The 56,460-nt window shown below is 70.2% G+C and carries 54 protein-coding genes (1 of these 54 only partly in view); 31 read left to right on the forward strand and 23 right to left on the reverse strand.

What is annotated here, in order from left to right; genetic code table 11:
- Positions 1-150: 150 nt before the first annotated feature.
- Both rimK and RIC11_RS18720 read right to left on the reverse strand, forming a co-directional pair.
- Positions 151-1,356 (reverse strand): 30S ribosomal protein S6--L-glutamate ligase, encoded by a 1,206-nt coding sequence (gene rimK, locus RIC11_RS18715; RefSeq protein WP_350213819.1) that lies wholly within the window; start codon positions 1,354-1,356, stop codon positions 151-153.
- Between the two features lie 50 nt (positions 1,357-1,406).
- The gene (locus RIC11_RS18720) at positions 1,407-1,874 is read right to left on the reverse strand and encodes an ATP-dependent zinc protease family protein (RefSeq protein WP_350213821.1); all 468 of its coding nucleotides are present in this window, start codon (positions 1,872-1,874) and stop codon (positions 1,407-1,409) included.
- A gap of 159 nt (positions 1,875-2,033) precedes the next feature.
- Here RIC11_RS18720 and RIC11_RS18725 point away from each other — a divergent pair, with 159 nt between their 5' ends.
- From RIC11_RS18725 to RIC11_RS18735, 3 genes are all read left to right on the forward strand, one after another.
- Entirely contained in the window at positions 2,034-2,891 is an 858-nt protein-coding gene (locus RIC11_RS18725) for an NAD-dependent epimerase/dehydratase family protein (RefSeq protein ID WP_350213823.1), read from the forward strand.
- A 154-nt stretch (positions 2,892-3,045) separates the two neighbouring features.
- Complete coding sequence (locus tag RIC11_RS18730) at positions 3,046-3,828, forward strand: MBL fold metallo-hydrolase (RefSeq protein WP_350213824.1); 783 nt, start codon at positions 3,046-3,048, stop codon at positions 3,826-3,828.
- 138 nt (positions 3,829-3,966) lie between these two features.
- Positions 3,967-5,085, forward strand: coding sequence for a TlpA family protein disulfide reductase (locus RIC11_RS18735; protein ID WP_350213825.1), 1,119 nt, complete (start codon positions 3,967-3,969; stop codon positions 5,083-5,085).
- A 354-nt stretch (positions 5,086-5,439) separates the two neighbouring features.
- On the opposite strand, the gene RIC11_RS18740 is transcribed toward RIC11_RS18735, so the two are convergent.
- Positions 5,440-5,760, reverse strand: a complete 321-nt coding sequence (locus tag RIC11_RS18740; RefSeq protein WP_350213827.1) for a calmodulin-binding protein — start codon at positions 5,758-5,760, stop codon at positions 5,440-5,442.
- Between the two features lie 281 nt (positions 5,761-6,041).
- Between RIC11_RS18740 and RIC11_RS18745 the strand changes: the two genes are divergently transcribed.
- The gene (locus tag RIC11_RS18745) at positions 6,042-7,112 is read left to right on the forward strand and encodes an Mrp/NBP35 family ATP-binding protein (RefSeq protein WP_350213829.1); all 1,071 of its coding nucleotides are present in this window, start codon (positions 6,042-6,044) and stop codon (positions 7,110-7,112) included.
- A gap of 195 nt (positions 7,113-7,307) precedes the next feature.
- On the opposite strand, the gene RIC11_RS18750 is transcribed toward RIC11_RS18745, so the two are convergent.
- The 5 genes from RIC11_RS18750 to cyaB form a co-directional block, all read right to left on the reverse strand.
- Positions 7,308-7,565 (reverse strand): hypothetical protein, encoded by a 258-nt coding sequence (locus RIC11_RS18750; RefSeq protein ID WP_350213987.1) that lies wholly within the window; start codon positions 7,563-7,565, stop codon positions 7,308-7,310.
- Between the two features lie 351 nt (positions 7,566-7,916).
- Positions 7,917-8,594, reverse strand: coding sequence for a zinc metalloprotease (locus RIC11_RS18755; protein ID WP_350213831.1), 678 nt, complete (start codon positions 8,592-8,594; stop codon positions 7,917-7,919).
- Positions 8,595-8,700: 106 nt separating this feature from the next.
- A complete protein-coding gene (locus RIC11_RS18760) occupies positions 8,701-9,921 on the reverse strand; it encodes a lipid-A-disaccharide synthase (RefSeq protein ID WP_350213833.1) in 1,221 nt (406 codons plus the stop codon).
- 211 nt (positions 9,922-10,132) lie between these two features.
- Positions 10,133-11,470, reverse strand: coding sequence for an MFS transporter (locus RIC11_RS18765; protein WP_350213835.1), 1,338 nt, complete (start codon positions 11,468-11,470; stop codon positions 10,133-10,135).
- A gap of 146 nt (positions 11,471-11,616) precedes the next feature.
- Entirely contained in the window at positions 11,617-12,162 is a 546-nt protein-coding gene (gene cyaB, locus RIC11_RS18770; protein ID WP_350213837.1) for a class IV adenylate cyclase, read from the reverse strand.
- Between the two features lie 152 nt (positions 12,163-12,314).
- Between cyaB and RIC11_RS18775 the strand changes: the two genes are divergently transcribed.
- Positions 12,315-12,530 (forward strand): hypothetical protein, encoded by a 216-nt coding sequence (locus RIC11_RS18775; protein WP_350213839.1) that lies wholly within the window; start codon positions 12,315-12,317, stop codon positions 12,528-12,530.
- A 171-nt stretch (positions 12,531-12,701) separates the two neighbouring features.
- The gene (locus tag RIC11_RS18780) at positions 12,702-13,277 is read left to right on the forward strand and encodes a hypothetical protein (protein ID WP_350213842.1); all 576 of its coding nucleotides are present in this window, start codon (positions 12,702-12,704) and stop codon (positions 13,275-13,277) included.
- Here the strand turns inward: RIC11_RS18780 and RIC11_RS18785 are convergent.
- Positions 13,265-14,752: a UTP--glucose-1-phosphate uridylyltransferase gene (locus RIC11_RS18785; RefSeq protein WP_350213844.1), complete on the reverse strand. Its 1,488-nt coding sequence runs from the start codon at positions 14,750-14,752 to the stop codon at positions 13,265-13,267. The genes RIC11_RS18780 and RIC11_RS18785 overlap by 13 nt on opposite strands.
- A gap of 302 nt (positions 14,753-15,054) precedes the next feature.
- Between RIC11_RS18785 and metK the strand changes: the two genes are divergently transcribed.
- The 7 genes from metK (at position 15,055) to ruvA (ending at position 20,486) form a co-directional block, all read left to right on the forward strand.
- On the forward strand, positions 15,055-16,278 hold the full coding sequence (gene metK, locus RIC11_RS18790; protein ID WP_350213846.1) for a methionine adenosyltransferase: 1,224 nt from the start codon (positions 15,055-15,057) through the stop codon (positions 16,276-16,278).
- 112 nt (positions 16,279-16,390) lie between these two features.
- Complete coding sequence (ispF, locus tag RIC11_RS18795; protein WP_350213848.1) at positions 16,391-16,882, forward strand: 2-C-methyl-D-erythritol 2,4-cyclodiphosphate synthase; 492 nt, start codon at positions 16,391-16,393, stop codon at positions 16,880-16,882.
- Positions 16,883-17,067: 185 nt separating this feature from the next.
- Entirely contained in the window at positions 17,068-18,816 is a 1,749-nt protein-coding gene (cysS, locus tag RIC11_RS18800; RefSeq protein WP_350213850.1) for a cysteine--tRNA ligase, read from the forward strand.
- A 19-nt stretch (positions 18,817-18,835) separates the two neighbouring features.
- A complete protein-coding gene (locus RIC11_RS18805) occupies positions 18,836-19,033 on the forward strand; it encodes a type II toxin-antitoxin system HicB family antitoxin (protein WP_350213851.1) in 198 nt (65 codons plus the stop codon).
- 1 nt (position 19,034) lies between these two features.
- Entirely contained in the window at positions 19,035-19,247 is a 213-nt protein-coding gene (locus tag RIC11_RS18810) for a type II toxin-antitoxin system HicA family toxin (RefSeq protein ID WP_350213853.1), read from the forward strand.
- A gap of 12 nt (positions 19,248-19,259) precedes the next feature.
- Positions 19,260-19,763, forward strand: coding sequence for a crossover junction endodeoxyribonuclease RuvC (gene ruvC, locus RIC11_RS18815; protein WP_350213855.1), 504 nt, complete (start codon positions 19,260-19,262; stop codon positions 19,761-19,763).
- Between the two features lie 96 nt (positions 19,764-19,859).
- A complete protein-coding gene (gene ruvA, locus RIC11_RS18820) occupies positions 19,860-20,486 on the forward strand; it encodes a Holliday junction branch migration protein RuvA (RefSeq protein ID WP_350213856.1) in 627 nt (208 codons plus the stop codon).
- Positions 20,487-20,557: 71 nt separating this feature from the next.
- Here the strand turns inward: ruvA and RIC11_RS18825 are convergent, their stop codons facing one another.
- Positions 20,558-21,556 (reverse strand): type I phosphomannose isomerase catalytic subunit, encoded by a 999-nt coding sequence (locus RIC11_RS18825; protein WP_350213858.1) that lies wholly within the window; start codon positions 21,554-21,556, stop codon positions 20,558-20,560.
- Positions 21,557-21,702: 146 nt separating this feature from the next.
- On the opposite strand from RIC11_RS18825, the gene tatC reads away from it, so the two are divergent.
- Positions 21,703-22,833 carry a twin-arginine translocase subunit TatC gene (gene tatC / locus RIC11_RS18830; protein ID WP_350213860.1) on the forward strand — a complete coding sequence of 377 codons (1,131 nt, stop codon included), beginning with the start codon at positions 21,703-21,705 and terminating at the stop codon, positions 22,831-22,833.
- A gap of 27 nt (positions 22,834-22,860) precedes the next feature.
- Here tatC and RIC11_RS18835 read toward each other — a convergent pair whose 3' ends face one another.
- On the reverse strand, positions 22,861-23,883 hold the full coding sequence (locus RIC11_RS18835) for an alpha/beta fold hydrolase (protein ID WP_350213862.1): 1,023 nt from the start codon (positions 23,881-23,883) through the stop codon (positions 22,861-22,863).
- A 141-nt stretch (positions 23,884-24,024) separates the two neighbouring features.
- Between RIC11_RS18835 and RIC11_RS18840 the strand changes: the two genes are divergently transcribed.
- Positions 24,025-25,998: a vWA domain-containing protein gene (locus tag RIC11_RS18840; RefSeq protein WP_350213864.1), complete on the forward strand. Its 1,974-nt coding sequence runs from the start codon at positions 24,025-24,027 to the stop codon at positions 25,996-25,998.
- A 37-nt stretch (positions 25,999-26,035) separates the two neighbouring features.
- Here RIC11_RS18840 and RIC11_RS18845 read toward each other — a convergent pair whose 3' ends face one another.
- The 5 genes from RIC11_RS18845 to rny all read right to left on the reverse strand — a co-directional run bounded on the left by RIC11_RS18845 (position 26,036) and on the right by rny (position 29,910).
- Positions 26,036-26,701 carry a hypothetical protein gene (locus RIC11_RS18845; RefSeq protein WP_350213866.1) on the reverse strand — a complete coding sequence of 222 codons (666 nt, stop codon included), beginning with the start codon at positions 26,699-26,701 and terminating at the stop codon, positions 26,036-26,038.
- A gap of 101 nt (positions 26,702-26,802) precedes the next feature.
- Positions 26,803-27,123 (reverse strand): type II toxin-antitoxin system RelE/ParE family toxin, encoded by a 321-nt coding sequence (locus RIC11_RS18850; protein ID WP_350213868.1) that lies wholly within the window; start codon positions 27,121-27,123, stop codon positions 26,803-26,805.
- Positions 27,123-27,362 (reverse strand): ribbon-helix-helix domain-containing protein, encoded by a 240-nt coding sequence (locus RIC11_RS18855; RefSeq protein ID WP_350213869.1) that lies wholly within the window; start codon positions 27,360-27,362, stop codon positions 27,123-27,125. Before RIC11_RS18855 ends, RIC11_RS18850 begins: the two co-directional genes overlap by 1 nt.
- 51 nt (positions 27,363-27,413) lie before the next feature.
- The gene (locus RIC11_RS18860; protein WP_350213871.1) at positions 27,414-28,244 is read right to left on the reverse strand and encodes a TIGR00282 family metallophosphoesterase; all 831 of its coding nucleotides are present in this window, start codon (positions 28,242-28,244) and stop codon (positions 27,414-27,416) included.
- Positions 28,245-28,359: 115 nt separating this feature from the next.
- Complete coding sequence (gene rny, locus RIC11_RS18865; RefSeq protein ID WP_350213873.1) at positions 28,360-29,910, reverse strand: ribonuclease Y; 1,551 nt, start codon at positions 29,908-29,910, stop codon at positions 28,360-28,362.
- Between the two features lie 269 nt (positions 29,911-30,179).
- Here rny and tilS point away from each other — a divergent pair, with 269 nt between their 5' ends.
- The 13 genes from tilS to RIC11_RS18930 all read left to right on the forward strand — a co-directional run bounded on the left by tilS (position 30,180) and on the right by RIC11_RS18930 (position 44,892).
- Positions 30,180-31,208, forward strand: coding sequence for a tRNA lysidine(34) synthetase TilS (gene tilS / locus RIC11_RS18870; protein WP_350213875.1), 1,029 nt, complete (start codon positions 30,180-30,182; stop codon positions 31,206-31,208).
- 165 nt (positions 31,209-31,373) lie between these two features.
- A complete protein-coding gene (locus RIC11_RS18875) occupies positions 31,374-34,565 on the forward strand; it encodes an AsmA-like C-terminal region-containing protein (RefSeq protein ID WP_350213877.1) in 3,192 nt (1,063 codons plus the stop codon).
- Positions 34,566-34,630: 65 nt separating this feature from the next.
- Positions 34,631-34,954 (forward strand): hypothetical protein, encoded by a 324-nt coding sequence (locus RIC11_RS18880; RefSeq protein ID WP_350213879.1) that lies wholly within the window; start codon positions 34,631-34,633, stop codon positions 34,952-34,954.
- A gap of 111 nt (positions 34,955-35,065) precedes the next feature.
- Complete coding sequence (dapF, locus tag RIC11_RS18885) at positions 35,066-35,956, forward strand: diaminopimelate epimerase (RefSeq protein WP_350213881.1); 891 nt, start codon at positions 35,066-35,068, stop codon at positions 35,954-35,956.
- A 138-nt stretch (positions 35,957-36,094) separates the two neighbouring features.
- Positions 36,095-36,847 carry a lysophospholipid acyltransferase family protein gene (locus tag RIC11_RS18890; protein WP_350213883.1) on the forward strand — a complete coding sequence of 251 codons (753 nt, stop codon included), beginning with the start codon at positions 36,095-36,097 and terminating at the stop codon, positions 36,845-36,847.
- Between the two features lie 85 nt (positions 36,848-36,932).
- Positions 36,933-38,159 carry an exodeoxyribonuclease VII large subunit gene (gene xseA, locus RIC11_RS18895; RefSeq protein WP_350213885.1) on the forward strand — a complete coding sequence of 409 codons (1,227 nt, stop codon included), beginning with the start codon at positions 36,933-36,935 and terminating at the stop codon, positions 38,157-38,159.
- An 89-nt stretch (positions 38,160-38,248) separates the two neighbouring features.
- Positions 38,249-38,623, forward strand: coding sequence for an exodeoxyribonuclease VII small subunit (gene xseB / locus RIC11_RS18900; RefSeq protein ID WP_350213887.1), 375 nt, complete (start codon positions 38,249-38,251; stop codon positions 38,621-38,623).
- Between the two features lie 147 nt (positions 38,624-38,770).
- Positions 38,771-39,685: a polyprenyl synthetase family protein gene (locus tag RIC11_RS18905; protein WP_350213889.1), complete on the forward strand. Its 915-nt coding sequence runs from the start codon at positions 38,771-38,773 to the stop codon at positions 39,683-39,685.
- 74 nt (positions 39,686-39,759) lie between these two features.
- Entirely contained in the window at positions 39,760-41,694 is a 1,935-nt protein-coding gene (dxs, locus tag RIC11_RS18910; protein WP_350213891.1) for a 1-deoxy-D-xylulose-5-phosphate synthase, read from the forward strand.
- Between the two features lie 67 nt (positions 41,695-41,761).
- Complete coding sequence (locus tag RIC11_RS18915; protein WP_350213893.1) at positions 41,762-42,613, forward strand: NAD(+)/NADH kinase; 852 nt, start codon at positions 41,762-41,764, stop codon at positions 42,611-42,613.
- A 28-nt stretch (positions 42,614-42,641) separates the two neighbouring features.
- Positions 42,642-43,151, forward strand: coding sequence for a GNAT family N-acetyltransferase (locus RIC11_RS18920; protein WP_350213895.1), 510 nt, complete (start codon positions 42,642-42,644; stop codon positions 43,149-43,151).
- Positions 43,152-43,279: 128 nt separating this feature from the next.
- Positions 43,280-44,125: a hypothetical protein gene (locus tag RIC11_RS18925; protein WP_350213897.1), complete on the forward strand. Its 846-nt coding sequence runs from the start codon at positions 43,280-43,282 to the stop codon at positions 44,123-44,125.
- Between the two features lie 119 nt (positions 44,126-44,244).
- Positions 44,245-44,892: a YMGG-like glycine zipper-containing protein gene (locus tag RIC11_RS18930; protein WP_350213899.1), complete on the forward strand. Its 648-nt coding sequence runs from the start codon at positions 44,245-44,247 to the stop codon at positions 44,890-44,892.
- Positions 44,893-45,039: 147 nt separating this feature from the next.
- Here the strand turns inward: RIC11_RS18930 and pyk are convergent, their stop codons facing one another.
- The gene (gene pyk / locus RIC11_RS18935) at positions 45,040-46,524 is read right to left on the reverse strand and encodes a pyruvate kinase (protein ID WP_350213900.1); all 1,485 of its coding nucleotides are present in this window, start codon (positions 46,522-46,524) and stop codon (positions 45,040-45,042) included.
- 305 nt (positions 46,525-46,829) lie between these two features.
- Between pyk and RIC11_RS18940 the strand changes: the two genes are divergently transcribed.
- On the forward strand, positions 46,830-47,669 hold the full coding sequence (locus tag RIC11_RS18940; RefSeq protein WP_350213902.1) for an SDR family NAD(P)-dependent oxidoreductase: 840 nt from the start codon (positions 46,830-46,832) through the stop codon (positions 47,667-47,669).
- Between the two features lie 5 nt (positions 47,670-47,674).
- Here RIC11_RS18940 and RIC11_RS18945 read toward each other — a convergent pair whose 3' ends face one another.
- A complete protein-coding gene (locus tag RIC11_RS18945; protein WP_350213904.1) occupies positions 47,675-48,136 on the reverse strand; it encodes a hypothetical protein in 462 nt (153 codons plus the stop codon).
- 213 nt (positions 48,137-48,349) lie between these two features.
- On the opposite strand from RIC11_RS18945, the gene RIC11_RS18950 reads away from it, so the two are divergent.
- Together RIC11_RS18950 and RIC11_RS18955 are read left to right on the forward strand one after the other, a co-directional pair.
- Entirely contained in the window at positions 48,350-49,255 is a 906-nt protein-coding gene (locus RIC11_RS18950) for a tetratricopeptide repeat protein (protein WP_350213906.1), read from the forward strand.
- Between the two features lie 125 nt (positions 49,256-49,380).
- The gene (locus tag RIC11_RS18955) at positions 49,381-49,647 is read left to right on the forward strand and encodes a hypothetical protein (RefSeq protein WP_350213908.1); all 267 of its coding nucleotides are present in this window, start codon (positions 49,381-49,383) and stop codon (positions 49,645-49,647) included.
- Positions 49,648-49,660: 13 nt separating this feature from the next.
- Here RIC11_RS18955 and RIC11_RS18960 read toward each other — a convergent pair whose 3' ends face one another.
- From RIC11_RS18960 to RIC11_RS18980, 5 genes are all read right to left on the reverse strand, one after another.
- Positions 49,661-50,620: a CNNM domain-containing protein gene (locus RIC11_RS18960; RefSeq protein WP_350213910.1), complete on the reverse strand. Its 960-nt coding sequence runs from the start codon at positions 50,618-50,620 to the stop codon at positions 49,661-49,663.
- Positions 50,617-51,963: a CNNM domain-containing protein gene (locus tag RIC11_RS18965; protein ID WP_350213912.1), complete on the reverse strand. Its 1,347-nt coding sequence runs from the start codon at positions 51,961-51,963 to the stop codon at positions 50,617-50,619. Before RIC11_RS18965 ends, RIC11_RS18960 begins: the two co-directional genes overlap by 4 nt.
- Before the next feature lie 176 nt (positions 51,964-52,139).
- The gene (locus RIC11_RS18970; protein ID WP_350213914.1) at positions 52,140-54,020 is read right to left on the reverse strand and encodes an ABC transporter permease subunit; all 1,881 of its coding nucleotides are present in this window, start codon (positions 54,018-54,020) and stop codon (positions 52,140-52,142) included.
- A gap of 50 nt (positions 54,021-54,070) precedes the next feature.
- A complete protein-coding gene (locus RIC11_RS18975; protein WP_350213916.1) occupies positions 54,071-56,044 on the reverse strand; it encodes a sulfatase family protein in 1,974 nt (657 codons plus the stop codon).
- Positions 56,045-56,282: 238 nt separating this feature from the next.
- On the reverse strand, positions 56,283-56,460 hold the final stretch of the coding sequence (locus tag RIC11_RS18980) for a hypothetical protein (protein WP_350213917.1). 269 nt of this gene lie beyond the right edge of the window; only the last 178 of its 447 coding nucleotides appear in the window; its start codon lies beyond the right edge, outside the window — the gene reads right to left on this strand; its stop codon occupies positions 56,283-56,285.

The following is a 56,460-nucleotide window of genomic DNA, read 5'->3' on the forward strand; positions in this document are numbered from 1 at the left end:
GTTACAGTTGGGGGTCGGCGTGTAACGCTTCGCTAAGTCGCCTGGGCGCAACGACTTAACCCCCGTTTTGCAACGTTTTTGCGGACAAACACGATTTTCAGACTGTCGCGTTTGTCTCGAATCGCAGAGCAGCCACACGATCAGGCGGGGCTACGACCGGGTGGCCGGGGCGTCGGTCTCTTCGGGCAGGTCCTTGATCTTCGGGCGGCGTTGCTTGCGGATCTTCTCGGGGACCAGCTCGCGCATCGCGTCGAGCTTGCCGAAGCAGAGCAGGCGGTCGTTCGGCTCGAGGGTGCGCTTCAGCCGCGGGTTGGGGATCACGCTCGTGTCGCGGTAGAGCGTCAGCACGTTGACGTCCCGGTCGGGCAGGCCCGACTCGTCGATCGTGCGGCCCACGTAGTCGGAGCCCTCGGGGATGTGGATCTCGGTCACGCCGTAGCCGCGGCTGACGGTGAGCCGCTGGTGGATATCGACCTCGGGGAAGTCGACCCTCGCGGCGATGTAGTCGATGATCGCCCCGGCGATGTCGAGCTGCGTGCACTTCTCGATCCCCTCGAGGCCGGGCGAGGAGTTGACCTCCATCACCTGGGGGCCCTCGTTGGACTCGAGCATGTCGACGCCCGCCACGCGGAGGCCCATGATCTGGGCCGAGCGGACGGCGACCTTGGCCGCTTCGTCGCTGATGTCGACCACCTCGGTCGAGCCGCCGCGGTGCACGTTGCTGCGGAACTCGTTGCCGGTTGCCACGCGGCGCATGGCGGCGACCACCTGGTCCCCGACGACGAACGCGCGCAGGTCGCGGCCCTTGCTCTCGGCGACGAACTTCTGCACGAGCACGTTCTGCTTGGTGCTCTGGAGGGTCTCGATGATGGCCTCGGCGACCTTGTTGGACTCGGCGAGGATCACCCCCACGCCCTGCGTGCCCTCGATCAGCTTGATCACGACCGGCGCGCCGCCCACGCGCTCGATGGCCGGCAGGATGTCCTTGCGGTCGCGTACGAAGGTGGTCGGCGGCATGCCGATGCGGTGCTTGCTGAGGATCTGCAGGCAGCGGAGCTTGTCGCGCGAGTTGGCCACGCCCCACGAGGGGTTCGCGGAGAATACGTCCATCTGCTCGAACTGCCGCAGCACGGCCGTGCCGTAGTACGTGATCGACGCGCCGATCCGCGGCAGGACCGCGTCGTACTCGCTGAGGGGCTTGGAGCGGAAGTACAGGTCGGGCTCGCCTTGGGCCAGGTCGATCGAGAACTTCAGCGTGTCGAGCACCTTGACCTTGTGGCCGCGGCTCTCGGCCGCGTCGCGCAAGCGGCGGCTGCTGTAGCAGTGGGGGTTGCGCGAGAGGATCGCCAGCTTCATCGGGTTTCCTTACGAGTCGATTGGTCCAAGCCAGAGGGGGGTCGGCGTCGTCACGACGCGCGGGGCTTCCGCTTGGTTTTGGGTCTGCCGCGCAGGTACACCGCCGACGGGTCGACGGCGAACCGCTCGGCCATCGCGCCGCGGCCGAGCAGCATCGGGAACTTCATCGCGGTGCGGTCGGTGAGCGTCAGCTCGATCCGCCACCGCTTCCGGCCGAGCACGCAAAGCGTACGCACCACCACCCGCAACTCCTCGTGGCCCGACGAGCTCTTCACGTGCCGCTCGTCGTGCACGGGGCACTCGCAACGGTATTCGGCGCGACGCGTGTGGACCAAGAAACGCGCCACGTGCTTGCCGCCCACGTCGACGATCTCCAGCTCTTCCGCGTGGAGCGACGAGGTCTTCGCGCCGGTGTCGACCTTCGCTTGCAACAAGGGGACACCCAGTTCGGGCAACGCGCACCACTCGAGCCAACCCAGGTGCGGCAGTTGTTCGCGCGAGTCGGAGTCTGCACTCATCGTTCGGAATCGCCCTCGGGGTGGCCGCACGCGGCGTGCCGGGGGCGCCGCGGGCTTGTGGATCGCTCTGTGCCGAGCGGCCGAGTGTATCGGACCGGGGCCGATCCGGGTACGTTGGTCGGCGGACGAACGGCACGCCCCCACGGCCCGAGATCGGTGATGGCGACACGGTTGATCTTCGGCTGCGGCTACCTCGGCAAGCGGGTCGCCGACCGTTGGCGTGCGGGGGGCGATCGGGTGATCGCCGTCACACGGAGCAGCGAGCGCGCCGATCGCCTGGCCGAAGAGGGGCTCGAGCCGCTCGTGGCGGACGTGACCGCTCCGGAGTCGCTCCGCGGGCTGCCCACAGCGGACACGCTGCTGTACGCGGTGGGGTACGACCGCTCGGCCGCCGCGTCGATCCTCGAGGTCTACGCCGCCGGGCTACAAAACGTGCTCGCCGCCGCGCCGAACGCGGGACGCATCATCTACATCAGCACGACCGGCGTGTACGGCGACGCCCGCGGCGACTGGGTCGACGAAGCGACGCCGGCAAACCCGTCGCGCGACGGCGGCAAGGCGTCGCTCGCGGCGGAGCAGACCTTGCACAGCGGCGGGCGCCGCGACCGCGGGGTCACGCTCCGGCTCGCGGGCATCTACGGGCCGGGCCGATTGCCCTACGCCGACGCGCTGCGGCGGGGCGAGCCGATCGCCGCTCCGCAGACGGGCTGGCTGAATCTAATCCATGTGGATGACGCCGCATCGGCCGTGTTGGCGGCCGCCCAAGCAAGCGCGCCGCCGAGTGTGGTCTGCGTGAGCGACGGCTCTCCCCCGCAGCGGAGCGACTACTACGCCGAGGCCGCGCGGCTGCTCGGCGCCCCGCCGCCGCGGTTCGTCGAGCCCGAGCCCGGCTCGCCCCGAGCGGCGCGGGCCGCGGCGGACAAGCGGGTGCGGAACCGGCTGCTCGTCGAGCGGCTCGGCGTGAAACTCGCTTACACCGACTACCGGGCCGGTCTGGCGGCGATTCTCCGCGGCTGACGGGCGGCGGAGCCGGTCAGCCGGCGGGCGGCGGAGCCGGTGACTCTGGGCCGCTTGCTTGCGGGTAGCGCCAAACCGCCCGTATTATTGGCGGAACGAGCACTCGCGGACGGCCGCAGGCGCCAAACCCCTCTCGACAACTGCGATCAACGGCATGCTGCAGCGGACGCCGCTATTCCCGAACGTCATCGAACTGAACCATCAGGCGCGGCGACGCGTGACTTGCAGTGTCTACCTGATCTACGACGACGACGCGTGGGCGCTGATCGACATCGGCTACGAGGACGCCGTCGACGAGGTGCTGGAGCTGATCCGGCAGCTCGATTTCCCGTTCTCACGGTGCGTGACGCTGATCGCCTCGCACGCCGACGTGGACCATATCCAGGGCCTCGCCAAGGCGAAGCAGATCCTCAAGACCCAAGTCGCTTGCCACCCGGTAGCGGCCAAGAAGCTCGAGTCGGGCGACCGGATCGCCACGTTCGCCCACATCGGCGCGCAGGGGATCGACCTGCCGATGCCGCCGGTTAAGTGCGAGCGGCTCGTTGAGGACGGCGACGTCATCCGGATCGGCGGACTCGAGCTCGAGGTCTGGCACACGCCGGGCCACACCGACGGCCAGCTCGCCTTCCGGCTCGGGGAGCTGCTGTTCTCCGGCGACAACCTTTTCCGGGACGGTTCGGTCGGCGTGATCGACGCGCACCACGGCAGCAACCTCGAAGACTTCGTCCGGTCGCTCCGCCGGATCCGCGACAGCGACGTGCGCTGGCTGCTGCCCAGCCACGGGCCGGCGTTCCGCAAGGACGACCGGCTGATCGACGCGACCATCGCGCGGCTGGAAGGCTACCAGCACCTGGCCGACTTCGGCACCTGCGCGACCGGCTGGCCGCTGATGCAGCAGTGGGAAAAAGAGCTCGTCGAGGGGCGCACCCCCGAGTGAGGCCGCCTTTGCGGCGAGCTAGAATTGTCGGCGGCCGGGGCCGGCGGCCCGCCGGCGGCGGAACAAATCGGCGCGTGTCGGCCGAACCGACGACGGCCCGCTCACCCGACCGAGCCTCCTAATCACGGAACAGCGAGAATGCGTCCTGCCGACTCCAATCGATACCTCCTGATCGCCGTGGCGGCCGTCGCCCCCGCGGCGACCGCCCTCGCGCAAACGGGGCCGCGCGCGCTAGCCGAGCTCCGCGCTCGCGAGCGGGCGCAGCAACAGGCCCAGCTAGCCGCGTCGGCCGCCGCGACCGGCGGCCCGGTCAATATCGACGCGGACCAGGTCGAGCTGCCCGCCGACCCGCGGCTGTGGACCAACTCCCCGCCGCTGTCGATGGCGGCGCTCGACGGGAAGGGCGTGGTGTTCTACTTCTTCGAGGAGCAGTGCGCAGCGTGCGCCGAGCAGTGGCCGATGCTCAACGCGATGGCCGCGAAGCACCAGGGCGAGCCCGTGCTGTTCGTGGCGGTGAACTCCGGGACCGACCCGCGCGAGCTGGGGCGCTACGTCAGCCGCAACCGCGTGCAGTGGCGCCTGGTCCACGACCCCAACGGGTCGCTCGCCAACGCGATGGGCGTGCCCGCCCTCACGCCGCAGGGCCCGTACTTCGCCGTCCGCTCCCTCAACGGCGAAGGGGAGATCGAGTCGGGCGTGGGAACCGACTTCGAGGCGACCGTCAAGCAGGCGCTCGAAGGCGCCGCGTGGCGCGTGGCGCCCCAAGGGATCCCGCGCGAGCTGATGCGCGCCTGGGAGAGCATCGAGTTCGGCGACTTCGCGTCCGCCGCCCGCGCGGTCAACCGCGCGGCGTCGAGCAACGAGGAGGGCGTCAAGAGCGCGGCCGAGCGGCTCCAAACCGCGGTCAGCGAACACGCCACCGAGCTCGCCAAGCAAGCGAAGGACGCGCTCGACGAGGGGGACAAGTGGGCCGCTTACAAGGCGCTCAACCGGATCGTCGAACAGTTCTCCGACTACGAGGACCTGCCGCTGGTCGATCGGGTCGAGACCAAACGCGACGAGCTCGCCGAGGACGCCGAGATCGAGCGCCAGGTCGAGGCAGCGAACCTTCTCGAGAAGGCGATAGCCACCGCCGCGCGAGGCGGCCCGGCGGCCATGCGCCGGGGCAAGAGCCAGCTCGAGCGGATCGTCAGCGACCACGGCGGAACCGAGGCGGCCGATCGGGCGCAGAAGCTGTTGAACAGCCAAAGCCGATAGCCGACGGTCCGCAAACCGCCGACCGAGCCGACAAGCCCACTGCGACGCCAGAAAAGCAACTGAGCCCCGGGGCGTCAGCCCGGGGGGTCGCGAGCCGAACCAACTCTGGCGCAACTCCCCGGGCTGACGCCCCGGGGCTCAGGCCTTCTGCACGAGGCCGGGTTTCTGGCGGCTCCGCTTGCCTTCGGCAAGACGTCGCTCGGCTTACGTCTCGAGCGGCTCCGCTTGCCTCCGGGCAAGACGTCGCTCGCACCCCGCGGAATCAGAACGCGTCGAGCACGAAGTGGTGGCCCGAGTGCTGCGCTCCTGGCGGCTCCGCTTGCCTTCGGCAAGACGTCGCTCGCACTCGCGGCCTCAGAAAACGTCGAGCACGAAGTGGTGGCCCGAGTGGAATTGGCGGGGGCTTGGGTAGTAGTTGTGCCACCGCTTGTTGTAGACCGGGATCCGCATCTCGGGCGGGTACCGGTAGTACAGGCTGTCGGCGGAGCGGTAGTACTCGCTGCCCCAGTAGTTCTGGGGGTAGTACACGTACGGGTAGTGGTAGAAGCGGTTCCAGTCGGTGCTGGTATAAGTGCCGCTGAACTGCCGGCCGTAGGCGTTTTGGGCCTCGGCCTGCGGCGAACCCACCACCACAGCGCCGGCCGCCACGGCCGCGCACAAGAGCTTGCGGATCATCAGTCGTTCCCCCCCCGGTAGCGACGCCCGGTGCGGAGCGTCGCGCGATTCGGGCCGGCGCGCCCTCGGCGTGCGGCTCCGCTGAATGGTCTGATCGGCCGGCGGCACAGACGGCATTGAGCGAAAAAACGGCAGAACCGGCCCGACCCGGCCCCGCGCCCCGGCTACTCGCCGGCGGCGGGGCCTATAGACTCGGTCGTGAGCCGCTCCGCCGGGCCTGCCGCCGGGCCGGGCGGCCTCTGCCCCCCACCCTCTCCGACCCCCGCTTCGCCCGACCTCCCATGGCCGACCTGCAGAAAGCCCGCGCCGTCGTCGATTCGTTCCCCGACCCCGAGACCGGCCGGCCGCTGGGGGCCATGGAGCAGGTCCGCGCGGTCCAGGAGCGCGACGGCCGGCTCGCGGTCGAGATCGCCCTCACCAGCTGGGCCGCCCCCCTCCGCGACGAGACCCTCGCCGAGCTGCGCGAGGTGATCGCCGCGCAGTCGGACTGGGAGGCCGAGAAAGTCGAAGTCACCGCCACCGAGCTCGACCGCCCGGCCGAGAAGCTCGGCCAGATCGGCGTGACGGCGAAGAGCGTGATCGCGGTGGGCAGCGGCAAGGGCGGCGTGGGCAAGAGCACCATCGCCGCGGCGATCGCTTTCGGCCTGCGGAACGCCGGCGCGAAGGTCGGCTTGATGGACGCCGACGTGTACGGGCCGAGCGTGCCGCACCTGCTCGGGATCACCGAGCGGCCCACGGCGTCCGACGGGAAGCTCCAGCCGATCGAGGCCCACGGGCTGCGTGCGATCAGCATGGGGCTGATGGTCCCGGCCGGCGAGGCGGTCGTTTGGCGGGGGCCGATGCTGCACGGCGCGGTCACCCAGATGCTCCGCGACACCGAGTGGGGCGACCTCGACTACCTGCTGATCGACATGCCGCCTGGCACCGGCGACATCGCGTTGACGCTCTCGCAACTGCTGCCGCTTACCGGCGCGGTCGTGGTCTGCACGCCGCAAGACGTGGCGCTGCTCGACGCGGTCAAGGCGATCGCCATGTTCCGCAAGGTCAAGACGCCCGTCCTCGGCGTGGTCGAGAACATGAGCGTGTTCGTGTGCCCCGAGTGCGGCGTGAGCCACGACATCTTTGGCTCCGGCGGCGCGCGGCAGAAGGCGGCCGAACTCGGCGTGCCCTTCCTCGGCACGGCGCCGATCAACGTGGACCTGCGTCGCCGCGGCGACGACGGCCGCATGGCCGAGGCCTACGACGACGACGCCATCGCGGCGCCGCTGCTGGAGATCACCCGCAACACGGTGCGGCGGATCATCGACCGGCGAGGGGGCGCCGCCGCGACGCCTAGCCTGCCGGTCTTGTAGGCCAACCGAGGGCCCGTTCGGGGGCTCAGCAGAGGGGCCCAGCAGAGGGCTCAGCGGCGCGTCTCGACGCGGTGGCTGCGCCGCGGCGCTTCGGCGCAAACCCTTGCGCCGCAACAAGAAAAGCCGCGCGGCGGGAGGCCCGACGCGCGGCTTCGATTGGTCTGTGTCGATTAACCGCTGCAGCGGCGGCGCCGCTCAGGCGGTCTTCTTCCGACGGACCTTCTTCTTGGCCGTCTTCTTCTTGGTGGCCTTCTTCTTGGCCGTCTTCTTCTTGGCGGCCTTCTTCTTTTTCTTCTTGGCGCCCTTCTTCTTCGCGGCCTTCTTCTTGGCCGACTTCTTCTTGACGCCCTTCTTCTTGGCGCCCTTCTTCTTCGCGGCCTTCTTCTTGGCCGACTTCTTCTTCGCGACCTTCTTGGCCGTCTTCTTCTTGGTCACCTTCTTCTTTTTCGCCACGTTCTTCCTCCTCAAAACGAGTCGCGGTGGACGGGCGGCTGCGTTCGTAAGTTCGGCACAGCGCGCGTCAGCCGCATCGGGAACGAGCCGCTCTTCCGCAGCGACTCTCGACGACCGACTCCGATCGACCGCCGCGTGCGAGGTCGGTGTCGCCATCGACTCGAGTCGAGTCACCGAGCTCGTTACGAGTGAGCCGGCTCAGCAACACGCGCTTGCGCGTCGGTGTCGACCTTATCGGCCGTACCTGCGCTGCTACTGTAAGCATTAGTGCAAGCGCCGCAACAGGTTTTTCGAAAATTGTAGCGCGGAGCGCGGCGCTGCTCAGCGCGCCGACCGAACGCTCCGGCGCGCTCAAGCGCCGCGCGACAGGTTGTACTGCTGCAGCGTTTGGTAGTTCTCGAAAGCGAGCGCAGCGAACAACGCGACGTTCCAGAGTGACCCCGTCGCGTTCCAAGACCAGACCGCCAGAGCGAGCGCAACGGTGATCGACAACAACAACGAAGCGACGACGCCCGTCGTCGCGGGCAAGAAGCGCACGCACAACTCGCGCGCGACGCGACCGCCGTCGAGCGGGTAGATCGGCGCGAGGTTGACGAGGCTCCAGACCAGGTTGACCCACAGCAAGCTGCCGACGAACACGCGCGCCTGCGGCGAGTCGGGCAGGCCGAAGCTCTGCCTCGCCGCCCACGTGAGCCCGAACAGCGCGAAGCCCGCCGCTGGTCCCGCGAGCGAGATCAGCACCGACCGCCACCAGCCGTCGCGCACGCCGACGGCCGACGCGTAGCCGCCGAACGCGTAGAGCACGATGCTCGGCTCGCCGCCGAAGCCCCGCTGCAGCAGCGCGTGGCCGAACTCGTGCACGAGCACCGACAACAATACGGCCGCCACCCAAACGACCGCCATGTCCGGCGACGCCGAGCCCCCGAGCACCAAAGCGACGACCCAGAAGACCGGCGTGATCCGCACCGGCACGCCCAGCAGGCGGAACGAGAGGTCAAACGGCGAGGGCGTGACGTTCGTGAACAGCATCGGGGCTCGGTGGTTGAAAAAGCTCGGGAAACGAAGGCCCGATTACACCACCCCGCCGCACGCCCGCCCAGCGTCGGGCCCCCGGGAGGGCCCCTCGAGCGACCCCTCAGGCGGCCCGGGACGCCGCCGCACCGGGCAGCTCGCGGAGCAGGTACTCGGCCGCTCGCTCCGACGCGCCCGCGGCGCCGATCTGGTCACGCAGCGCGTGCATCCGGCGGACGAGGGCGTCGCGCTTCGGCTCGTCGGTGAGCCACTCGACGGCGTGCCGCGCGAGGCTTGGAGCGGGGTCGCGCCAGGTGAGGTACTCGGGCATCAGCGCGTGCGCGTCGCGCGGGTCCGCTGGGTCGTAGACGCCCACTCGCTTCGGGAACAGCTCGTCGGTCGTGAGCAGGTTCACGAGCGTGATGTACCGCACGCGTCGGAACAGCTTCTGCACCTGGTGCATCGGCCACGACACGCGGTACGTGATCGCGGTGGGCTTCGCGTGGTGCAGCAGCTCGAGCGACACCGAGCCGGACACCGCCAAGCAGCAACGCGCCGCTTCGATCAGCTCCGGCGTGCGGCCGACGTGGACCGACGGCGCCGGCCCGTCGGCGAAGCCCTTCGCGGCGATCGCCGCGCGGACACGCTCCGCGTGCGCGGGCTTGAAAGCGGCGACAGCGAACCGGGCGTTGGGCGCTTGTTGGCGCACGAGGCGCGCGGCCTCCAGCAGCGTGGCGAGGTTCGCCTTGACTTCTTGCGTGCGCGATCCCGGCAACAGCGTCACGAGGGGTCCCGGCGCGTCGCGTTGTTCGGCCAAAAAAATCTCGTCGAGGCGGCGGCCGTGCAGCTCGTCGAAGTAGGGGTGGCCCACGTGGGTCGCGTTGCAGCCGCGCTCGCGCAGCCAAGCCTCTTCGAAAGGCAACTTGCACAGCGCGTGGTCGACCCACCGCCGCAGCTTGCGCACGCGCCACGGCGCCCAGCCCCAGAGCTGGGGCGTGCCGTAGTAGAAGACCGGCACGCCGTGCCGCTTGGCGCGCCGCGCGATGTGCCAGTTGAAGCCGGGGAAGTCGACGAGCACGACCGCGTCGGGACGGTGCTCTCTGAAGTAGTCCTCGGCCTCGGCCGCGAGTCGCAAGAACCGGGGGATCACGCCCACCACTTGTAAGAAGCCCATCACCGCGTGCGCGGTCAGGTCGTGGTGCAGCTCGGCGCCGGCGGCCGCCATCTTTGGCCCGCCGAAGCCGACGAAGCGGATCGCGTCGCCGCTCGTGCGGCGCAGCGCACCGATCAGGTTGGCGCCGTGGAGGTCGCCGCTCGGTTCGCCGACAGAGAAGAAGATCGTCATCGCCGCGGGGTCGAGGGCAGCGGGTGTACCGAAGGAAAGCGAGCCGGACGCCCGGCCGCGGGCGGATTGTTCCAAATCCCCCAGCCCCCCGCTGCGCCGGTTTCCGCGGGCCCGCCAAGCCGCAAACCGCCCGCCCCGCGCTTCCCGCTTCCCGCTTCCCGCTTCCCTCGTCCCCCGTCCCCCGTCCCTCGTCCCCCGTCCCTCGTCCCCCCTACCCGCCCCGCGTTTCCACCATGCGGTGCGTCATCGCGGCCGCTAGCAGCATGACCGCCGCGCCGCCGGCGAGGACCGGGACGATGCCCAAGCGCCACACGAGCGAGCCGACCAGCGGCGAGCCGACAACGACGGGCGCGGCCAGGCAGAGGCCGACCGAGCTGGTGTACTGCGCATGGTGTTCTCGGCCGACGAGCTCCAGCGTGTAGTTGAGCAGCATCTTGTTGGTGACCGGCGTGAAGCCCAGCGGCAGGAACACGAGCCAGTACGCCTGACCCGACGCGGAGGCGCCGCCGGTGGCTAGTGCGATCGCGGTGAGCGGCGCGGTCGCGGCGCCGAGCATCGCCAGCTGCACCGCGCGGCGGGATCCGAAGCGGTCGGCGATCGGCCCCGCCATGAGGCTCGCGACGGCCACGGCCACGTGCTGCGTGACCGTCCAGGTGACGAGCGAACGCACGTCGAACCCCGCGCCGGCCGACTCGCGCGCAAGGGTCTGGTAATGCGGGAAGAGCGTGAAGGCCGAGCTGTAGAGCGCGGTCGCCACCGCCACGGGGCGCATGCGGGGGTCTTCGAACAGCAGCCACGCCGCGCGGCGGACGCGGCGGAGGCCGTTCGCGTGGGGCTCGGAGAAGTCGTCGTCGGTCTCGCGGATCGCCAGCATCGTGAGGCCCGCGAGCGTGAACGCGATGGCCGGCGCGGCGAACAGGTAGTCGAACCCGCCGCCGGGCATGGCGAGGAACACCGGCATGAGCGTCGTGACGGCGAGCACCGCCAGCGGCGCGCCGAAGATCACGCCGAGCGAGAACAGCCGGCCCCGACGCTCCGCGCGGACCAGCTTGCCCTGCACCGTTTGGACCGACAGCTGGTTCAGCCCCACGACCGCGAAGAACCAGCCGTAGAGCGCGAGGAACACCCACTTGGTCCACCACGCTGGCGCGCCGTCGGCCGCCCGCCACGCGTCGGAGGCCCACAGCACGCTGATCACGGCGAACGGCATGCCGGCGCCGATGGTGGTCGCCATCAGGCTCCAGCGTTTCTGCGGCATCAGCTTCAGCCGCCGCGCGTAGAGGACCGGAGGCAGGCTGGCGCCGATCCGGTTGAGCACCATCAGCAGGCTCCGCACGACCGCCCCGCCGCCGAGCAGGTCGAGGAAGTACGGCATCACGATGCTCTCGGTCTTGAAGACCCAGCCCACCCGGAAGAGCACCTGGTGCACGACCAGCCACACGAAGTTCCGCCGCTCCGCCCCCGGGCGCCCGCCGTGCGACGCGTCGGCGCCGCGCGGCTCGGCCGGCGCGACCGGCGCAGCGGGGGCGGTGGGGACAACACGAGACATAACCGGGCGGGGGCCGCAGGCAGCGGTTGGGAGGGACCTCCCACCATAGGCACGCCCGGGCAATCGGCCCACCCTGCGGCGCGGCGCCGGCTGCGGTGGCGCGGGGATCCGTCGGCTTCCGCCGACGGCTGATTTCGCTTGGGGGTTTAGCGTTCGCTGTTTGCCAGCACGAGTTCGAGGTAGCTGCGCGGCTCGGGGTCGCTCAGGCCGAGCTCCGCGGCCAGCCGGGCGACGTCGTCCGCTGCGGCGTGGCTGTCGGCCGGCTCGGCGAGGGTCTCGATTTCGGCAAAGAGGCCGAGGCCCTGGACGTCGTCGATCGACAGTTCGTACGTGCGGCCGCGGTCCAAGCGGTAGAGGGTGCGACGCTTGCTGACCGTGGCGACCCGGCGGAAACCGAGCCGGTCGAGCACATCGGCCCACCCGCCCGCCGTGCCGGCGGCCAGCGGCAGCTCGATCTCTTCGCGCGTCCGCGCCGCTCCGCCCAGCTTGGGGCCCTTGTAGGTGAGCCGGTCCTCGCCGTCGACCGACCGCAGGCGCAGCGCCTCATCGGTTTGGGCGAAGTCGCGCGCCGGGTGGTTGTAATAGGCGTCAACCTGCTCGATCGTCGATCCGAGCACAGCGCCGAGCGTGGCCAGCCGGGCGGCGAAGTCGGCCCGGTCGCCGAGCGGGAATTTGAGTTCGACTTCGTTCACGGGGTGGGTGGGTCGTGGTGAGTGGTTAGTGGTTGGTGGTCAGTTGGGCTCAGCCGTCGGCGGGCGCCGACGGATTTGGGGCCCGCTGATGGCCGTTCGGAGTAGCATAGTCGGCAACCGAGGGCCGATTGCCACAGGACTAGTGCCCAGCGATGCCGAAGCGACCCGCCACGCCCGAGCGAGCCGCCCGCGACACGCTCCTGTGCATCGCGATCGCGATCGGTATCTGGGTGGTGGTTTGGCAAACGGGGCTGGGCGGGCCGGTGCTTCACGCCCGCGACGTAGTGTTGCGAGCCGCCGTCGAATTAACTGGACCACAGCTGTTTGTGCCGATCATGGTCTTCGGCTTTCTTTCTCTGACCGCTTAACAGTTTGCGAGACTCAACGGCCTGCTCCTTCGAAGGCGCTACTCAGTAGCGCAATTGATTGGGGCGACAACCCTTCTCGCTCTTTACGCCGGCGCGATTGGCATCGCAGGAGCCCAGATCCGTCGGGGACTGCTGCTTTCGATAGATGCGGGACTTAGCTTTCTCTTTTTTATGATGGGTCAGGTGTGGGCTTCAATCGTCCTTCAGACGATTGCATACGCCCGGGCACATGCCAACTTCTGGCAACGCCGACCTTCCGGCAAGCAACGGCTTCTCGTCCCGGCGCGCATCGACCTGATGCGTCATGCGATCGTCGCAGGGGTCGGGGTGACCGTTTTTGCGTGCAGCATCTACGCTCGACCCGACCTTTCCGTGAACCTATTATTGGTTTGGATCGGTGCGATGTCGGCAGTTCACGCCAGCATGATCGCCGAAACGTCCCTGTCTGTCTTCGATAGCGGGATGCACGTCCGCGGCAAGCACTGGCGTTGGGAGGACGGCCGGCTCGAGTTGGTCGACACGCCCGAGGGCGTGCGGCTCGCGCCGGAGCGGGTCATCGCCGGGGCGCCGCGGGTGCTGCGCCGGTGGCCCGTGATTCCGCCGGAGCGCGTCGAGGCGGTCCGCTTGGCGCTTGCTGAGAAGCAGCCAACCACGGATAGCACGGATGACACGGATCGAACGACCTCCGTGCAATCCGCGTCATCCGTGGTCAACAGCGACCCGCCGTCCGGCGCTCAGCGCAGGTAAGTCGGCCCGTCGACCGCGATCGGCCCGCGGGCCGCGCGTTCGAGGACGCCCTCGGCGTCGAGCGCCCAGAGGGGGCTGATCTCGACCGGCGTGTCGGCCGGCAGTTCGACGCCGGCCGCCTGGAGCCAGCCGCGGTGCTGGTTCACGAGGAAACGCTGCACGTACTCGGCCGTGTCCTTCGGGGCGCCGGGCGCGTTCTTGAGCGGCGCGAAGATCTCTTCTTCGGCGTATTCCACGACGATCGGGTTCTCGGCTTGCGGCAGCAGGTCGAAGATGAACCGCTCGAACTTCAGCGCGTTCGGCTCGGACGGGTCGACCGGCTCGCCGTCGGCGCCGAGGTGCGGCACCTTCTTCTTGGCGATGTGGAACGGCAGCGCGTCTTTCAGCGCGAGCATCCGCTCGAGGAACGCCACGCCGAACACGTGCACGGCGATCGAGCCGGCCCAGAACCGGAGGCCGCCCCCTTCGTCGGTCTGGGCGGCCACTTCGGCGGGGAAGTCGCTGTACTCGATCACGCACAGCTTGCCGTCGAGCATGACGAAGTTGCCGAGCTTCTCGTCGGGCGTTTCCTTCGCTACGGCGACGCTCGTCAGCTCGCTGTCGGTCGCCAGGTGGTAGCCGATCAGCTCCTTGTCGCCGATCGGGATGAGCGGGTTGTCGACCTGCAGGTAGTAGAGGCACTCGATCCCGCGGCGCTTCATGTGCTCCACGGCGTTTTCGCCGCCCGGCCTGCCGGCCATTTCCGACTTGCCCGACGTTCCCGACTTGCCCGACGTTCCCGACTTGTAGGTCGCGAGCGCGGCGACCGTGCCGCCGTGGCCGTCGGGGCTGAGGAACAGCTCGCCCTTGTCGGCGAGCAGCAGCTTGCCGGTCTCTTTGTCGACCGCCGGCATCGTGCCTTGGCGGAAGATGAACAGGTCGTCCTCGGCGAGGCCGAAGCGGTCGTGCTCGGCGAGGAACTCGACCGTGTCGTCGTGTGTGACCGGGCTGGTCATCAGGTAGACCGGAACGCCCACGCCGTGCCGCTCGGCTAGGGCGACGGCTTTCTCTAGGTGGATCTGCAGCAGCGTGGCGGCGGACACCGGGCCGATCGGGTACATGCCCTTGGGCTTCTCGAAGCCCAGGCGGCTGCCCTGCCCGCCTGCGACGAGCAGCACGCCGACCTTGCCCGCGTCGAGCGCGGCCTTGCCGCGTTTCTCCGCCTCTTCGCGGGTCACCCCCAATCCCCCGCCCTGCCCCGACTGCCGGTCGGCCAGCCGCATCGCGCGGGGCGGCTCGGCGCGGCGGGCGGCGGCCTCCCAGTCGGGCTGGTCGACGTCGCCCGCGTAAAGGGCGGCGATCTCGTCCAGGTCGATCGCGTCGAGCTGCCCGGCCAGCCGCTGCCGCTGGTCGTCGGAGAGCTCGTCCCAGAAGCGGAGCACGTGCTCTTGGCCGTGGCGGGCGAGGCGGTCGGCGAGTTCGGCGGGGGCGGGCATCGGTTTGGCGACTCCTCTGACGCGGTGGTCTCGTGCTTCGTTGTTCTTGTGATTTCCCGGGCGCGGCGGGTCCGAGCCGCGACACGGGTCGCAAGCAGCTGTCGTGCCGGGCGGGGCAGGCCTGGCGGCCCGAAGCGGTCTCGGTGGGCGCCCCCGGAGCCTATAGGCACGGTAGCGGTGAAACCCGCGCGCCGCGGGGTGTCCCCGTTGCGATAGCCCCCGTGGGCCGGATATCTTACTAGATTGTCAGAAACCCAACACGGCCCCGCGGCGGGCCCGCAGCGACCCTCAGGAGTTCCCACGTGGCGTCCGGCAACTACCTCTTCACTAGCGAATCAGTCTCGATGGGGCACCCCGACAAGGTGTCGGACCAGATCTCCGACGCCATCGTCGACGACATCCTCGCCCACGACCCCGACCCGGCCAACGCGCGTGTCGCCGTCGAGACGCTCTGCACGACCGGCCAGGTGGTGGTCGCCGGCGAGGTCCGCACGAGCCACTACGTCGACGTGCAGAAGGTGGTCCGCGAGACGATCAAGCGGATCGGCTACACCGACCCGTCGATCGGCTTCAGCCACGATTGCGGCGTGCTGAACGCGATCCACGAGCAGTCGGCCGACATCGCGCAGGGCGTCGACAAGGCGTCGGACGTCGAGGGCGAGCAGGGCGCGGGCGACCAAGGCCTGATGTTCGGCTACGCGTGCAACGAGACCGACGTGCTCATGCCGCTGCCGATCCACGTGTCGCACCGCATCGTGGAGAAGCTCGCGCAGCTGCGCCAATCGGGCGAGCTCAAGTGGCTGCGGCCGGACTCCAAGAGCCAGGTCACCGTCGAGTACGGGCCGGACAACAAGCCGATCCGGATCGACACGATCGTCGTCAGCACCCAGCACGACGAGTCGATCCTCGCCAAGTGCGGCACGAAGATCACCGACGAGGCCAAGCAAGAGATCATCAAGAAGGCGATCGAGCCGGTCCTCCCCAAGGAGTACGTCGACGGCGAGATCACCTACCACATCAACCCGACCGGCAAGTTCGTCATCGGCGGCCCGCACGGCGACACCGGCCTGACCGGCCGCAAGATCATCGTCGACACCTACGGCGGCCGCGGCCGCCACGGCGGCGGCGCGTTCAGCGGCAAGGACCCGAGCAAGGTCGACCGCTCGGCCGCGTACATGGCCCGCTACGTGGCGAAGAACCTCGTGGCGGCCGGCCTGGCCGACGAGGTCGAGGTGCAGCTCGCCTACGCGATCGGCGTGGCCGAGCCGGTGAGCGTGAACGTGAACACGTTCGGCACCGGCAAGGTCGACGAGGACGTGATGATCAAGCTCATCCGCGAGCACTTCAAGCTCACGCCCCGCGGCCTGATCGCCGAGCTCGGCCTCACCAGGCCCGTGATGAGCGCCACCGCGGCCCACGGCCACTTCGGCCGCGAGCCCGGCCCCAACGGCGAGTTCTCTTGGGAGAAGACCGACAAGGCCGACGCGCTCGCGAAGGCGGCCGAGTCCGTCGCCGTGGCGAGCTGATCCGTTTCACCGCGGAGGACGCGGAGATCGCGAAGATCCGGGGGAGGGCGGAAATCCGCCCTCCCCTTTTTTCTTTCCCTCCGCGTCCTCCGCGCACTCCGCGGTGGACTTTATGAACCTCCGTATCGGCCTCGGCGAAGACCGCCACCGACTCGGCGACAAGCTCTCTGGGCCACTGCGCCTGGGCGGGGTCGATGTGCCGCACGAGCGGGGCCTCTTCGGCCACTCCGACGCCGACGTTCTGCTGCACGCGGTCACCGACGCGCTGCTCGGCGCGGCCGGCTTGCCGGACATCGGCGAGCTCTTCCCCAACACCGATGCCGAGAACCGCCGCCGCGACTCGGCCGAGTTCCTCCGCGAGGCGATCCGCCGCGTGCGGGAGAAGGGCTACGAGCTGGTCAACCTCGACTGCGTGGTCCACGCGCAGCAGCCGAAGCTCTCCCCGTACAAGGACGCGATGCGGCACGCGATCGCCGGCGTGCTGGGGGTCTCGGTCACACAGGTCAACGTGAAGGCCAAGACCGGCGAGGGCGTCGGCCCCGTCGGCCGCGAGGAGGCGATCGACGCGCGGTGCGTGGCTTTGCTTGTCGCCAGTGGCCAGTAGTCAGTAGGCAGCAGACGCCATCGACGCCGGGCTTCGCTGCCTACTGCCCTCTGCCTACTGCCTACTCTCCCGCCGACCGATCTTCCCCCGGTTGCCCGGTTCCCCGTACCCTAGGGGTTTGCGTCCGCCGGCTCCCGCCGGCGGCTCGAGTCGCCAATTCCGCAATCCGAATCCCGCAATCCCAAATGGCCCTCGCCTCGCCCGCGACGTTCGACCCGGCGACCGACGCCGGCCCGCACCCGACGCTCACGATCTACAACACGCTCTCGAAGAAGAAAGAGCCCTTCGAGACCGTGAAGCCGGGCCAGGTCGGGATCTACCTGTGCGGGCCGACGGTCTACGGCAAGGCCCACATCGGCCACATGGTCGGGCCCGTGCTGTTCGACACCATCAAGCGCTACCTGACCTACTGCGGGTACGAGGTCCGCTGGGTCGTCAACATCACCGACGTCGACGACAAGCTCATCAAGGCGGCCGCCGAGCAGGGCCTCACGATGGCCCAGGTCGCCGAGTTGAACATCGAGGACTACAACGCGAACCTCGCGGCGCTGGGCGTCACGACGATCGACGACTTCCCCCGCGCGACCGAGTGCATGGGCGACATCATCGCCTTCATCGAGGGGCTCGTCGACGAGGGCTACGCGTACGAGGCCGGCGGCGACGTGTTCTTCGACGTCGCCAAGGACGCCGACTACGGCAAGCTCTCCAACCGCACCGTCGAGGGCATGCAAGGCGACGGCGGCGGCGCGGCGGAGAAGAAGCGCTCTGCGGCCGACTTCGCGCTCTGGAAGGCCGCCAAGCAGGGCGAGCCCTCGTGGGACTCCCCCTGGGGCCAAGGGCGCCCCGGGTGGCACATCGAGTGCTCCGCGATGTCGAAGAAGCTGCTCGGCGAGACCTTCGACATCCACGGCGGCGGCCTCGACCTGGTGTTCCCCCACCACGAGAACGAGATCGCCCAGAGCGAGTGCCGCCACCACAAGCCGATGGTGAAGTACTGGGCGCACAACGGCTTGCTGCGGAAGGACTCGGCCGCCGGCAAGATCGGCGGCAAGGCCGAGCGCGACAGCCAGACGGCCGCCGACGAGGGGGGCAAGATGAGCCGCTCCAAGGGCGCGGGCGGGCTCGACGAGCTGATCGCCCGCCAGGGCGGCGAGCGGATCCGCTTTTTCTTGCTCCGCACGCACTACCGCAGCACGGTGCTGTTTAGCGAGCCGGCGATCGAGGAGGCGGCCGCCGGCCTAGAGACCTTCTACCGGCTGTTCAAGCGCTTCGCGCGCGTCGCCAAGGCGGACTTCTATTCGATCACCGCCGCGACAAGCCGCGGCGCCACGAGCATCGCGCTGGGCGACGACCCGACGCTCAACGCGGCCGAGGCGTGCCGAGACAAGTTCCTCGCCGCGATGGACGACGACTTCAACACCGGCGGCGCGGTCGCCGAGCTGTTCGAGCTGGCTCGCTTGGCGAACAAGTTCTGCGAGGACCACAAGCTCGAAGAATCGGCCAACGCGGCCGACTTGGCCACGCTCGAGCTGGTGATGACCACGATCAAGGAGCTGGCCGGGATCCTCGGGTTGTTCTGCGAGCCACCCGCGCAAGCCGGTGGAGCGACCGACGAGTTGCTCGGCAAGGTGATGCCCGTGGTGATCGACCTCCGCTCCGAGGCCCGCGCGGCGAAGAACTTCGCCGTGGCCGACGCGATCCGCGACGGCCTGAAGCTGGCCGGCGTGACCATCGAAGACCGCCCCGGCGGCGCCGAGTGGTCCGGCGGCGGCGAGGGCGCCGTCGACGCGGTGATGCGGATGCTGATCGACCTGCGCGCCGACTCCCGCAAGAACAAGGACTTCGCCACCGCCGACGCGGTCCGCGACCGCCTCGCGGCGGTCGGAGTGACGCTCGAAGACCGGGCGGGCGGCACGGAGTGGAGTGTAGGATAGATCCCGGGGAGACTCAGACATGCGTTACAAGATTGCATTGGAACACTCCAACGAAGGTGTTGCGGCGTCGGTCCTGGGGCTGCCCGGCTGCCACTCACAAGGCGCCGACGAAGCCGAGGCGATGCTGAACATTCAAGACGCGATCCGCGAGTACCTCGCGGTTCAACGCGAGCTCTGGACCGAACGGGACGTACGAGAAGTCGAAATCGAGGCCTGACGTGCCGAAGCTGCCTGGTGTCAATCACAAGGATGCGATCCGCGCACTCGAGAAGGCCGACTTCCTTGTTGCCCGCGAGGGCAAACACACGGTGATGACCGATGGCGAACGGATCCTGACGATCCCCAGGCACAATCCGATCAACGCCCACACGATGGGCTCGATCGTCCGCGACGCAGGGCTCACGATCGAAGAGTTCCGCCGCCTGCTCTAGCCCATCGCACCCTTGCGTATCCTCGGCATCGACCCCGGCCTGAACACCACCGGCTACGGCGTGATCGACGCGTCGGCCGGGGCGCTGCGGCTTGTCGAGGCGGGCGTCGTGCGCGGCACGCGTGGCGCGTCGCTGGCCCAAAGAGTGGGCGAGATCCACGAGGGGGTCGCCGACGCGATCGCCGCGCTGAAACCCGACGCGGTCGCCATCGAGGAGCTCTACTCGCATTACGAGCGGGTGAAGACCAGTATCCTGATGGGCCACGCCCGGGGGGTGATCGTCCTGGCCGCGGTCCAGGCCGACCTGCCGGTGCACCACTACGCGGCGACCCAAGTCAAACGCATCCTCACCGGCGCGGGCCGCGCGCCGAAAGACCAGGTGCAGCTCGCCATCGCCCGCGAGCTCGGGCTATCCGCGCCGCCCGACCCGCCCGACGTGGCCGACGCGCTAGCGATCGCGATGACGCACTGGTTCTTGGGCTGCCAGCGAGCAGCCGGCAGCGGGCAGGTTTACTGACTAGCGGGCAGAGGGCAGCAGGCAGCGGGCAGGTTTGCTACAAGAAGTCGCTCGTTTTCTCAACTGCCCTCTGCCTACTGCCCTCTGCCTACTCCCTTGATCACCAAACTCACCGGCCGCGTCGTCGCGGCCGCCGGCGACACGGCCACGCTGGCCGCCGGGCCTTTCGAATACGAAGTGCTCATCCCCGAGTTCGCCCGCCGGCGGCTCGCCGGGCTGATCGGCGAGGAGGCCTCGCTGCACACGCTGGAGTACCTCGAGGGCGACCCGGCGCGGGGGCGGCTCACGCCGCGGATGGTCGGCTTCACGGCGGCGGTCGAGCGCGAGTTCTTCGAGATGTTCTGCCAGGTCGATGGCGTCGGCGTCCGCAAGGCGCTGCGCGCGATGGTCCGCCCGGTCGACGAGCTGGCCACGCTCATCCAGGAGCAGGACGCCAAGGGCCTCTCCACGCTGCCGGGCATCGGCCCCGCGACCGCCGAGCGGATCATCGCCAAGCTGCGCCGCAAGGCGGCCAAGTTCGCCCTGATGGTCGGCCGCGACGACGCCCCCTCCGGCGACATCGAGCGCGACCTGCTCTCGGAGGCGTTCGAGGTGCTCCGCACCCTCGGCCACAGCGACACCGACGCCCGCCGCCTGATCGACGGCGTGGCGACCAAGTCCAAGACGAAGTTCAAGGACGTCGAGGCGCTGCTGCACGCGGTCTACGAGCAACGGAGCGAGTAAGCAGAAGGCTGTAGGCTTTAGGCTGTAGGCTTTAGGAAAGTGAGATGCGGCGCATCGCGGCCGACCAGCAATCAGTCCGGCAGCCGCATCGACAGCAGCACCGCGCCGGTCTGCTCCGCGGCGAATTCGCCGGGCGGGCATGCGGCCGGGAGCAGCAGGGTTTGGCCGGCGGTCATCGGCTCGTCGTACCCCTGCCCCTTGAGGTGGCCGGCGCCGTCGATGAGGCAAACGATCTGCGGGCCGTTGGATAACGGCAGCTGGGTCGGCCGCATCGCCTCGGATCGGCAGCGGTCGAAGAGGAACTTGTCGCACTCGACCAGCCGCTCCCAGCCGTCACCAAGCGGCTCGGGCGTCTGCGGCTCGACCGGGCCGCGTGTGTAGTCGGCCACCGCGAGCGACTCCTGGATGTGCAGCGGCCGCGGCTGGCCGTCTTTATCGAGCCGATTCCAGTCGAACAACCGAAACGTCGTGTTGCTGGCTTGTTGGATCTCGGCGATCACGAGCCCCTCGCCGAGCGCGTGGACCGTGCCAGCGGGGATGAACACGCAGTCGCCAACGCTCGGCTCCAGCACGTGCAGGCAACGGTCGCACTCGCCCGCTTCGATGGCGGCGGCCAGCTCGTCGCGGCCGACGCCCTCTTTGAGGCCCGCGTAGATCTTCCCGCCCGGCTCGGCGGCGAGCACCAGCCAGGCCTCGGTCTTGCCGAGGTCGGGCGGGTCCTGCCGAGCGGCTTGGGCGTCGTTCGGGTGGACCTGCACGGAGAGGGTTTTGTGCGCGTCGAGCAGCTTGAAGAGGAGCGGGAAACGCTCGGGGTGGCCGCCCCGCTCCCGTTCGTAGCCGCCGAAGAGCTGCTCCGGATTTTCGCTGACCAGTTCGCCGAGCGTCTTGCCCGCGAAGGGACCTTTCTCGACGACGCTCTGGCCGTCGGGGTGGTCGACCACCTCCCAGCTTTCGGCGCAGATCGCGCCATCGGCGAGCGGCTTGCCGAACATCTGGCCCAGCCGCTCGCCGCCCCAGAGGTAGTCCTTCAGCACGGGCCGGAGCCGCAACGGGTGATTCAAGGGAGGCATAGCTTGCGTGGTGCTTGGGGTGGGCGGATTAGCGATCGACGCGGGCCCTCGATCGTGGCGGAGCTTCGGCGCCCGCGTTGTCCGCTGCTCTGCGGCCGACTATTATCGCCGAACCGCCCCCGCCGCCATCCCCCGGCCCGCTGTACGTGAAGCGCCTGACCGACCCCAATCACGACCCGCTAGAGGACTCGAAGATGTCCTTTGGCGAGCACCTGGAGGAGTTGCGGTCGGCGCTGTGGAAGGCGGTGATCGCGGTTTCTCTTGGCTTCCTCGTTGGGTTGGCCGTCGGCGACGACTTCATCCGCTTCGTGACGGCGCCGCTCGAAGCGGGCCTCCGCGAGTTGGAGCAGCAGACGAAGCTCGCCCGGTTCCAGGCCGAAGAGCAAGACCCCAGCTCTGCCGAGCAACGCTTCCTCGACGAGGGACTTGTCCCCGAGAGCTACTTCTTGTCGCCCGATGAGTTCCTGGAACTGCTCGAGGGGCTCGGGATCCAAGAGGGGGCGCCCGCCGAGATGCCGGATCGGCTGCGACTCCGCGTGTGGACCGCGCCGCGCGACGCGCGGCTGATCGCCACCGGCGCGGAGACCGGCTTCTCGGTTTACGTGCGGGCGTCGTTGGTGGTGGGCGCCGTGCTGGCGAGCCCGGCGGTCTTCTACTTCCTGTGGACGTTCGTCGCCGCCGGGTTGTACCCGCACGAGAAGCGGTACGTGCACTTCTACATGCCCGTCAGCATCGGGCTGTTCCTCGTGGGCGCCACGGTCGCTTTCTACGTGGTGCTGAAGTACGTGATCAGCTTCCTGCTCAGCTTCCACGCGTGGCTAGGCATCGAAGCCACGCCGCGGATCAACGAGTGGCTCGGCTTTGTGCTGTTGCTCCCGCTGATGTTCGGCGTGGCGTTCCAGCTGCCGCTGGTGATGCTCTTCCTGGATCGGATCGGCGTGGCGTCCGCGCAGGTCTACCTCAAGTACTGGCGCTACGCGGTGCTGGTGATCTTCGTGCTCTCGATGATCCTCACGCCGGCCGACCCACAAAGCCTGCTGGCCATGGCCGGGTGCCTGACGCCGCTCTACTTCGGCGGGATCCTCCTCTGCAAGTATCTGCCCAAGCGCGACAACCGCCCCTTCAGCGAGCCAGAACCGCCGGAGAAGAAACCACCCGCCAAGCGGTCGGTCCAGCCAACGGGCGCAGCGGGCGAAACCGTATCTCGCGGCGCCTCGCCCGCCGGCGGCGACCAGACCTCCGAAGGCGGCCCGCGAGAAAAGCCGCCCGAGAACTGAACCACGCGGACGGCGTGGCCGCACGGTTCAGTCGAGCCTTCGCTGCACCCAAGGCAGTTCGGGCTTGGCGAGTTGATTCGCGAAGAACTCGAGCAGCAGGTCTTCGCCCGCCGACCCCGCTTGCTTCAGCCAAGCCGTGCCCTGCAGCTTCGACTTGCCCGGTCGGTCGATCACCGGCGCGGTCGGCGTCTCTTCATCGCTCAGCCGCATGCGGCCCCGCTCGAGTTGAACGACGATCCGCGAAGCGGCCTGCTGGGCCTGGTCGTCGTCGCGGCCGTAGGTCAGCAGCACGGCGACTTGCGTCTGCACGCCCGGCTGCCGGATCGCTTGGAGCATCTCGAGGCCGAGCGACTTCCACGGCGGCGACACGAGCGCGAGGGCTTTGACGTCGCGCCCTTGCTTGCCGCGGTCGAGGTCCGGCATGGCCCAGTCGACGGCCGCCGCGTTGGCGGCGACCAGCGCGCCGAAGCCGACGCCCAAGTAGCCCAAGCGGTTGAGGTTCAGCTCGCCGGCGTCGTTCTTCTCCACCAGGAACCGCCGCACGGCTTCCATGTCGGTCTTGACCATCGCGGCCGCGTCGGCCGGGGTGAGCTTCGCGCCGCGGCGGTCGACGACCGTGCCGTCCGGGCGCCGCACCCGGGTGCTGTCCCCCTGTCCGCGGAGGGCGACCGCGAAGACCGCAATTGGCTCGCGCTCTTCGCTCGGGCCGGGCATTTGGAACCGGAACGCCAGCCGGTCGAACACGATCGGCGACTCGTTCTCGTCGGCGAGCGCGACGACGACCGGCGTGTCGCGGCCCGCCTCGCTCGCGGGGTAGTAGGTGCCCGCCAGAAGCACGCCGTCGGCGGTCCTCAGCTCGACGTCCTGCGGGTCGGTCGGGTCGGCCTCCGCCCGCTTGGCCCCGGCTGGCCGCTCTCCGGGCGCCTGGCGTTCGGCCGGCGCGGCGGGGGGCGCCTGCGCTGATCCTACTGCGGCCCCCCACAAGAGGGCCGTGAAGGACGAATAAAGCGTTACCTGTCGGGCGACGCCGGAAAGATCGCGTCCAAACATCGCGAAACGGGTACGGGGATCGGCCGCTGGTTGCATTTCGCCACTATAGTCCGGCGTCCTTTCGGTTGCAGGGTTCGTCGTGGGGGCGAAAGATAATAGGGAGCGACCCCTATCGACCCACCTTTTCGAAGGCCAACGCACGTGCGGCAAAAGTCGGTCCAGCGGCGCCCACTCGCCGAGCCGATAGGCGAACCGCTGCCGTGGCTGGCCAGCCTGGCGACCCACGCGGTGCTGCTGGTCGTGCTGGGGCTGATCACCCAGCTGTCGCCGATCGATTTCCCCCCGGAGCTGATCTCGCCCGTCCCGCCCCAAACGGACGAGCCCCCCGAAGACGCGTTCCGCGTCGCCGACGAGCTGTCGGTCGACGTGGGAGCGTTGTCCGACGCCGGCGCCGGCGACGCCGCGGCCGCGGCGCCCGCCCCCGCGTTGCTGTCGGAGGTGTCGATCGAACAGACGGCCCTCGCGCGGCTGGGCGAGCTGCCCGCGCTCGAGGCGACCGCCCCCCTCGCGACGAGCCCCGACCTGCTCTGGGACGTGGAGGTGCGCGGCGTCGGCGCCGTCGGCGCGACCGGCAGCCAAGGCGCCGTCGACCGCCTCACCGGCGAGATCCTGCTTTCGCTCGAGCAGCGTCCGACGCTGGTGGTGTGGCTGTTCGATCGGTCGGGCAGCCTCACCGACCAACGCGAGCAGATCGTCGAGCGGTTCGACCGCGTGTACGAGCAGCTCGGCGTCGCCGCGGTGCGCGGCGCCGAAGGGTTCGACCGCGATCCCGCCGACGCCGACGACGCGCCGCTGCTGACCACCGTCGCGGCCTACGCCGACACGGTCCAATTCCTCACCCGCCAACCCACGGACGACGTCGACGCGATCAAGCAGGCCGTCCGCGACGTGACGCCCGACGCCGGCGGCATGGAGAATGTCTTCAGCGCGGTGATCGAGTCGGTCGACCGGCACAAGCGGTACCGGCTCCGGCGCCCACGACGCAACCTGATGGTCGTCGTCTTCACCGACGAGGCCGGCGACGACACCCACCTGCTCGACCGCGCGGTCGACCTCTGCCGCACGATGCAGACGCCCGTCTACGTGGTCGGCGCGCCGGCGCCCTTCGGCCGGGTGGAGAACTACGTGCGGTACGTCGACCCCGACCCGCAGTTCGACCAGTCGACGCAGTTCTTGCCCGTCAGGCAGGGCCCCGAATCGCTCATGCCCGAGCGCTTGCGGCTTGGCTACTTCGGGCGCGGCGATGTCGATGGTCCCACGCTCGACGCGGGGTTTGGCCCGTTCGGCCTGACCCGCCTGGCCGCCGAGTCGGGCGGCTTCTACATCGCGGTCCACGCGTTCCGCGTGGCGGCGGGACGCGCCGACAAGAGCCGCCGCCGCGACCACCCCTTCACGGCGGAGATCGACTATTTCTTCGACGAACGCCTGATGCGGCGTTACCGCCCCGACTACGTGCCGACGGGCGAGTACCAGCGTCGGCTGCGCGAGAACGGGGCCCGCCGCGCGTTGGTCGAAGCGGCCTCGCTCAGCTGGACCGAGCCGCTGCGCGAGAACGTCCGCCGCGAGTTCCCCAAGCTCGACGACGCCCAGTTCGCGCAGGACCTGTCGGTCGCCCAGCGCGCCGCGGCGGTCCTGGAGCCGAAGCTCCAGCAGCTCGTGGCCACGCTGCGCCGCGGCGAGGGCGACCGGCCGGAGCTCGACTCGCCCCGCTGGCAGGCGGGGTACGACCTCGCGATGGGGCGTGCGTTGGCGACCAAGGTCCGCGCCGAAGGCTACAACACGATGCTCGCCCTCGCGAAGCAGGGCATGGAGTTCACGTCGGAGCGGAAAGACACCTGGGTGCTCGCGCCGTCGGATGAGATTCTCACGGGCAGCCGGGCCGAGGCCGAAGCGGGCGAGGCGCGAGCGTACCTCGAGCGTGTCGCTGCGGAGCACAAGGGCACGCCGTGGGCGCTGCTGGCCGAGCGCGAGCTCGACCGGCCGCTAGGCTGGGAGTGGCGCGACGAGTTCCGCAACCTCGCGGAGCGGCTGGCTCAGCAGCAAAACAACCGCCCCAACCGCCCGCAGCCCAACCCGCCCGCCGCGAAGCCGACCCGGCCCCCGCCGAAGCTGTAGTGACGGAGGAGCCGCAGTAGCCGGCCTTGGTGACGCGTCACTTCACGGCCGTCGCGTCGAGCGCGAAGTCGGCGTAGGGGTCGTGGGCGTAGAACAGGTGCGAGATCCGCTGGGCGACGACCGCCACGTACTCGCGCTGGAATTGTGTGACCGGCTTGTCCTGGATCGGCACGTCGCCGTGGACCGGGAAGAGGACCTCGCCGAGGTCTTTCTCGTAGACGATCGCACCGTCGTCCTTCATGTCGTTGACGAACACCTGCACGGCCGACGAGCCCTTGTAGACGGTCTTGCCGGAGTACAGGTCGAAGTGGCCCAGCTCGATCTGCACCACCAGGTCGGCCTTCACCGCACGGGCGAGCTCCTCGAAGTCCTCGGTGTCGTTCTCGTCGAGCCACTCGTCGACCTTGCGCTGCGGGACCACGTCGATCTTCTTCACGTTCTCCCGAAGCATCATCCCCACTCGCTGCGCGAGCTGCCGCGACGCGCCCGCGTGGCGGAACTCGGTCGCGGCCGGGGGGCGGCAGAACACGGCGACCCGCTTTTGCTCTAGCAGCTCGCACTCGGCCGGCGCGAGGTTGCCCCCTTCCCACATGTAGATGCCGGTCGCCATCAACAGCCCGGGGTGGCAGCCGATCGACAACGGCGCCACCGCGACAACGGCGAGGACACAGCAGCAAAACAAGCGAGAAACGGGGCGATCCATCGCGAGGTTCTCGGGGCTAGCAGGCGCGTTCGCCCCCGGCGATCGGGGGCCAAGCCGGGCGGGACCGTACAGCGGGAGGGGCGACGCCGCAACGCCGGTTGTCACACGTCGTCGGGAGTGAGGAGGGATTGGCTAGGCCCGCGAACGGCGACAACGAAAATGGTTTCGCCTCGCACTGTGTAGAGAACGCGATACTTTAAGCCGCTCCGGGTGGCGAACGGCATCTGCCTGATCGTCTCCTCGAATCTCTCGGACTCTGGAGCGACCCCTCTGGCCGTCGGCTGCGTCGAGAGCAATTCCAGCGTCGACTCGAGCGCGTCAAGCCATCGCTCGGCGCCCTCTAGCGATCGCTGGGCGATCCACTGGCTTGTGGCGATAACCGATCCGGCGGCTCTCGGCGACTTGACGACGCGAAGCCGCATCATCGCTTGGCGAGGCGCGCACGGGCGTCTGCGATGACATCGCTGGCCGGGATGCCGTGACCGGCGTCGATCTCTTCGAGCGATTGCTCGATGTCGGCGATCGCTCCCTCGAACTCGCGTGAACGGCTTGCACGGAGCAGCTCGATCGCGGCGGAAACAACGTCCGCAGGATTGCTGTACCGTCCGCTCGACACTTGCTCGTCGATGAAAGCTTGCTGCTCGGGCGTCAGGCGGATCATGCTGGCATTCTAAGATGGGCCGTGTCAGACCGTCGAAACGCTCGGGCCGATCTATCCCGGCCCGCTGGATTCTCCTCCGCCGCCCGCCAGCCGCTGGGCCTCTTGCTCGTCGACTACGACGCGCTCGATCGCGGTCGCGAGGCCCGACGCCGGGTCGATCGTCACCAGCGTGGCGTTGATGCGGACGTCCGCTTCGGCCACGTCGAACGGGTGGTGCATTCCGGTCAGGGTCGCCGCCAGCACGCGGTCGATCCGGCGGCCGAGGATGCTGTCGTGGGGGCCGGTCATGCCGACGTCGCACTGGAAGGCGGTGCCGCCGGGCAGCACGCACTCGTCGGCGGTCGGCACGTGGGTGTGCGTGCCCAGCAGGGCGGCCACGCGTCCGTCGTAGTAGCGGCCGGCGATCTGCATCTCGCCGGTGGCCTCCGCGTGGAAGTCGACGAAGCGCACCCGCACGTCGGAGGGCGCCTCGGCGAGCACCGAGTCGATCGCTCGCCAGGGGCTGTCGCAGTTCTTCATGAACAGCTGGCCGAGGGCGCAGCAGACCAGCACACGCTCGCCGCTACGCGATTCGACCACCGCCCACCGCCGGCCGGTCGCCTCGAGCGGCATGTTGCAGGGGCGCACGACGTTGTCGGCCGACTCTAGCAGGGGGAGCACCTCGCGGCGTTTGTACACGTGGTCGCCGAGGGTGATCGCGTCGACCCCCGCGCCCATCAGCTCGGCGTGGATCTTCGGCGTGTAGCCCGAGCCAGCCGCCGCGTTCTCGGCGTTGCAAACCACCAGGTCGATGCCCCGCTCGGCGATCAGGCCGGGCAGCGCTTGCTGGACGATCCGCCGCCCCGGCTTGCCGACCACATCGCCGATGAAGAGCAAGAGCATCAGATTGCGGATCGCGGACGGTGGGTTGCGGATTCGGTGAGGTCGCCCTGCCAACGAGGTCGGGAAGCCGCGTGCGATCGATCCGCAATCCGCAATCCGACTCCCGCGATCGCCTTCACTTAGCCAATTCGGTGAACCGGCTCTCGCGGATCATCGTGACCTTGATCTCGCCCGGGTAGGTGAGCTGGTCCTCGAAGGCCTTGGCGATGTCGCGGCAGACCTTGGCGGCCGACTCGTCGGACGTCTGGTCGGTCTTCGCGATGACGCGCACCTCGCGCCCCGCCTGGATCGCGAACGCTTGGTGCACGCCCTCGAAGCCCGACGCGATCGCTTCGAGCTCCTGCATCCGCTTGATGTAGCGGTCGAGCGTCTCGCGGCGTGCGCCGGGGCGGCTGGCGCTGCACGCGTCGGCGGCCGCGCACATGACGGTGTAGGGCATGTCGACGCGGATGTCGTCGTGGTGGCCCAGGGCCGCGTGCACGACGACCTCGTTCTCGCCGTAGCGCTTCAGCAGGTCGGCGCCGATCTTGGGGTGGCCCCCCTCGGTGTCGTGGTCGGCCGCTTTGCCGATGTCGTGCAGCAGGCCCGCGCGGCGGGCCAGGTCGCCGTCGTAGCCGAGTTCCTCGGCCAGCATGCCGGTGACAAACGCCACCTCGATCGAGTGCCTCAGCACGTTCTGGCTGTAGCTGGTCCGGTAGTGCAGCCGCCCGAGCAGTTGGATGACCTTGGGGTGCAGCCCGCGGATGTCGACCTCCTGGGCCGCCTCCTCGCCGTACTTGACGAGCAGCTTCTCCACCTCCTGGGTGGTCTCGGAAACGAGCTCTTCGATCCGGCTCGGGTGGATGCGGCCGTCGGCGATGAGCTTCGTCAGGGCCAACTGGGCGATCTGACGGCGGACCGGGTCGAACGAGCTGACGATCACCACGCCGGGCGTGTCGTCGATGATCACGTCGACGCCGGTCTCTTTTTCAAACGTGCGGATGTTCCGCCCCTCGCGGCCGATGATCCGGCCCTTCATCTCGTCGCTGGGGATGTCGACCGTGCTGGTCGTGGCCTCGGCCGTGTGCGCGGCGGCGAAGCGCTGGATCGACGCGATCAGGACCTCGCGCGCCTTGGCGTCGACCTTCTCGGCCAGCCGCTTCTCCGCCTCGACGATCCGCACCCCCTGCTCGTGAGCGAGCTCCTGGTCGAGCCGCTCCAGGAGCATGTTGCGGGCTTCCTCCGGCCCCAGGCCGCTAGCCTTGTGCAGCGCTTGCCGCTGCACGTCGAGCAGGCCTTCCAGTTCCTTCAGCCGCGTGTCCGCGTCGGAGAGCTTCTCGGTCAGCCGGCGTTGGTTGCTCTCCACCATCTTCTCTTGCTTCGCGAGCTGGTCCTCGCGTCCCGAGATGGCGTCTTCACGCTTGTCCAGCTGCCGTTCACGCTCGTGCAGCTTGTCCCGCACGAGGGCCATCTGCTCTTCGATCCGCGACTTCTCCTGGATAGCCAGCTCTTTGGCGTCAATCTCCGCATCTTTCAGACGCGACTTGGCCTGCAGATCGGCCTTCTCGAGGATCTGGGTCGCCTCCTTATCGGCGTCCCATTTCCGGAGCCGGCCCAGCACGTAAACCAAGGCCATGCCGAGCCCCGCGGCGACCACCGCCACCGCAACGTTGATCAGAATGTCCATAGAGTGGTGCGGGGCAGGCGCGGGCGCCGGCGCTACGCCCTATTGCTCCGCGATCGCTCCCCGGGCCGCAAGACGACAACCGCCCCCGCTGTGATGGGGGATTCGGGTCGCTACGACTCTCCGCCTGGCGGGTAGACCTCCGGGCCGGGTGTGGCGAAACGCGGTTTGGTGTATTGATGACAGCCGCAGCAGCCCCGCCCTGCCCCCGGGATTGGGGCGGCTGGCGGACATGCCGGCAGGCCCAGGTGTTTACCGAAACTATTGCTACGATGCAAGATAGGGCTTCCGCCGACACCGCCGCACGGCTCCCCGATCGGCTCGCCGCGGCTTGGCCGCCCGACACATGGCGCGACTTGGTTGTCGGCGTTGCTGTCTCTGGCGGCGCGGACAGCGTGGCGCTGCTTCACGCTGTGGCCGCGGTAAAGCGCAACTGTGGCGGCCGAGGCCGGCTCGTCGTGCTGCATTACGACCACGCCGCGCGAGATGGCTCGGCCGACGACGCCCGCTGGGTCGCCGGCTTGGCCGAGAGCCTCGCGCTCCAGCGAGTCGCCGAGCGGGCAACCGATTCGCAGCGGCAGAGCGAAGAATCGCTGCGCGATGCGCGTCGCTCGTTCTACCGCTCGGCGTGCCACTCGGTCGGCGCGCGGCTGTTGGCGACCGGGCACACGGCCGACGATCAGGCCGAGACCGTCTTGTTCCGCGCGCTAAGGGGATCGGGCGTCCACGGCCTCGCCGGGATCGCCCCGCGTGCGCCGTTGGACGACGCTTGCACGCTCGTGCGCCCGCTGCTGCGCGTGACCCGCGACGACGTGCTGGCTTACCTCGACGCTATCGGCCAGCCCTACCGCACCGACCCCAGCAACGCCGACGAGGCCTACACCCGCAACTGGCTGCGGCATCGTTTGCTGCCGATGGCCGAGCAGCGTGTCCCCGGCAGCCGCGCGAATCTGGCGAATCTCGCCGTTCACGCGGCGGAGGTCGCCGCCACGTTGCAATGGCTCGCCGAACAGGTGCTCGACGAGTCGAGCGAGCCGGGCGCGGGCGGGCCTCCCGCATGGCGGCTCCGCCGCGCGGCGCTCGCGGCGGCGCCGCCGCTGCTCGTCACCGAGGCGTTGCGCCTCGCGTGGCGCCGCTCCGGTTGGCCCGAGCAGGCGATGACAGCGTCCGCGTGGCGGCGCCTGGCCGAACTCGCCACGATGGCCGCCGACGCACCGCCGGAAGTCTTCCCCGGCGCCGTGCGTGTCGAGGCCGCCGGCGGCTACCTGCTGCTAGCAGGGGATACAGCCGGCTCGTGTTGACCCTATTCAAGCGGCAAGCCTACCTTCGGCGCGCCGAAACAGGTTGAGAGCGCCTTCTTCGGCCGGCGACGGATCGCCGGCAAAGGTCCTTCCTGCGCGACCCACGGACGGGCGGCCGCCATCTTTACACGGCTAGTCAACTCGTGCTGGCGGCTGTTCCGCGGCGTGCTGACGCTCGCGCTGCTGGTGGTCATTGCGCTGGGCGCGTACCTGTACTTCCGGCTCGACGACGAGGCCCAGCGCCTCAGCGAGTCGATGCTCGCCCGCTATTGCGCGCCGTTCGACGTGCGCGTCGCCAGCGCGAGCTTCGCGCCGGGCCGCGGCGTGACGATCCGCGGGGTAGAGATCGTCGAGCAACTCGGCTGGCGCCCCGCACGCGGCGTGGCCCAGATCGAAGAGCTCCGCGTGGAGGGCGACTTCGACCTGGTCACCTTGCTCAACGGCAAGCCGGTGATCCGCCGGATCGTCGCCAAGCGGCCACGCGTCGCGGCCACGCTCCGCGAAGACGGCTCGTGGAACGTGGCCGATTTCCGGCTGCCTCCATTGAGCGGCGGGCCGCGGCCGCGTGTCGATGTGCAAGACGCGACCCTGCTGTTGCTGACCGAGTCCGCCCCGGCGTCGCCCGTGGCGATCAGCCGGCTGTCGCTCACCCTGACGCCCGACGCCGACACGGGACTCTTCCGGCTGGAAGCCGACGCACGAGAAACACTCGCCAAAACGATCCGGGTCAACGGGCGCGTCTCCGCCGACGGCGCTACGCTCGACGCGACCGCCAGCGTCGAGTCGCTCGCGGTCACGCCCGAGCTTATCGGCGCGCTCCAGACGCTCGGCTGGGCTTCGCCGACGCTCCCCCCATTGCGGGGCGAGCTCACGCTGACCGCCGACGCGCGTCGCGACGCCGGCGCCCCGATCGACTGGAACGCGCGGTTCGACTGGCGGGGCGGGGAGCTGCGTGTGCCGCGGGTCGAGCGTCCGCTGACCGAGACCCGCCTGGCGGGCACGGCCGGGCCCGCCGGGCTGCAGGTCGACGACGGCGCCGCACGCTGGGGCGACGCCCGGCTCCGCCTCGTCGGCAAGCGGAACGGCTGGACGGCCATGGCCCCCGCGGCGGTGCGCTTGCGGATCGACGACTTCGACGCCGCGACGACTCCCGTCGACTTGCTGCCGGGGCCCGCCGCGCGAGCTTGGCGCCGTTTCTTGCCCGCCGGCCGGGGCGATGTCGCGATCGACCTGGTCTTCAACGGCCTCTCGTTCGCCCACGCGGCCACAATCCAGGTGCGCGACGCCTCGTTCGAGGACTCCGAGCGGTTCCCGTACCGTGTCGACGGCGCGAGCGGCGTGCTGCTCGTCAACGGCGGCGTGGCGGCCGACGGCGCCCTGCCCGAGCCACGCCACAGCAGCGACTTGCAGATCGACCTCCGCGCGATGGCCGACGGCGCGCCGATCACAATCACCGGCCGCCTGGAGGGCCTCGGCCTCCGCGAACACCCCGGCGAGCCACGCGGCAAGATGCCCCCCGGATCGATCGAGATCGCCGGCTCGGGGGCGCCGATCACGCCGCGGTTGGTCGGCGCGATCCAGGAGGAAGAGGCCCGCAGCTTCATCCAGTCGCTGCACCCGGCAGGTTCGATCGACTTCCGCTGGTGGATCGAGCGGCGCGCCGAGGAAGAAGAGCCACGCGTCGCGATGGACCTCCGCTTGGTCGACTGCCGCATGCAGTACGACCGCTTCCCCTACCCGCTGAGCCACGTGACCGGCTGGGTGCGGCAAGAGGACAAGCGCTGGACGTTCACCGAGCTCCGCAGCCGCGACGCGGGCGGACGCACGCTGGTCGCGGGGGCCGGGGTGCTCGAGCCGCGCGACGGGTCGTGCTTCTTCCAACTGCAGCTCCGCGGCGAGGCCACGCCGCTCGACCCGTCGTTGCACGCGGCCTTGCCGCCGGATGCGCAGCAGGCCTGGGCGCTGCTGCGGCCGACCGGGCAGATCGATTTCTTCGCCGACATCACCAAGCAGTGCGGGCAACCCGAGCCGAGCATCCACCTCACCGTGCGGCCGCACGAGCGCAGCGTGGCGATCCACCCGCCGCTGTCAGAGACCGAGTACCGCTACCGGCTGGAACGGCTCGACGGGCGATTCGAATGGACCGACGGCCGCGCCACGATCCGCGGCGCCCGCGCCGAGCACGGCCGCACGAGCTTCGCCACCGACGGGCGGTGGAGCGAGAACCCGGGCGGCGGTTGGACCCTCAAGCTAGAGAACCTGCACGCCGACCGGCTCGTTTTCGACCGCGACCTGCTGCTCGCGTCGACGGCCGGCCTCCGCTCGGTCGTGGAAGAACTCAACCCGCGCGGCGGGATCGACCTGTCCGACTCCGAGATCGAGGTCGTGCACAGCGGCAACCCCGCGACGCCCACCCAAGCCAAGTGGCGCGTCCAGCTCAACTGCCACCAAGTCGCGCTGGACGTCGGCACGCCGATCGACGGGCTCACCGGCGTGATCAAGCTCGGCGGGAGCTGCAACGAGGTGAGCGCCGTCAACGGCGGCGAACTCGACCTCGACTCGGTCTTCTGGAACGACCTGCAGCTCACCAATGTCCGCGGCCCGCTGTGGGCCGATTCGAGCGTGTGCCTGTTCGGCGAGGGCGTCGCGCGGCAGCTAGGCGGCGGGAAGCCCGAGCCGATCCGCGCGAGCGCCTACGGGGGCGACGTCAAGCTCACCGCACGGGTGCTCCACGGGAGCCAGCCCGAGTTCGGAGTGAAGGTCGACCTGACCGACGTGCAGGTCGACCGGCTCAGCTCCGAGTGGCTCCGCCGCCCCGAGACCCTCCACGGCTTGCTCAACGGATCACTCAGCGTACAGCAACGCGGCGCAAACCACCTCTACGGGATGACAGGCGCCGGCGACCTCACCGTCACCGACGCGGACCTGTATGAGCTGCCGCTGCTGCTCACGATGCTCAAGTACTTCCGCAACCGCACGCCCGACAACACGGCGTTCAACCGCCTCGAGACGAAGTTCACGCTCCAGGGCAACGACATCACGTTCCAGAACCTCGACCTGTTGGGCGACGCCGTCAGCCTGTACGGCAAGGGGACCGCCACGCTGGCGCGCGACGTCGACTTGACCTTCGCGAGCATCGTCGGCCGCAACGACGTCGGCGTGCCGATGCTCAGGGCGCTGATGAGCTCCGCCAGCGAACAACTGCTGCGACTGAGCGTGACCGGAACCTCCGACAACCCCCAGATCACCCGAGAAGTCCTCCCGGCGGTCGGCGGCGTGCTAGAACAACTCCAGACGGAGTTCGGCGGCCGCGTCACGACCGAGGCGGGCCGCCCGGTAGCTCCGACCCGACGCTGAGCACCCACAGAACGACCCCCCTCGACTCCCGCTGCTGCTCTCCCCCCTCCGCAGGAGAATGAGCGATGAGCGTAGGACCCGTGGGCGGAATCCTCTCCAGCGCCGCCGGATCGCCCCTGTCGCAGACCAAGGGCGCCAGCGAAGAGCGGTCTGCCCGCGAGGCGTCCGAGCGCCAGGCCGCCGACGAGCTCGACCTCCGCGCCCAGAAGTCGTCCGGCGTCGGCCAGACCGACGCCGACGAGCAGACCTCCGACCGCGACGCCGACGGCCGCCGGCTGTGGGAGCGGCCCGAGGAGGAAGGCCAATCCAGCGACGAGCCGGCCCCCGCCGATACGCCGAGCAGCGAGCGACCCGACGCGGGCGACCACCACATCGACCTGCTCGCCTGAGCCGCCGCCGGCCCGGCCGATTCCCACGGCGGCGGGATTGGGTCATTCTGGCCCCAGTCCCGGAAGAGCAGTCGCCCCCACGCCCCCCCCTCCCGACCGGCCGGTCCGCCAGTGCTCCCCTTCACGAAGATGCACGGCTGTGCGAACGACTACGTCGTGGTCGCCGCCTATGAGGGCGAATTGGCAGCGCGGTTCGCCGGAGCGGCAGCCGACCAGATCGAACCGCTAGCGCGTCGGCTCTGCGACCGCCGCACGGGCGTCGGCGCCGACGGCTTCGTGGTCGTTGTCCGTGAAACGCGGCCCGACTCGCCCGCCCGCTTCGAGATGCGGATGCACAACCCGGACGGGTCGTACTCGCCGATGTGCGGCAACGCCTTGCGGTGCGTGGCCAAGCACCTGATCGACTCGGGCGCCGCGCCCGGCGACGAAGTGGTCGTGCGAACGGGCGGGACCATCGCCCCGATGCTAGCGACCCGGCGCGACGCGGCGGGACGCGTCGCCCAGATCGAAGCCGACCTCGGCCCCCCGGTCCTCGACGCCGCAGCGATCCCCTGCCGCCTGCCCACGAGCGGCACAGGCCGGGTGCTCGACGCGCCGCTCGCTGTCGGCGGCCGGGAGTTCCGCGCGAGCGCGGTCTCAATGGGCAACCCGCATTGCGTGCTGTTCGTCGATGAGCCCGCCGACGACGCCCTTGTGCACGGCTTCGGCCCCCAGATCGAGCGTCACGGGGCCTTCCCCGAGCGGACCAACACCGAATTCGTCTACTGCCGCACCCGCACGCGGCTCGTGCAACGCACGTGGGAACGGGGCGCTGGCGAGACCCACGCTTGTGGCAGCGGCGCCTGCGCTGTCGCTGTGGCCGGCGTGCTCACGGGGCGCACGGAGCGGCGCGTCACGATCGAGTTGCTCGGCGGCGCGCTCTCGCTCCACTGGCGTGAGGCCGACAGCCACGTGCTGATGACCGGCCCCGCTGTCGAGGTGTTTCGCGGCGAAGTCGACTAGAGGGGCTGAGAGCGGCAGGCCTATCCCGTAAAGCGATAGCCAGCAGACAGCCAATAGCCGAAAGCCGCCTCAACTCCAGTTCCCCGGCTCGTCGATTTCCGGTAATCCGTCCTCGACAAACACACCGAGGGACGAGCCGTGAAAATCAAAGGCCCCGCTCTGAACGGCCTCGCCGGGCGCTCGATCTGCGCCGGAATCTGGGGCTGGATGCGCACGCTCCGCTACGAGGCCTCCTACGCCGACCGCACGCTCGACCCCGTTCTGCGGACGGGCGGCCCGCGGGTGTACCTCGTCTGGCACGAGGCGATGCTCGCGCCGCTCTATCTGCGGCCGGGCTGCGACTGTTCGATCCTGGTCAGCCGCCACCGCGACGCGGACTTGCTCGCCGTGATCGCCCGCGTGTCGGGCTTCCACTGCGTGCGAGGGTCGACCTACCGGGGCGGAGCGACCGCGCTGCGTGCGCTCGCGAAACACGGCCGCAGCCGCCACCTGGTGATCACACCCGACGGCCCGCGTGGCCCGCGCCGGCGTGTGGCCCAGGGGCCGATCTACCTGGCTTCGAAGCTCGGGGCGCCGATCGTGCCGGTGTGTGTCGCGTACGACCGCTGCTGGAGAACGAACACCTGGGACCGCTTCCTCATCCCAAAGCCCTTCACGACAGCGCGCCTGGTGATGGGGTCGGAGATGCTGATCGCTCCGAACCTTGACCGCGAAGCGCTGGAGACACGCCGCGTCGCGGTGCAGCGCGAGATGCTCCGCCTGACCCGCGAAGCGGAAGCCTGGGCCGCCACGCGCCAGCCCCGGCCCGAGGCGGTTCCGACCACACGCCAGAGGCCGCTCCACGCGGGGGGGCCGGTCCCCCGTCGCGACGGGCTCAAGCGGGCGGCCTGACGCTCCCCCCGCCGCCCCACGGCGCGGTGGCCCATGTCGCTCCCCGCCGCTGCGCGGCACAATACGGCTCTTCGAGGAGGAGCCGTTGAGCGACATTCACGACAACACACAGCAAGCCGAGCCGCTCTCGGTCGCCGCGCTCACGGCCCGGATCAAGTCGACGCTCGAGGGCCAGTTCCCCGATGTGTGGGTCGCCGGCGAGGTCTCGAACTTCTCGCGCCCCCAGTCCGGCCATTGCTACTTCACGCTGAAGGACGACAACGCCCAGATCCGCGCGGTGATGTGGCGCGGGTCGGCGGCGCGGCTCCGGTTCGACCTTCAAGACGGCCTGGAGCTGGTTTGCCACGGCGCGGTCGACGTGTACGCGCCGCGCGGCAGCTACCAGCTCGTCGTGAAGGAGGCCCAGCCGCGTGGCGTGGGGGCGCTAGAGCTGGCCCTGCAGCGGCTGCGGGAGAAGCTCGCCGCCGAGGGACTCTTTGACCGGCAACGGAAACGGCCCCTCCCGCGTTTTCCGCGGCGGATCGCATTCGTCACGAGTCCGACCGGCGCGGCGATCCGCGATTTCCTGCAAGTGCTCGCCCGGCGGTGGCGGGGAGTCGACGTGCTGGTCGTGCCGACCCGCGTGCAAGGCGACGGCGCCGCCCAGCAGATCGCCGACGCGGTACGCCTCGCCAACCGGCTGCGGCCGCGGCCGGACGTGCTGGTCGTCGGGCGGGGGGGCGGCAGCCTGGAGGACCTCTGGTGCTTCAACGAAGAGCCGGTCGTGCGGGCGATCGCCGCTTCGGAGATCCCGACCATCAGCGCGGTCGGCCACGAGATCGACGTGACCCTCGCCGACCTGGCGGCCGACGTGCGGGCCCTGACGCCGAGCGAAGCGGCCGAGCGGGTCGCCCCGTCGGCCGACGAGCTGGCCGGAGTGCTCCGCGGAGTGGCCGCGAGGATGCACGGCGCCGCCTGGCGCGGCTGCCGCGACCGCCGCGAGCGGCTCGCCCGGCTGGCGGCCAGCCGCCCCCTGGCGCGGCCCCACGCCCTGGTGGCCGACGCAGCGCGGCGACTCGACGAGCTCGACCGCGCCGCCAGCCGCGCCGCGTTGCGCCTGACCGAGAGGAGCCGTTCGCGGCTCGCGCAGCTAGGGGGCAAACTCGATTCGCTCAGCCCGCTGGGCGTGCTAGGCCGTGGGTACAGCCTAACGACCGACTCGCAAGGGCGCGTCGTTCGGTCGGTCGAGCAGGTCGCCGTCGGTGAACAATTGCGGACACGGCTCGCCAAGGGCGAGGTCGTAAGCACAATCGAGTCGGTCGAACCGCCGTAGCCGCGCACGGCCTCGCCCCCAACCCGCAGGCCAATCCGCCTTCCAACCCCCGACAGCCGCAAGCGAGTCACCCCGCTACCCAGTCCGCCATGGCCAAAAAGAAAGCCACGCCGCCCTCGACCGAGGCGCCCGCCGACGAGCCCTTCGAAGAGTCGCTCGCGAAGCTCGAGGAGATCGTCGAATCGCTCGAGGGGGGCGAACTCGGATTGGCCGACGCGCTCGCTCGCTACGAGGAGGGCGTGAGGCGACTCCGGCGGTGCCACGAGCAACTGGAGGCCGCCGAGCGGCGGATCGAGCTGCTCAGCGGTATCGATGCCGACGGCAACCCGGTCACCGAGCCGTTCGACGACTCGGCCACCGCCGACGCGCCGGCCACCCGCGCTGAGAAACGCACGGCGAAGCGGCCGAAAAGCAGCCCTTTCGAGGGGGGTGCGGCCGTGGACGATCCCAATCGGCTCTTCTAGACTGCCTGTGGCCGCGGTGTCGCCCATCCCTTTGCCCGCCAACGCGTTACGCCAGTTGGCCGCGTCCGACTCAGCGGTCTGTCGTGGTTAACACGGCCGGTAAGGCCGGGGTTAGCTCTAAATCGCCCTCCCCCCGCCCACCTTTGGATGCTGACCGAAAGCCGCCACGCCGCCGTTTCGATCGACACTTCAGACGACGTTGCGCGGATCGAGGCGGCGCTCGCCGAATCGCTCGCAGACGCGCCGGGCCGGCCGCCTCGGCTGATTGAGGCCATGCGGTACGCCGTGCTCGGCCCCGGCAAGCGGCTCCGGCCTCGCTTGGCGCTATTGGCCGCCCGCGCCTGTGGCGGCGACCCGGCCGACGCGCTGCCCGCGGCGTGTGCGGTGGAGATGATCCACGCGTACTCGCTGGTGCACGACGACCTGCCCGCCATGGACGACGACGACTTGCGTCGTGGCCGGCCGACCGTCCACCGGCAGTTCGACGAGGCGACCGCCATCCTCGCCGGCGACGCGCTGCTGGCCCTCGCCTTCGAGACGCTCGTCGGCCCCCCCACCCCGCCCCATGCGGTCGCCACCATGGTGCACGAGCTGGCACACGCGGCCGGCCCGGCGAAGCTCGTCGGCGGTCAGGCGGACGACCTGGCCGGCATCGTCGCGGCGCCCGACGACCAACAAGCCGCGGTGGCGCGCCTCGAGGCGATCCACCGCCGCAAGACCGGGGCGATGATCACCGTGTCGCTGCGGCTGGGCGGCCTGGCGGCCGGCGCGACGCCGCCTCAGCTCGACGCGCTCACCCGCTACGGCGACGCGCTCGGCCTCTTGTTCCAAGTCACCGACGACCTGCTCGACGCGTCCGGCGACGAGTCGGCCGTCGGCAAGCGCTTGGGCAAAGACGCCGGCGCCGGCAAGCTGACCTACCCGGGCCTCATCGGCTTGGCCGAGAGCCGCAGCCACGCGGCCGGCTTGGCCGATCAAGCGGCCACCGCCCTGCACCCGCTCGGCCCCTCCGCGGAACCACTGCACGCCCTGGCGCGACAAATTGCTGCCCGCGACCGCTGACGCCCCACCCGACACACCGCCCCGCCCACGCCGCGAAGGACCGCCCGGCGCACCCCCCAAGGCGAGCCCGCACGATGCCCTCTCCCACTAGCGAGAAGCGACCGCTGTTGCCGGCGATCGAATCGCCGCGCGACCTCGACGGGCTTTCGCTCGCAGACCTCGAGCGGCTGGCCGGCGAGATGCGTGACACGCTCTGCAACCTCGTCGAGGCACGCAGCGCGCACTTCGCCTCGAACCTCGGCGTGGTCGAGCTGTGCCTCGCCCTGCACACGACGTTCGACTTCCTCCACGACCGCCTGATCTGGGACACGGGCCACCAGATCTATCCCCACAAGCTGATCACCGGCCGCTACGACGAGTTCCCTTCGATCCGCACCAAGGGGGGCCTGATGGGCTACCCCAACCCGGAGGAGAGCCCCTACGACCTGTTCGTGACCGGGCACGCCGGAGCGAGCGTGTCGACCGCCGCGGGCCTCGCCTCGGGCGACGCGGCCCTACGCGACCACGAGCGGCGGTGGAGCGTCGCGGTGATCGGCGACGGCGCGTTCCCGTCGGGCGTCGTTTACGAAGCGCTCAACAACATCAAGCGCGACGGCAAGCGCCTGCTGGTGATCCTCAACGACAACAAGATGTCGATCTGCCCGCGGGTCGGCGGGGTCGCCGACTACCTCGACCGGCTGCGGATGAACCCGGCTTACTCGGGGCTCAAGGAAGAGGTCGCCCGCGTGCTCTCCAAGGTCCCGCTGCTGGGCGACCCGGCCGAGCGGATGCTCGCCCAGCTAAAGGAGGCCGCCAAAGCCGGGCTGCACGGCGGCATGTTCTTCGAAGACCTGGGCATGCGGTACCTGGGGCCGATCGACGGCCACAACATCAAGTTGCTCCGCAAGTACCTGAAGATGGTCAAGGCGGGCGAGGGCCCCGTGCTGTTGCACGTGGTGACCGAGAAAGGCCACGGCTTCCAGCCCGCGGCCGACGACCCGGTCACGTTCCACGCGCCGCCGGTCATCCAGCGCGACGGCGCCGACCGGGGCCGCGTGGTGTCGATGAAGAAGTCCGGCGGCCGGACCTACACGCACGTGGCGTCCGACGCCGTGCACGACGCCATGTCGGCCAACCTCCGCGTGACGGTGATGACCGCCGCGATGTGCCAAGGCAACAAGCTCGAGCGCGTGCGCGACGACTTCCCCGGCCGCTTCTTCGACACCGGAATCTGCGAGGCCCACACCGTCGCGTTCGCGGCCGGGCAGGCGAAGGTCGGCATGCGGCCGATCGTCGACATCTACAGCACGTTCCTGCAGCGTTCGTTCGACCACATCTTCCAGGAGGTCGCGCTGCAGAACCTGCCGGTGACCTTCCTCCTCGACCGCGGCGGTCTTTCCGGGCCAGACGGCCCCACGCACCACGGCGTGTTCGACCTGGGCTACCTGCGGGTCTTCCCGAACATGGTGGTGATGGCCCCCGGCGACTCCGCCGACCTGCCGGCCATGCTCCGCTTCGCGCTGGAGCACGACAGCCCCTGCGCGATCCGCTACCCGAAGGCCGCCGCCATCGAGGTCCCCGGCGACCGCACGCCGATCGAGCTGGGCCGCGCCGAGGTGCTCCGCGACGGCCCCGACGGGGCGATCCTCTCCGGCGGCGCGATGCTCGTCGACTGCCTCGCGGCGGCCGATCGGCTCAAGGCCGACGAGGGTCTCGAACTGACGGTCGTCAACGCCCGCTTCGTGAAGCCGCTCGACGCCGACACGATCCTGCCGATCCTCGACCGCAGCCCGTGGGTGGTCACCGTCGAAGAAGCGGCCCTCGCCGGCGGCTTCGGCAGCGCGGTCCTCGAAGCGGCCGCCGACGCGGGCCTCCGCTGCCCGCCGATCCGCCGCCTGGGCATCCCCGACCACTACGTGGAACACGGCGACCGCGACGAGCTGCTCGCCGACCTGGGCATCGACGCCGCGGGCATCGCCAAGGCCTGCCGCGAGCTGGCCGGCTGCCGCGCGGCGAACAAGGCGGGCTGAGCGACCGCTCTGGCAGGGCTTCGCGCACTCTGTGCCTCTGTAATGAGTCCACGCTAAGCTACCACGCATGCCAGCCGATCCCCCCCCTGCTCTGTTGATGTACGACGGCTCGCGCCCCGAACTCGCCGCGCGGGCCGAGTCGCTGCGCCCGGCGATCGAGCGCCTGCTGCCGGTGGTCGCGACCGAGTCGGACCTCGACGCGCCGTTCGACCCGCAGGGCGCGGAGATCGCTATCGCCATGGGGGGCGACGGCACGATCCTCCGCTCGGCCCGCCGGATGGGCGCCGACCAGATCCCGGTGGTCGGCGTGAACCTCGGGAAGCTCGGCTTCCTCGCCGGCATCCACCCGGACGACCTCGAGGCCGTGCTGCCCCAGGTCGCCGAGCGGAAGCACCGCTTGGTGAACCACCTGATGATCGACTGCTCGATCGTCCGCGGCGGCGAGACCGTCCAGACGCGCCTCGGCCTGAACGAAGCCGCCATCCTCGCCGGCGAGCCCTTCCGCATGATCGAGGTCGACCTGCGGATCGACGGCGCCCTGGCCGCCACCTACTCGAGCGACGGCATGCTGGTCGCCACGCCGGTCGGCTCCACCGCGCACAACCTGGCCATCGGCGGTCCGATCCTCCGCAAGGACCTGGCCGCGCTGGTCGTGTCGGCGATCAACCCGCACACGCTCACCGTGCGACCGGTGATCGACTCGGCCGAGCGGGTCTACGAGATGACCGTGCCCGACCCGAACCCGGGCACCGCGCTGATGGTCGACGGCCAGGTCGTCGGCTTGCTGAAGCCGGCCGACACGGTGCGGGTCGTGCGTTCGCCAGCGGTGTTTCAGCTGGTCGAAGTGGCGGGCCAGACCTATTACCGAACGCTGCGGGAGAAGCTCGGCTGGGGCCGCCAGCCGGGCCGCCGGAAGTGAGCCGGCGCGAACCCGAGAACGGTGCGCGTTGTCGGTCAGCGCTATGGAAGACGGCCTTGTGTCGACCGAGCGGCTCCGCCTGATCGTCGAATCGCTCGACGCGTGCCGGGCCCGCATCGCCGCGATGCCAGACGAGCACCGGGCGATGCTCTCGCCGGCCTGGCTCGCGTTGCTCGAGCAGGCCGAGCCGGGCGACCCGTGGGTGCTCGGTTTCACAATCGTCCGGGACGCTGACGGCGCCGTCGTTGGGTCCTGCGGCTTCAAGGGCCCTCCCTCCGCGGACGGTGTCGTCGAGATCGCCTACGCGATCGAGCCGCACGAACAGGGCCAAGGCTACGCGACCGAAGCGGCCGAGGCGCTCACACGCTTCGCGTTGCAATCAGCCGGCGTGCGTCGCGTGCTCGCGCACACGCTGCCGGCGGAGAGCGCGTCGACCCGGGTTCTGACCAAGTGCGGGTATCGGAACGTCGGCGAGGTGATCGATCCGGACGACGGATCCGTCTGGCGCTGGGAGTACTCTGATCCTTCTCAAGCCTGACCCCAAGCAACCGATCAAACCACGGGTGACACGGATCGCACGGATCGGTAAGAAGGGCGCCTATTCACCCCGTGGAATCCCTGTCACCCGTGGCGCCTCGCCACGGGGCAAAAGCAAGGACGCTTCCCATGCGACGCATTCTCACGCTCGCGCTGCTAGCAGCGCCGCTCTCCGCCCTGGCCGACGGCGCCCCCAAGCACACCCTCCGCTACAAGTTTAAACCCGGCGAGGTGCTCCGCTGGGAGGTGGACCAGCGCTCCAGCGTGCGGAACACGATGGAGGGCGCCAGCGAGGAGGCGCAGACCAAGACCGTCAGCCTCAAGGCGTGGAAGGTCGTCGACGTGATGCCCGACGGCGAGATCGAGTTCATCACGCTCGTCGAACGCGTGCGTATGCAGAACAAGCTGCCCGACCGGGCCGAGATGGTCTTCGACAGCACCGACACGGGCGAGGCGCCCCCCGGGTTCGAAGACGCCGCGCGTGCGATCGGCGTGCCGCTCAGCTCCGTGCGGATGACGCCGTGGGGCGAGATCGTCTCGCGCGACGTCAAGCACCACCAGCCGGCGGCCGACCCGCACGAGCAGATCGTCGTCGCGCTGCCCGAAGGGCCCGTCGCTGTTGGCGACTCGTGGAACCAGCCCGTCGAGATCCAAGTGAACGCCGGCGACGGCGTTAAGAAGATCGCCGCGCGCCGCAAGCACACGCTTGAGAAGGTCTCCGCCGGCGTGGCGACGATCGCCACGGAGTTCCAGGTCCTGTCGCCGACCACGCCGGAGATCGACGGGCAGCTCGCCCACCGGCTGGTGAGGGGCGAGATCCGCTTCGATGTCGACAACGGCCGCGTGCTGTCGCAGCGGCTGGACGTCGACCGACGCGTGCTCGGCTTCGCCGGCCCTGCCAGCAGCATGCACCTGGTCACGCGGCTCGAGGAGCAGCTGCAAGAAGGCCCGACCGAGGTCGCCAGCCGGAAGTGAGGCATCGCTGGCGCCGGCGGCCAAATCGGTCTACCGCTGCTCTGGCTCGTGCCGATATAGAGCAGGGCCGCGCCGCACTTTGCGGGGCGCGCCGACCCCCCGTGATCCCGGAACGACCGATGCGTGTCCGCCCCGCCAGCTTCGTGCTAGCCGCGCTCGCCCTGGCCACCGCTAGCCAGGCCGCCGCCCAGTACGTGTACGCGCCGCCGCGCGACTACTACCGCAACGACACCGCCGAGGGGACCGTCACCGGCGGCGCGTTGGGCGCGATCGCCGGCGCGCTGATCGGCGGCGGCAGGGGCAAGACCCCCGAGGGCGCGTTGATCGGCGCCGGCGTGGGCGCGATCGCCGGCAACGTGCTCGGCCGGTCGAGAGACGCCGCCGACCAGCAGCAGGCCGCCGCGGGCTACGCCGTCGCCCAACGCGCCAGCGCGCAGGCCCAGGCGCTCGCGGTGAGCAACTACGACCTGATGCAGATGACCGCGGCCGGTCTCGACGACGCGGTCATCCTCGGCGCGATCCAGCAACGCGGCGCGCGGCTCGACCTGAGCCCGCAGGGCCTGATCGACCTGAAGCGATCGGGCGTGAGCGACCGCGTGGTGATCGCCGCCCAGCAGTCCGCCGCTGGCCCCGCGCCGACGTTCGCCCCGGCGGCGCCCGCCCCGGCGGTCATCGTCGAACGCCCGATCTATTACTACGAGCCGCCCCGATCGCAGCTCTACTTCCACTTCGGGGGCCCCCCGAGGCATCACCGGCACTGTTGGTGAGGCGGCTCGCGCGCAAGCGACCGCCGACCACCTCGCAGGTCATTTAAGATCGGTGTTTAACGGATACCGATCGTTAAAGTCGCTTACGCTCGGTGGTAGGGAAACCACCGCCGGTCCGTCGAAGCTATTTGTGACGGGGCGCTCCTGCTACGCCCCCTCCACCTCGTGCACGATCACGATGTCGTGCACGCCGGTGGTCATCTCGGTCGCGCCCTCCGCGCCGGCGGTGAGGTGGCTGCCGCCGACGATCACGATCCGGTCGCCCTTCTCGGCGAAGCCCTTGGCGATCGACCACTCGTCCATGAAGCGGATCAGGCCCTGCGTGTCGAAGGCCGGCGCGCCGCGGATGGGGGTCACGCCCCAGAAGAGGCACATCTTGCGGAGCGTTTCTTCGCTGGTGCTCACGCCGATCGTGGGCACGAAGCTCCGCTGCTGCGACAGGGCCATCGCGGTGCGGCCGGAGTAGCTGGCCGCCACCACCAGCTTCGCGCGCAGCGTGTGGGCCATCGTGCCCGCCCCCTTCACCACCGCGCGCGTGACGTCGTGCAGCCGCTTGCCGACGGGCACCGCATCGGGCGTGCGGGGCGGGTTGTCGGCCATGCTCTTCTCGGTCGCCAACGCGATGCGGTTCATCATCCGCACGGTCTCGAGCGGGTACTTGCCGATGGCGGTCTCGCCCGAGAGCATGCACGCGTCGCCGCCGTCGAGGATCGCGTTGGCCACGTCGGTCGTCTCGGCGCGGGTGGGGCGCAGCGAGTCGTGCATGCTGTCGAGCATCTGCGTGGCGATGATCACCGGCTTCTCGTGGCGGTGGCACGTGCGGATGATCCGCTTCTGCTCGATCGGCATCTGCGCGACGTCGATCTCGACGCCCAGGTCGCCCCGCGCGACCATCACGCCGTCGGCCGCGGCGACGATCTGGTCGAGCCGCTCGAGCGCCTCGCGCTTCTCGATCTTGGCGATCACGAGCGCGTCGGAGCCGTTGGACTGGAGGATGTCGCGCAGCGCGTGGACCTCGTCCGGCTTCCGCACGAACGACAGGCTCACGAAGTCGATGCCCGCCTTGGCGGCCCACTCCGCGTGCTGGTGGTCGGCCATGCTGATGGCCGGCGCGCTGAGGCGCACGTCCGGCAGGTTGATGCCTTGGCGGCTGCGGATCGTGCCCTCCTGCACGACCTTGACCTTCGCGCGGCCGGACTTCTTTTCGATCACCTCCATGCTCACCGTGCCGTCGGCCAGCATCACGTGGTTGCCGACCTCCAGCTCCTTTACCAGCGGCTTGTAGCTGCAAGTGAACTCGTCGGCGGCGGCCGGCTGGTCGCCCGCCACGAAGTAAAACTCCGCGTCGGTCGCGCAGAACAGCGGGTCGCCGGCGACCTCGCCCAGCCGGAATTTCGGGCCGGCCAAGTCGACCAGGATCGCGATCGGCTGGTCCAGCTCGTCGCTGACGCGGCGGATCGCGTCGACGTTCTGCTGCTGTTCTTCGATCGACCCGTGGGCCATGTTCAGCCGGAACACGTCGACCCCCGCCGTCGCGAGCGCCTTGAGACGCTCCGGGGCGCTGCAGGCCGGGCCCACGGTGGCGACAATCTTCGTGCGGGCGCGGCCGCGGAACTCGGTCGAGATAGGCATCGGCAACCGTGCGGGCGAGGCGGAGCGAACGGCCTGAGCCAAAGTGGCTGCGGCGGCGGGCTCGACGGTCTTGGCGGCGTCGAGCGACTCGGGCGCAGTCATAGTTCTACGCGGGGCGGGGTAGCGGAAGGGGGGCGGCTGGCTCGTCGTGCGACTGGCCGGGTGGGGGGGGCCGCGCGGGATGAGCCGCTGGCCCGCCAAGAGCGTTGCACGAATCGGCCGGTTGGGGAAGCGTGGCCGCCTGACGTGCGGCCGCGCCACGGGCCGCGTAGCCTGCGCAACCCTCCCCCGTTAAGCTCCCCCTCATGTCTCGATCGCCAAATACCGATACCGGCCTCCCCGAGGCCGGCCGCCACGGGCTCGTGACCGGCGGCTCTTCGGGACTCGGCTTGGCGATCGCCCGCGCGGCCGTGCGCGATGGCATGCGGCTGACGATCGTCGGCCGCGACGCCCAGCGGCTCGAAGAGGCGGCCCAGTCGCTCCGCCGCGAGCGGCCGGGGGCGGTCGTCGCCGCGGCCCAGGCCGACTTGGCGGTTGACGGCGAGCCGCGGCGCGTCGCGGACGAGGCCAGCCTCCAGCAGCCGCTCGACTTTGTCTGCCACGCGGCGGGACTCTCCACACGCGGCCGGCTCGTCGACACGCCGAGGTCCGAGCACGAGCGGCTGATGGCGATCAACTTCTTTGCCGCGGCCGAGCTCGCCGCCGCCACCGGCGAGGCGCTCGCTCAACGGGGCGGACGGCTGGTCTTGATCGGCTCGCTCGCCACGTTCGTCGCTCCGGCCTTCTTGGGCGCGTACCCCGCGAGCAAGCACCCCCTGGCCGCGCTCGCCCAGCAGCTTCGACTCGAGCTCGGACCGCAGGGGCTGCGGACCCTCTTGGTCTGCCCCGGACCGATCGCCCGCAACGACGCGGGCCATCGCTACGACGAGCAGGCTGCCCGACTCCCAGAAGCGGCCCGCCAGCCGGGCGGCGGCGCCAAGGTCAAAGCGCTTGACCCCGGGCGGCTCGCCCAGCAGATCCTGGCCGACTCGCGCCGCGGACGCCGAGAGCTGATCGCGCCCAACAAGGCGCGGCTCTTGTTCGCGCTCTGCCGCCTCGCGCCCGCCTGGGGCGACCGGCTCTTGCAACGCAGCACGCGGGGTTGAGCGGGCTACTCGGCCCCGACAGCCGCTGCGCCTTCGCGTGGCGGGCCGTCGAGCAGGCTCTGGGTGATCGCGTCGAAGACCGGCTGAGCGTGTGGCAGTTCGCGGTCCTCGGCCTGGCACAGCAGCAGGTAAGTCGACGCCCCGCGGTGGCAAGCTCGTAGCCGGGCGGTGCTCGTCAGGTCGAGGCAGATGAAGTTGACGTCGCGGCCCGCTAGCGTGTGGCCCGCGATCTGCTCCTCCGCCGGCTGCGACTCGAGGTCGGGGTACTCCTTTCGCAGCACGCCGACAGCCTCGTCCAGCACGTGCGGCAGGTCGAGCACCTCCGGGTACACGATCAGCGACCAGAACGCCGTGTTCGGGCTGCTGAGCGTGAGGTGCAGGCGAGCCTCGGGGTCGCTGTCTTCCTCGAGCAGCCAGTTCTCTGGGAAAGCAAGGCGGACGCCGTGTTGGTCGTAGGTTGCGAACACACGCAGCGGTGGGTGCTAGCGTCGGAACGGATCACTGGGCCCCGTAGCCCCTCCGACCGATCTTAACCGAGCAGAAGTCCCCTGGTCAGCCGCCCGGCGACTCCCCCGTCCCCCGTCCCTCGTCCCCCGTCCAACACCCTCACTCGGCTTCCGCGTATCGCCGCAGCCAGCTACTGTCCGCCGTCCGCGCGTCCCCGATCCGCTAGCACGCCCTTGCCAAGCGACCAGACCCTGCGCCGCCCAGCCAGCCGCCTCGCCGTGTGGCTCGCGATCCTTGCGTTGGCGTCCGGCTGCGCTCTGACCCGCCGCGACGGGCGGGCCGAGTACGTCGACCACGCAAAGCAGATGTGGCGGCGGGGCGTGGCGGCGCTCGAGTCGGGGCGCGTCGGAGAGGCCGAATCGCTGCTGCGTCAAGCGGCCGAGGCCGCGCCCGACGACCCGGCCGCCCAGCGGCACCTGGCCGAGGCGCTGTGGCAGAGCGGCCGCCACGACGAGGCGATCCTCCGAGTCGAACAAGCCTGCGAGTGCGCCCCACACGACATCGAAGCGACCATCCGCGCCGGCCAAATGCGGCTCTCCCGCGGCGACGCCGACGCGGCCCGCCGCTGGGCGAACCGCGCGCTCGACCTCGACGCCCGCTGCCCCGACGCGTGGGCCCTCCGGGGTCGCTCGCTGGCCCACACGAAACAGCCCGGTCGAGCCTTGGCCGACCTCCAGCACGCGCTCCGCTACGCCCCCGGCGACGCGCGGCTGCTAGAGGACCTCGCCCGGCTGCACGGTGAGCGCGGCGACCAGCGGCGCCGGCTGACCACCTTGCACCAGTTGCTCGACGCCTACCCGCCGGGGCAGGAGCCGGCGCGGGTGCTCGCCGACGCCGGCGAGACCTACCTGGCCCTCGGCCGCCCCCGCGACGCTGCCGACGCGCTGCGGGTGGCCGCCGCCCGCGAGCCGAGCAACGCCGAGTTGCTCTACCGGCTGGCGGAGGCTCAAGCCGCCAGCGGCGAGACCCGGCTGGCCATCGTCGACGCCCGCCGCGCGCTCGACGTCGACGCCGCTCACGAGCCCAGCCGCCGCCTGCTGGCCCGTTTGGAGTCGGCGCCGTCGGCACAACTGCGCTAGCCTGACCCGCGGGCGAGCCGCACGCTCGCCGCTGGGCGCCGGGCGCCAGGCCCGCTGCGGGCGTGTGCTAGGTTTGACCACGACGCGCACGAACAGCGCGACCCGAGCCGCGAGGAGCCGATCCGATGTCCGACAGCCTGCTTGCCGCCCCCCCGCTGGCGGACCCCGCCGCCGAAACCGTGGGCGACGGATTCGTCGACCGCCGCAGCGGTGACGCTTCCAGCACGCTCGGCCGAGAGCGGCGTCAGTTCACCAACAGCCACGAGGGGCTGTCCGCCGAGGCCGCCGAACTGGCCCGCGCAATCGACGCGTACAAGGCGCGACATCGCCGCCGGTTCATCGACTTCGAGGAGCTGCTCGGCGTGGTGAAATCGCTCGGCTACAGCCGTTAGTTAACGCGCCGCATCACGAGGCGTTCCACAACGCTTCTTGCAGCTGCTCTAAGCGGATATAGCCGGTGACCCGGTCGCCTGCGCCGAGCACGGCGCCGATCGGCTTGCCGGTCGACTCGAGCTGCGTGAGCGCTTGGAGAAACGGCGTCGCCTCGCGGAACACGGGCATCGCCTCACGCACCACTTCGGTCGCACCGGTCACCAGCGGCGCGGCGCGCACGTACTCGTGCCGCTTGGACGCGTTTCTGGCTGGTTCGACGGGCCACGCGTCCTCGCGCCGGCGCCGCGCGAGCTTGAGCACGTCCGCGACGCCGCTCGCTTGGCTCAGCCGCTCTTGCCGCGCGACGGGCGTCATGTAGTCGCGTAGCGGCAGTGCGCCGAGGGAGAAGATCGCCAACGCGAGGTCGCGCTGGGCGGTCGAAAGGAGCCCCACCGCTTGGCCCTCGGCGAACGCGTCGGTCAACTCGCGCCGGCGAACCGCCATGCGGAGCGGCTGCACCTTTGCGCCGGTGAGCTTGCTGAGCGCTCGGCTGGTGAGCCACAACAGCGAGGCCGGCGCGGCGAGCACCACGCCGGCCAGCAGCAGCCCGCCGCCCATGCCCCGCATGAGCCGGTACGGCGCCTGCAGGAAGGCCCGTTTGGGCAGCAGCTCGCCGTACACGAAGACCACCGGCGCGAGCAGCAGCGTGAGGAGCATCTCGCCCGTCAAGCCGGCGCCCGGGAGCGCGACGCCGGCGGCGGCCACGATCGCGGACGACACGAGGTAGTTCGCGATGTTGTTGCCGACCAGCGCGGCCGCGACGAAGGCCTCCGGGTGGTTCGACGCCCACAGCAGGCCGCGCGACGTGCGGTTGCCGCCGACCGCGTCGATCACCAGCCGCAGCCGTGGCGTGCGGTAAAACCCGGTCTCCGACCCGCTGAAGAACGCGCTCAGCGTGAGCCCGACACAAAACGTGGCGACGGCCCAGATCACGGCGCCTCCTCGGGTGGCGGGGCCGCCGCGGGGAGCGGCTCGATCCGCACCAGGATCGGCTCGTCGACCGACGGGTCGTCGGCGCCGTCGACAACCGTCCACACCAGGCCGCCGATCTCGACGCGGTCGCCCCGCAAGGCGGTCCGCTCGAGCCGTTCCTGCAGCAGGCCCCCGACGGTCCGGGTGCGCGCGGCCGCCAGCTCGTCCGAGAAGAGGCCGATCGCCTCGGGCGCGGCGCTGGACAGCCATGGCTTTAGCCACTTGGCGACCCTCCGCAGCGGCGTGGCGCCGGTCGCTTCCCACGCGGCGCCGTCGACCGTCTGTACCAACCGCGCGCCGTGGGCGTCGTGCGGGTCGTGCCGCGCGCCGTCGCGGAGCACCGCGTCGAGCAGGCGCTCGAGTGTGAGCACGCCGATCGTCTCGCCGAGCTCGTTGATCACCACCGCGACCTGCCGCCCCTGCCCGCGCAGGCGGTTGAGCGTCTCGGAGGCGGTGGCGCACCAGGGCACGATCGCCAGCGGCTCGGCCCTCAGGTCGATCCGGTCCGACGGCGCCCACGCGAGCTGGTTGATCGCCACGGCGGTCGCGATCTCGTCCGAGTCGGGCTCCGTGATCAGCACGTACTCCCCCACGCCCTCCAGCTTGCCTTCCAGGTCCGCCAGCGAGACCGGCGGCCGGAGCACCAAGCAGCGCCGCCGAGGGCGCATCAAGTCGGCCGCCGTGGCGTCGGCGAGCTCGACCAGCCGCTGCAGCACCTGCCGCTCTTGCAACAGCAGCGATTCGGAGTCGAGCGTCTCGCCGGAGCGGAACTCGACGGCCCGCTCGAGGTCTTCCAGCTCCATGTAAGGCTCGGGCTGCAGGTTGGGCAACAGCAGCCGGGCGGATACGTCGCTGATCCGCTGCAGGGCCGGCGCGATCGGGTCGATCGCTCGGGTCGCCGCCGCCAGGGGCGAAGCCACCACGCCGGCCAACAGCCGCGGCCTGAGCACCGCCAGGCTCTTGGGGATCACCTCGCTAAGCAAGATCACCGCGACCAGCGCGACGACGGTGAACACCGTGGGCGCCCAAGCTGAGATCGCCTTATCGCCCGCCAGACGCCCGGCGACGACCTCCGTCAGCGCGTAGTAAGTCAGGTTGACGACCAGGTTCCAGAAGAGGATGGCCGTGAGCAGCCGCTCGGGCCGCTTCAGCAGACCGGCGGCGCGGCGGTCGCGGTCGCTGCCGGCCGCCATCGCGACCCGCTCGGACCGCGAGATCGAGAACAGCGCCGCCTCGCTGCCCGAGAAGAACGCCGACGCGGCCATCAAGCCAGCCATCACCGCCAGCTCGAATGAGTAGTCCAACCAGGGCATTCGGCGAAGCGGGCGGGCGAGAATCTGGGGGGCGGCAGCCTGAGCATCTTAGCGACCCGCCCCGCCGATCGCGAAGCGCGGTTCCGGCCCCGGTCGCTCGAGGGGTCGACGCCAGAACCGAGGGATTAGCCCCGGTGAGCCCCCCCACGGCTCGGGTCGCGCGCGGCTTACTCGTCGCGCACCGGCCGCGACCCGGTGGCGATGTCGAACTCCGATAGAGCGGGGACCAGCATCGCCGCCACCGCGAACCCGTAGGTCCCGACCGTCCAGATGCCGACCGTGCTGACCTCTTTCTCCAAGAAGCTGACGATCGCAAAGAAAGTGGCGGCCGGCGCGCCGAAGCAAGCGAGGAACATCGCGCTGGAGGGATTCCGCCACGCCAGCGCGACGTACAGCGCGAGCCCGCCGCCGAAGATGAACCCGAGGAACGAGGCCAGCTGGCCATCGAACGAGTCGGCCAACGCGAGCATCATCCGCATGCCCGTCGACACGCCGAGAAACAAGAACAGCAGCGTGCCGACGCTCACGCCGATCGCCTTGCGGCTGCTCAGGTAGATCATCGCGCAGTGCAGGCCGAGCACCGCGCTGAACGCGTCCATCACCAGCACGCACGCTACCAGCACCGTCAGCTCCCACCCCGTCAAGGCGCCGACCCACCACACGTACAGACACAGCAACAGCGGCAGCACGACCATCTCACGCGCGTTCCAGAACGCGCCGCCGAGCTTGCCGAAGATCAGCTCGCGTGGCGACAGGTCGGTCGCCAGCAACAGGTCGAGCGACTTGCCGTCGCGTTCGCCGGTGAGCGACGTCACGCTCAACGCGTTGAGCAACACGAAGCTCACCACCAGCAGCGGCGCCATCGCCGCGGCGGCCGGCGGGATCGCCACGCCCGGCGGCGTCGGCGTGGCCAGCGCTCCGGCCACGGCCCACGCGGCGGCGACAAAGATCCCCACGTAGGCCGCTTTGACGGCCAGCACCTTCTTGCCGTACGCCCACGTGCGGACCTCGCGCCACAGCACCGGGTTGTTCCACACGTCGCGGGTCTTGCCGCCGGCGCGGTGCACTTCGGCGTCTTGGCCGCGGGCCTTGCCGACCACGACCGCTTCGCCCCCGTTCGCTTCGGCCGCCGCGGCCTCGCTCGAAACGGCCGCCACGACCGCCTCGGCCGAGCGGGCCCGCCCCTCGCCGCGCGCCGCCTGGCGCAGCTCGCGCGACGGGTTCCACACGCGAACCAGGCCCACAGCCGCCGCGTTGAGCGCCGTTGCTCCCGCCGCGGCCAGCGCTAAAAACCAAGCGACCGAGTCCGCCGCGGCGGCCCGCGGCGAGGCGACGCCGAGCAACGCGGGGGGCGGCCCGAACCGCGGCTCGACGGCCGCCGCCACCGCCCGCAGCGGGCTGACGCGCGCCGCGAGATCGTCGGCCGCGACTCCCAGCGGCGCGGCGCCCAACGCGCCGGCGGCGATCGCTTCTCCCAGGGCCATCCAAACGACGATGCCGATCGCCGTGAGCCCGAGGGTCTGGAACGTCTTCTCGCGCCACAGGGCGAGCGTCGAACCGAGGCTGCCGGCCGCCAACGCGGCCAACAAGGTCACGGCGGTCACCCAGCAGACCTGCGCGTGCCCGATCCCGCCGAGCAGCGCGAGCACCAGGTAAAACGGCACGACGGCGAGCGTCGCCACGAGCACCGTCAGCAAGCTCGCCAGCAGCCGGCCTAGCACCAGCTCGCTGTTCCGCAGGTCGGTCAAGAGCAACAAAACCAGCGTGCCGCGGCTCTTTTCTTGCGACACGGCCGCCGCACTGAACAGCGCCGAGAAGAGCACCGCGATCGTGACCACCAGCGGCGAGAGCAGCTCGAAAACGGTCCGACCGAACCGCGCCAGGTCGCCCGGGCCCGAAAGCCCCCCGGCACGCGCGCCGACAAACACCTGCCAAGCCGTGAGCGTGAGCCCCAACAACGCCGCGACCAGCAGCGTGCGGCCGACATACAGCGACGCGCGCCGCGGAGCGGTCAGCGCTTCGCGAGTAAAGACAGGACCGACGAACAACGAACTTTCTTGCCGCGGAGCGGGAGGGCGGATGGCGTGGGTCTTGTAGTTTACTCGCCGCCGCCCGATCGCGCAGTCCCCGCCGACTCGGCGTCGGCCAGGTCGCTCAAGGTCTTCCGCGACAAGCGGCCCAGCAAGTCGCCCATCCGGCTACGCTCGGCCGACCCCTCGGGGAACGGCGGCTCGGTCGGTGCGGCGGCCAACCGCTGCTCGACCGGCTTGGCGACCGGGCCCAGCCGCCCGATCGCGTTCCACGCCATCATCGCCGCGTAGAAGTCTCGCTCGGGGTGCTCCACGAGCGTCGCCAGCCGGTCAAGCGCCCGGCCGCGGACCGCCCCGTCGCCGTGCCCGGCAACGGCTTCGGCCGCCGCGACCCGCACGCTCGTGCTCGTGTCGTCCAGCAGCGGCTGGAGCTCGGTGGCCGCTTCCGCCACGGCGGCGGCGCCGCGGAACCGCAAGCCGACCGCGCCCCAATAGCGGATCGCCGCGTCGGCGTCGGCCAGCATCGCGGCGAACTGGCCCGGCCCGTAGGCGTCGACGCGGCTCGCCTGATCGGCGGCGGCCAGCGCCCGATCGAAGTCATACAGCCCGGCCCGGGACAGCGAGCCCTCCGCCACCCGCTGCGCTCGGTGACGCATCTCTGGCTCCGGCAGGAAGGCCGTGTCCTCGATGGCTCTCAGCTCTTCCGCCAGCCGCGCCCGAAGCCGCTCGAGCGTGTCGCGGTGCGCCGGGTCGCCCGCCAGGTTCTCGAGCGACTCGGGGTCGACCCGCAGGTCGTACAGCTCTTCGGCCGGGTGGTCGCGCCAGTAGAACGACCTCACCCCGTCCAGCCGCCCGGCGTCGTACAAGCGGCGCCAGTCGCGTGTCATTGGCGTCTGGAACATGTACCACAGGTGCTGGCCCGGCGCACGGTCGATGTAGTAGTTGCGGACGTACAGCCAGCGGTCGTCGCGGAGCGAGCGTGTCGAGTCGTAGCGCGCGTCCATCCGCCCGCGGAACCCCAGCAGCGCGTCGCGCGGCGCGGCCTCGCGCCCGCCGAGGAACGCCCGGCCATCCATCCAACCCGGCGCCGCCACGCCGATCAGGCTGAGCACGGTCGGCGCGAGGTCGACGAAGCCGACCATCCGGTCCGTGTGAGACCCCGCGGCGCCGGGCGCGAGGTGGGCCCAGTTTTTCCCGCACGCGACGATCAGCGGCACGCGCAGGCCCGACTCCCACATCGACCGCTTACAACGCGGGAAACCAGGCCCGTGGTCGCTGTAGTAAAAGACGATCGTGTCGTCAGCCAAGCCGTCCGCTTCGAGCTCTTCGAGGACCCGGCCGACCTCGGCGTCCATCTCGCTCATCTTGTCGTAGTACTGCGCCCAACCCTGCCGCACGACCGGCGTGTCGGGCCAATACGGCGGCAGCGGGACCTCATCGGGCGAGTGGACGCTCTCGTGCGGCTGGCGCCGGGTCTGGCTCTCGTGGGTGGTTGTGAAGTTGAACACCGCGAAGAACGGCTTGCCCTCGGGGCGGTTCCGCCAGTGCGCCTTGCCGGAAGAGTCGTCCCACACGCCCTCCACGCCCGGCGCCCGGGGCGGGGCGAGGTTGTAGTCGGTCTTGGAGTTGTTGGTGCAGTAGTAGCCCTGGGCCCGCAGCAGCTGCGGGTAGAAGCGCAACCAATCCGGCGGCCGTGCGTAGCAACGCATGTGCTGCGCCCCGAGCCGCGACGCGTAGCAACCGGTGATGATCGTCGTGCGCGCCGGGGCGCAGACCGGCGCGTTCGACCAGCAGCGGTCGTAGCACACGCCGCGGGCGGCCAAGCCGTCGAGGTTGGGCGTGTCGGCGAATTCGTCGCCGTAGCACCCCAGGTGCGGGCCGTTGTCTTCGCTGGTGATCCACAAGATGTTCGGCCGCTCGGCCGCGGCTGCGGACAAGCACCACAGCGCCGGCCCAAACAGCGCCAGCCCGAACAGCGCCGGCCCAAACAGTGCCGGCCCAAACAGTGCCGCGAAGAGCATGCCAGCGGGGGGGCCGTGCATCGGTACCTTTGTTGCTGGTGGCGAAACCGCCGGGTGGACAAGAGGCAACTGGCCCGTAGTTTAGGGCTGCCAGGCCACCGCGAGGAGGGCGCCGGCACGGCCGCCGCCGGCGCACACGCGCGCGATCTGGAGTGCGACACGCCCGCGACTCTGGCCACGCCGAAACGCTCCGCCGGGAACTGGTCGCCGACCTGCCGATAGCCAGAGACCCCGCCTACGACCGGGGTCGCCACAGCCGCTACGGCGGATCCTCGTTGGCCGACCGGCGGCGCGGCTCTACTCTCGACGCGTGCGACACGTGGTCCAAGTTGACCCACATCGTTCGCCACCGGCTTATGCCTTTCTCCCAGGCGCCGATCGCTTCTTTCAAGCTCACGCCGGACCCCTCCCGCGCGCCGATCACCGCGCGTACCAGC

Origin of the sequence: Botrimarina sp. (genome assembly GCF_040219535.1) — a bacterium.
GTDB lineage: Bacteria > Planctomycetota > Planctomycetia > Pirellulales > Lacipirellulaceae > Botrimarina.

Bases quoted from the DNA above. Each gene is read 5' to 3' on its own strand.
- rimK (WP_350213819.1), bottom strand. From the start codon at position 1,356: ATGAAGCTGGCGATCCTCTCGCGCAACCCCCACTGCTACAGCAGCCGC.
- RIC11_RS18720 (WP_350213821.1), bottom strand. From the start codon at position 1,874: ATGAGTGCAGACTCCGACTCGCGCGAACAACTGCCGCACCTGGGTTGG.
- RIC11_RS18725 (WP_350213823.1), top strand. From the start codon at position 2,034: ATGGCGACACGGTTGATCTTCGGCTGCGGCTACCTCGGCAAGCGGGTC.
- RIC11_RS18730 (WP_350213824.1), top strand. From the start codon at position 3,046: ATGCTGCAGCGGACGCCGCTATTCCCGAACGTCATCGAACTGAACCAT.
- RIC11_RS18735 (WP_350213825.1), top strand. From the start codon at position 3,967: ATGCGTCCTGCCGACTCCAATCGATACCTCCTGATCGCCGTGGCGGCC.
- RIC11_RS18740 (WP_350213827.1), bottom strand. From the start codon at position 5,760: ATGATCCGCAAGCTCTTGTGCGCGGCCGTGGCGGCCGGCGCTGTGGTG.
- RIC11_RS18745 (WP_350213829.1), top strand. From the start codon at position 6,042: ATGGCCGACCTGCAGAAAGCCCGCGCCGTCGTCGATTCGTTCCCCGAC.
- RIC11_RS18755 (WP_350213831.1), bottom strand. From the start codon at position 8,594: ATGCTGTTCACGAACGTCACGCCCTCGCCGTTTGACCTCTCGTTCCGC.
- RIC11_RS18760 (WP_350213833.1), bottom strand. From the start codon at position 9,921: ATGACGATCTTCTTCTCTGTCGGCGAACCGAGCGGCGACCTCCACGGC.
- RIC11_RS18765 (WP_350213835.1), bottom strand. From the start codon at position 11,470: ATGTCTCGTGTTGTCCCCACCGCCCCCGCTGCGCCGGTCGCGCCGGCC.
- RIC11_RS18775 (WP_350213839.1), top strand. From the start codon at position 12,315: ATGCCGAAGCGACCCGCCACGCCCGAGCGAGCCGCCCGCGACACGCTC.
- RIC11_RS18780 (WP_350213842.1), top strand. From the start codon at position 12,702: ATGATGGGTCAGGTGTGGGCTTCAATCGTCCTTCAGACGATTGCATAC.
- RIC11_RS18785 (WP_350213844.1), bottom strand. From the start codon at position 14,752: ATGCCCGCCCCCGCCGAACTCGCCGACCGCCTCGCCCGCCACGGCCAA.
- ispF (WP_350213848.1), top strand. From the start codon at position 16,391: ATGAACCTCCGTATCGGCCTCGGCGAAGACCGCCACCGACTCGGCGAC.
- cysS (WP_350213850.1), top strand. From the start codon at position 17,068: ATGGCCCTCGCCTCGCCCGCGACGTTCGACCCGGCGACCGACGCCGGC.
- RIC11_RS18805 (WP_350213851.1), top strand. From the start codon at position 18,836: ATGCGTTACAAGATTGCATTGGAACACTCCAACGAAGGTGTTGCGGCG.
- RIC11_RS18825 (WP_350213858.1), bottom strand. From the start codon at position 21,556: ATGCCTCCCTTGAATCACCCGTTGCGGCTCCGGCCCGTGCTGAAGGAC.
- RIC11_RS18835 (WP_350213862.1), bottom strand. From the start codon at position 23,883: ATGTTTGGACGCGATCTTTCCGGCGTCGCCCGACAGGTAACGCTTTAT.
- RIC11_RS18845 (WP_350213866.1), bottom strand. From the start codon at position 26,701: ATGGATCGCCCCGTTTCTCGCTTGTTTTGCTGCTGTGTCCTCGCCGTT.
- RIC11_RS18850 (WP_350213868.1), bottom strand. From the start codon at position 27,123: ATGCGGCTTCGCGTCGTCAAGTCGCCGAGAGCCGCCGGATCGGTTATC.
- RIC11_RS18855 (WP_350213869.1), bottom strand. From the start codon at position 27,362: ATGATCCGCCTGACGCCCGAGCAGCAAGCTTTCATCGACGAGCAAGTG.
- RIC11_RS18860 (WP_350213871.1), bottom strand. From the start codon at position 28,244: ATGCTCTTGCTCTTCATCGGCGATGTGGTCGGCAAGCCGGGGCGGCGG.
- rny (WP_350213873.1), bottom strand. From the start codon at position 29,910: ATGGACATTCTGATCAACGTTGCGGTGGCGGTGGTCGCCGCGGGGCTC.
- tilS (WP_350213875.1), top strand. From the start codon at position 30,180: ATGCAAGATAGGGCTTCCGCCGACACCGCCGCACGGCTCCCCGATCGG.
- RIC11_RS18880 (WP_350213879.1), top strand. From the start codon at position 34,631: ATGAGCGTAGGACCCGTGGGCGGAATCCTCTCCAGCGCCGCCGGATCG.
- xseB (WP_350213887.1), top strand. From the start codon at position 38,249: ATGGCCAAAAAGAAAGCCACGCCGCCCTCGACCGAGGCGCCCGCCGAC.
- RIC11_RS18905 (WP_350213889.1), top strand. From the start codon at position 38,771: ATGCTGACCGAAAGCCGCCACGCCGCCGTTTCGATCGACACTTCAGAC.
- dxs (WP_350213891.1), top strand. From the start codon at position 39,760: ATGCCCTCTCCCACTAGCGAGAAGCGACCGCTGTTGCCGGCGATCGAA.
- RIC11_RS18915 (WP_350213893.1), top strand. From the start codon at position 41,762: ATGCCAGCCGATCCCCCCCCTGCTCTGTTGATGTACGACGGCTCGCGC.
- RIC11_RS18925 (WP_350213897.1), top strand. From the start codon at position 43,280: ATGCGACGCATTCTCACGCTCGCGCTGCTAGCAGCGCCGCTCTCCGCC.
- RIC11_RS18930 (WP_350213899.1), top strand. From the start codon at position 44,245: ATGCGTGTCCGCCCCGCCAGCTTCGTGCTAGCCGCGCTCGCCCTGGCC.
- pyk (WP_350213900.1), bottom strand. From the start codon at position 46,524: ATGCCTATCTCGACCGAGTTCCGCGGCCGCGCCCGCACGAAGATTGTC.
- RIC11_RS18940 (WP_350213902.1), top strand. From the start codon at position 46,830: ATGTCTCGATCGCCAAATACCGATACCGGCCTCCCCGAGGCCGGCCGC.
- RIC11_RS18955 (WP_350213908.1), top strand. From the start codon at position 49,381: ATGTCCGACAGCCTGCTTGCCGCCCCCCCGCTGGCGGACCCCGCCGCC.
- RIC11_RS18975 (WP_350213916.1), bottom strand. From the start codon at position 56,044: ATGCACGGCCCCCCCGCTGGCATGCTCTTCGCGGCACTGTTTGGGCCG.